Consider the following 56030-nt stretch of genomic DNA (forward strand, 5'->3'; position numbering starts at 1 on the left):
GGGACGGGTCCACCGCGCGCAGCACGTCGGCGGCGACGGTCGCGATCTCGGCGGGGGTCCGGTAGTTGACCCGCAGCCGCCGCTCGCGCCAGCGTCCCGCGAGGTGCGGGTCCAGCACCTGCGCCCAGGAGCGCGCCCCGGCGGCCGAGCCGGCCTGCGCCGGGTCGCCGACGATCGTGAGCGAGCGCGCGGGCACCCGCCGCATCCCGCAGCGTGAGCCGTCGCAGGCAACCTCCAGATCACCCTCCGGCACCCGCTGGCGCAGCCGCAGCGCCTCGGCCACCGCACGTGCCATCCCCGAATCGCCCTTCACCGCCGCCACCGGCGGCGAGAGTCGAGGGCGAGAAGGCCACCGCCGAGCATGTGATGGACCTCGGCCGGGGTCCGGCCGGCCACCACCTGCCCGCCCTGACCGTGCCCGGTGAGGCGCCGGCGCTGAAGCCGGCCCGATGACGGCTGCTAGCTTCACCGGATGTGTCTGACTATCTGAACGAACTCTTCTCCCTCGACGGCAGGCGCGCCCTGGTCACCGGGGGAAGTTCCGGCATCGGCCACGCCATGGCCGAGGCCCTCGGCCGGGCCGGTGCCGAGGTCGTCATCGTCGCCCGCCGCCGGCCCGAACTCGAAGCCGCCACCGCCCGCCTGGCCGCCCACGGCGTCACCGCGAGCTGGATCAGCGCCGACCTCGGCGAGCGCGCCGCCGTCGAGCACGTCATCGCCACGGCGGGCGAGGTGGACATCCTGGTCAACGACGCCGCCAACAACATCCGCAAGCCGATGGGCGAGCTCACCGAAGCCGACTACGAGCAGACCATCGCGGTCAACCTCACCGCCCCCTACCTTCTCGGGCAGCACCACGGCCCCCGCATGGCCGCCCGGGGGTGGGGGCGCATCATCAACGTGGGCTCGCAGCAGACCGTCAGCGCCTTCGGCGACAGCGGCGTGTACGGCGCCGCCAAGGCCGCCCTCGCCGGGCTCACCCGCTCGCAGGCCGAGGCGTGGTCGAAGCACGGCGTGTGCGTCAACACCGTCATCCCGGGCTTCGTCCTCACCCCGCTGACCGAGCCCGCGCAGGCGGTGCCGGGCCGGGTGGAGGCGCTGGCCGCCAGGCACATGGCCGGGCGCAACGGGCTGCCCGCCGACTTCGCGGGCGCCGCCGTCTTCCTCGCGGCGCCGGCCGGCGCGTTCGTCACCGGGCAGATGCTGTTCGTGGACGGCGGCTTCGCCGTCCACTGACGCCGCCGATACGGCAGCCAGCACTACCGACGACCGGCCAGGCCACAGGATGGGAACCCCGGGAGCCGATCCCTAGCGTGATGAGCACATCGTTCATCCGGACAAAGGATCACTCTTGAGCAAGAACTCCCTGCGTCGCGGCCTGCCCGTCGCGGTGGCCCAGATAGCGGCCCTGACAGCGGCCCTGACAGCGGGGCTGTCGGCGGCCCCGGCTCTCGCGGACCCGGCGACCCGGCCCGCCGACGGGGCCCGGAGCGTCGTCGCGACCCTGGAGAAGCACGCCCGTCCGCTGCGCTCCACCGTCCCCGGCGGATCCGCCCGTGATCTGCGGGCGCTGGCGGCGCTGACACGCGGCGCGAGCATCGTGGGGGTCGGCGAGGCCACACACGGCTCCAAGGAACTGTTCACCGTGCGCGAGCGGCTGTTCCGGTACCTGGTGGCCGAGGAGGGTTTCACCACCCTCGCGCTGGAGGCGACCTGGTCGGCCGGCGTCCGACTCGACGCCTACGTGCGCACCGGCGAGGGCGACCTTCGCACGATCATCGACGAGGAGTTCCAGGAGTCCTACTCGGCGTGGCGGACCCAGGAGTGGGTGGACCTGTACGAGTGGATGCGGGAGTACAACCGCACCGCCGAACGCGAACTGCGCGTGATGGGCTTCGACATCGGCGACGTCAACCCCGAACAGTACCGGCGGGTACTCGACTGGGCCGAGCGGAAGCGGCCCGACCTGCTGGCGGGGTTGCGTGAGAACTACGCCGGACTGCTGGCGCTGCCGGGCGGCACCGCCGAGCGCATGGCCGCGCTCGGCAGCCTGCCGCTGGAGCGGCGCAAGGAGCTGGCCTCGGCCGCCGAGACCGCCTATCGCCTGGTCGAGCAGGCGAAGCAGGCGGGCGCGCGGGTCAAGCAGGAGGCGCGGGTCATCGCCCAGATGGCGGGCATGTACGCCCGCGAGGGCGCGGAACTGCACCGCCACCGCGACCTCGCCATGGCGGAGAACACCATGTGGTGGAAGCGCAACACCGGTCTGAAGTCGGTGGCCGCCGCCCACAACGGGCATCTCGGCTACGTGTCGGCGTGGCCGCACCAGTACCCGGTCACGCAGGGCGCCCATCTGCGGGCGATGGCCGGGCGGGAGTACGTCGCCGTCGCCACCTCGATCCACAGCGGCGAGTTCCTGGCGAAGAACCCGGCGAAGAACGGGAAGGTGGAGGTGTTCGACACGGGCGCGCCGAAGCCGGACAGCAACGAGGCCACCCTGGACCGGGTGGGCCACCGCGACTTCTACGTGGACCTGCGGCGCGCGGGCAAGGACCCGGCGACCCGAAAGTGGCTGGCCGAGGCCCGGCCGACGTGGACGATCCCGGCGACGTACATGCCGCAGGAGTTCGACCGCCCGCTGTCACTGGGCCGGGCCTACGACATCATGCTCCACCTGAACCGGGTCACGGCCGCCACGCCGCTGTCCTGACCGATCGGCACGGCCGCCCCACGCCGCCCTCTCGCGGCCTCCGGCGAGCGGTACCCGCCTGACGCTCGCCGTGACGACGCGATCTGGGCGTCGTCACGGCGGGCCGGGGTGCGGGGAGGAGCGTCTTCCTGGAGGCCGCCCGCCCACGGCGGCGGGTGGGGGTGGGGCGGGCGGGCCGTGACGGAGGAGTGCTCTAACTCCGCCCGTACTTACGGTGGGCGGCTTGTTTGCTCACCCCGATGGCGTCGGCGATCTGCGCCCACGACAGGCCCGCGATCCTGGCGCGGCGCACCTGGACCGCCTCCATCCGCTCGATCTCGCCCCGCAGCTCGCTCGTCGCCCGCAGGGCCCGCAGCGGGTCCTCGTCCTGTGCCCGGAGCATCAGGCCCGACAGATCGTTCGTCATACCCCAACGGTAGACCAGCGGGGGCGACCGCACATGCTCAGCGGCTCTCGGTCGCGAGCTTCACGCCGAGGCCGATGAGCACCACGCCGGACACCTGCTCCAGCCGCCTGCGGACCCCCGGCCTGGCGAGGAACGCCTTGGCCCGGGAGACCGTCCAGATGACCAGCGAGAACCAGACCAGGTCGACCGCCACCCAGATCAACGCCAGCGCCACCAGCATGACCGGGACGTTCTGACCGGGCGGTACGAACTGCGGCAGGAACGACATCGCGAACACCGCCGCCTTCGGGTTGGCCATGCAGGTGCCGAGCCCGGCCAGGTAGGCGCGATGCCATCCGTCGACCGCGACGGGCTCCTCCGTCTCGGCCCGCTTCCCCCGCGCCTGCCACAGCGCCTGGGCGCCCATGACCACCAGCACCACCGCGCCGACCACCCGCATGACGTCGTAGGCGACCTGCGAGGCCAGCAGCAGCGCCGTGAGCCCGAACGCGGCCGCGAGCGCCCACAGCAGGATGCCGGTCTCGTTGCCGAGCGTGGCCGCGAAACCGGACCCGCGCCCGGCCCTGATCGTCTGCCTGAGGATGATGGCGGTGCTCACCCCGGGCACCATGGCCACGAGAACGCACCCGCCGATGAAGGCCATTAACAGGTACATGTCATCATCATCCTCCGGCTGACCGGACAATGGGAGCGGATATGCGGATAACCCGCCTCGCCACCTACCTCGTCGGCGCCGATCCGCTCCGCGTCGAGGACACCCGGCAACTGCTCACGCGAGGCGCGGCGTCTCCGAGGTACGGCGGATCGCCGCCCTGGCCGAGACGTACGCCGCCACCGTGGCCCCGCACTGCCCGCTCGGGCCGATCGGCAGTCTCGCGGAATGGTGATCGGGGAACCGGTTGTCGGAATCATCCCACTAGATCACGATATTGGCGGCGTCGGCGCACAGCCGCGCGGTCCGCCGGGCCGCCAACAGGCCGACGTGGGCAAGCATTCACCACTCTGTTAGAGGGGCGGAACGTGCATGAACTACCCACGACGCGGCGTCCACGGAGAGGTCGTGGAGGACCTCGGCCGGCGGATCGTCGGCGGCGACCCCGGCACCGGCGGACGCCTTGACCCCATCGGCCTGGCCAAACGCTACCGGGTCAGCCAGACCGTGGTCCGGGAGGTGCTGAAGACCCTGGCCGCCAAAGGGCTCGTGGACGCCCGGCCCAAACGCGGCACGTTCATCCGCCCGCGCGGCGAATGGTCCATGCTCGACCCCGACGTGCTGCGCTGGCGCTTCGCCCATCGGGGCGACGGCCACATGCTGCGCGAACTCGCCGAGGTGCGCTCGGCCGTCGAACCCGCCGGCGCCCGGCTGGCCGCGCAGCGCCGTACCCCCGAGGAGATCACCGCCATCGAGGCGGCGCTCGCCCGGATGGCGGACACGCCCGTCGGCACGGCCGCGCACCGGGAGGCCGACCTCGCCTTCCACCGGCTGCTGCTGGCGGCGGCGCACAACGAGTTGCTCGACTGCCTCATGACCGTGATCGCCTCCGCGCTGTACACACGGGGACGTTTCACACACGCCAACAGCAGGCCGCCCGGACCCTCCGGCACCCACGGGGCGGTCCTCGACGCGGTACGGCGCGGCGACCCGGACGGCGCCGAGTCCGCCATGCGCGACCTGCTCATCCAGGCGGGGCAAGACACCGGCCTGTGAGGGTCAGCCGTACATTTTGGCCAGGTTCGCGATGGTCTCCGCCATGAGGCCGCGCAGCTGGGGCGGGTCGAGGACCTCGACCCGCTCCCCCAGCCGCAGCAGCAGCCACCGAGCGTGCGTGATCGACTCGACGGCGACCGTCAGCGTGCGCCAGCCGTCCGCGTCCGGCTCGCCCGCCCCGGCGAGCGCGGCGTCCACCACGTCCCCGCCGAGGGTGTAGCGCAGCAGGTCGTCGATGCCGGGCGCCACCCGGACGACGACCTCGGCGGTGTACATGCGTTCGCGGAAGTCCTTGGCGTACCGGCACCAGAAGTCCTCCAGGTCGAAGCTCTGCGGCCGCTCGAAGACCTCGGGCAGCGTCAGCGCCGACCGGATCCGCGCCACCCGGTAGGTGCGCGGGTGCTGCCCGGCGGGCGCCGCCACCAGGTACCAGGACCCGGCCTTCAGCACCAGCCCGTACGGCTCCACCACCCGTTCGACCACCTGACGGCCCCATCGCTGGTAGGTCATCCGCAGCGGGTGCTGCCCCCACACCGCCTCCGACACCTGGCTCAGGAAGGGCACCTCGTCGGCGTCGCGGTACCAGCCGGGCACGTCCAGGTGGAAGCGCTCGCGCATGCGGGCGGCGTGGGAGCGCGGCTCGGGCGGCAGCGCGGCCAGCAGCTTCAACCCCGCGTTCGCGGCCGAGTCGCCGAGGCCGAGCGCGGCTGCCGGGCCCGGCAGCCCGGCCAGGAACAGCGACGACGCCTCCGCCGCCGTGAGGCCGTTGAGCCGGGTGCGGTAGCCGTCGAGCAGCCGGTAGCCGCCCGCCGGGCCCCGGTCGGCGTACACGGGGACGCCCGCGCCCGCCAGGGCCTCGACGTCGCGGTAGACCGTGCGCACGGAGACCTCGAGTTCGGCGGGCAGNCCAGTTCGGCCGCCGTCAGCCTGCCCCGCGTCTGGAGGAGCAGCAGGAGGGACAGGAGGCGGCCGGCGCGCATGGCAGCACTCTACGGTCCCGGCCGCTATGGCAGGTCACGAGCCTGAGCGGGTCCTGAGCAGCACCGCCGTGAGGACGGCGGCACAGGCGACGAGACCGGCCGCCACGGTGAGCGCGGTGGAGAAGCCCCCCGCCACCAGCCCGGTGGAGCCGCCGGCGTGGCCCGCGCCCGTGGCCACCTGGACCAGTACCGCCACCCCGATCGCACCGCCGATCTGCTGTACCGAGCCGAACAGGCCGGAACCGAGCCCGGCGTCGTCCGCCGTGGTGCCGGTGAGCGCCGCCGCCGTCAGGACCGGCATCGCCAGCCCGGCTCCCAGGCTGGTGACGAGCATGCCGGGCAGCACCCCGGTCACGTACGAGTCGCCCGCCGCCGCGCCGGACAGCAGCAGCAGTCCCGCGGAGGCGACCAGGAATCCCGCGACCAGGGGCGGGCGCAGCCCGACCCGGGTCATGGCGCGGGTGGAGATCCGCATGCCGGTGAGGAACCCGGCGGCGAAGGGCATGTATGCGAGCCCGGTCTGCAGCGGGCCGTACCCGAGTCCGGTCTGCAGGTGGAGCATCACCAGGAACGCCATCGCGAAGAAGGCGGCGGAGAACGGCAGGGCCACGCCGTTGGCGACGGCGCGCGTGCGGTCGGCCAGGAAGCGCAGCGGCACCAGCGGCTCGGCCACCCGCGATTCCACCACGAGGAACGCCACGGCCAGGACCCCGGAGGCGACGAGGGCCACGGCTTCTTCCTCCAGCACCCCGTACACGAGGCTGACCACGGACGCGGTGCCGAGGAGCGTCCCCGGGACATCGAGACGTGTCCGCCCGCTCGCGCGGCTCTCCGGGGTGAGCCGGGGCAGCAGGACGAGGGCGAGCGCCACGACGGGCAGGTTGACCAGGAAGATCCAGCGCCAGGACAGGAAGTCGGTCAGCACTCCGGCGATGACCAGGCCCGTGGTCCCGCCCAGGGCCGCGATGCCGCCCCAGATGCTGAGGGCCTTGGCGCGCTCCTCCACGCCGGGATACAGCAGGCTGAGCAGCGAGAGCGCGGCGGGGCTGGCCATGGCCGCGCCCGTGCCCTGGACGAACCGGCCCGCCACCAGATGCCAGGGCTCCTGGGCGAGCCCGCAGGCGAGGCTGGCCGCGCCGAACAGCGCCACCCCGATGAGGAAGACCCGGCGGCGGCCCAGCAGGTCGGCCAGCCGGCCGGACAGCAGCAGGAGCCCGCCGAAGGCCAGGAAGTAGGCGTTGACCACCCAGGCCAGTCCGGGCGGGGTGAAGCCCAGTTCCGCGCGAAGGCTCGGCAGGGCGACGCCCACCACGTTGTCGTCCAGGACCAGCATGAACTGCACGAAGCAGAGAACGACGAGCGCCGCGCCACGGCGGCGCTTCGATGAAAGAGAAGGGGAATTACGCACGTGACGACGCTATTTTCCGGTTTGTCTGGCCACAATCCGCGACGGGGCCAGACAGTATCGCGTTGAGGACATAGCCTGGAACGCATGACCCTCGACACCGCCGTGCCGCCCGGCATCGGAGTGATCATCGTCGGGCACTTCCCCTTGGCGTCCGGAGAGTGGATCCCCGCGCACGAGCACACCCACCACCAGCTCGCGTGGACGCGCAGCGGGGTCCTCAGCGTCGCCGTCGGCGACGCCTACTGGGTGCTGCCGCCCACGCGGGCGCTGTGGCTGCCCGCAGGCGTCGTCCACCGCACCGGCGCGACCCGCGACGCCGTGCTGTGCAGCCTCTACTTCGACCCCCGGCGGTGCGACCTCGACTGGACGCGGCCCACGGCCGTCGGGGTCGACGGGCTGCTCGCCCAGCTCATCGGCTACCTGTCCCGCGACGACCTGGCCGACGCCCCCCGGCTGCGGGCCGAGGCGGTGGTCCTCGACCTGCTGCGTCCGCTGCCCGCGCTGCCGATCGACGTCCCGGCCCCCTCCGACGCGCGGGTGCGGGCCGTGGCCGAGGCCCTGCTGGCCGACCCGGCCGACCCGCGCGGGCTCGACGCGCACGCACGCGCCGTCGGGGTCAGCCGCCGCACGCTGACCCGGCTGTTCGTCCAGGACACGGGGGTGAGCTTCGAGCGCTGGCGCACCCACGTACGGCTGCGCGCGGCCCTGCCGCTGCTGGCCGAAGGCAGGCCGGTGTCACAGGCGGCGCACGCCGTGGGCTACGCGAACGCCAGCGCGTTCCTCGCGGCCTTCCGCCGTACGGTGGGCACCACCCCCGGCCGCTACCTCAGCGGGTGAAAGGTCCCGCCCATGCGTTACGTTGGCGTTCATGAACGCTCCCGCCCGCAGCCTCGACCAGCGCCTCCGCGACACCGTGGAACGCCTTGAGCGCGACATCGACGCCTGGTTCGCCACCGCGGACCCGGCCGGTCTGCCGTACCTGGTGCCGCTGTCGTTCCTGTGGGACGGCCGGGCGCTGCTGGTCTCCACGTCCCGCGCCACGCCGACGGGCCGGTTCCTGGAGGCCACCGGCAGGGTGCGGGTGGCGCTCGGGCACACCCGCGACGTCGTCCTGATCGAGGCCCGGGTGAGCGACGTGACGCCCACCGCCGACATCCCGGCCGAGGTCGGCGACGCGTTCGCCGCCAAGGCGGGCTTCGACCCGCGCGGTTCGCGGGGCTACGCCTACTACCGCATCGTCCCGATCCAGGTGCAGGCCTGGCGGGAGGTGAACGAGCTCGCCGGGCGCGACCTGATGACCGACGGCGAGTGGCGCAGCGCTCCCGCGCGGTGATCCGTACGGGCTGGTCTCTCCCATGACCCCGACGGCTGTTCACCGCAGCCGGATGAGTCCGCCACGCCGATCACGAACTGCTCGTCGAGGCCGCGATCAGCGGACCCGTCAGATCGGGCCTGGTCACGGCGGGCGACGTCGAGGAACCATCTCGGCGACGGGCGCGTCCGGAGCAGTAGGGGGTGGTCAGGCGAACTGCTGCCAGGCGAGTCGGGTCACCATCGCGGCCACCACGCACAGCAGGACCACGCGGACGAACGCGGTGCCGCGCTTGAGTGCCATCCGGGCGCCGAGCTGGGCTCCGGCGATGTTGCACACGGCCATGCCGAGTCCGAGGCCCCACAGCAGGTGGCCGTCGGCGCCGAAGACCACCAGCGCGCCGACGTTGGTTCCCACATTGATGATCTTGGAGGTGGCGGAGGCGTTGACGAAGTCGAGGCCGAGGATGGTGGTGAAGGCGATGATCAGGAAGGTGCCCGTACCTGGGCCCATGATGCCGTCGTAGAAGGCGATGCCGACCCCGGTGACGGCGATCGCGGTCAGCAGCCGCGCGCGGGTGCGCAGCCGCGGGTCGGGCGTACGGCCGAGGGCCGGACGCAGTGCCACGAACGCCGCCACCCCCAGCAGCACCGCCATCACCACCGGCCGCAGCACCTCGGCGGAGATCGCCGCCGCCGCCGACGCGCCCAGCCCGGCGCTCAGCACGGCCAGCGCCCCGGCGGGCAGTGCGACCTCCCGGTCCAGTTTGGTGCTGCGGGCGTACGTCACGGCGGCCGAGGTGGTGCCGAACACCGAGGACAGCTTGTTGGTGCCCATCGCCTCGACCGGCGAGATCCCGGCCACCATGAGCGCGGGCAACTGGACCAGCCCGCCGCCTCCGACGACGGCGTCCACCCACCCTGCGACGACGGCCGCCACCAGCACCGTCACGACCAGTTCCAGCGACACGCCACTCCCCCGGAAGGCACCCGATCCCGCCATGAGCGTATAGATCGACTCAAATCCGGTTCTCGCCGGGGTAAACAGAGAACGGCACCGCGCTACGGCGGCGAGCCTCGTCACGGGCCGCTGAGGCGCCCCGCAGGAAGAGCCCCAGACCCCTCAGCGGGCGACGAGCGAGCGCTTGCGCGAGGCGTAGATGTCGTCGATCAGCCCGTACGTCCGCGCCTGCTCGGCCGTGAAGACGCGGTCGCGCTCGATGTCCCGCCGGATGTCGAGCTGTGCCCGCCCCGTGTGCCGTGCCAGGATCTCCTCCTGTTGGTCGCGCATTCGCAGGATCTCGCGCGCCTGGATCTCCAGGTCGCTCGACTGCCCGCGCGCGCCCTCGGTGGCGGGCTGGTGGAGCAGGACCCGCGCGTGCGGCAGCGCCGCCCGCTTGCCCGGCGTCCCGGCCGCCAGCAGGACCGCCGCCGCCGAGGCCGCCTCCCCGATGCACACCGTGTGGATCTGCGGCCGCACGAACTGCATGGTGTCGTAGATGGCGGCCATCGCGGTGAAGGAGCCGCCGGGCGAGTTGATGTAGAGGTTGATGTCGAGATCGGGGTCGATCGACTCCAGCGTGAGCAACTGGGCCATGATGTCGTTGGCGGCGGTGTCGTCGATGGGGGTGCCGAGGAAGATCACCCGGTCCTCGAACAACTTGTTGTACGGCGTGAGCTCCTTCACCCCGTACGACGTGCGCTCGGTGAAGGACGGAAGGATGTAGCGGCCGCTCATGGTCAGCGCACTCCGTTCGCGATGTGGTCGACGATGCCGTACTCAAGGGCCTCCTGCGCGGTGAACCAGCGGTCGCGGTCGGAGTCCTCCTGGATGCGGGACAACGGCTGACCGGTGTGCTCGGCGATGATCTCGGCCAGCCGCCGCTTGGTGTAGAGGAGGTTGTCGGCCTGGATCTGGATGTCGCTGGCCGAGCCGCCGATGCCACCGAGCGGCTGGTGCATGACCACGCGGGCGTTGGGCATGGCGAAGCGCTTGCCCGGTGTTCCGGCCGCGAGCAGCACCTGCCCCATCGAGGCGGCGAAGCCCATCGCCACCGTCGCCACATCGCAGGGGACGAACCGCATCATGTCGTAAAGGGCCAGGCCCGCGGACACGGAACCACCCGGCGAATTGATGTAAAGCGTCACGTCGGCCGCGGGGTCCTCTGCCGCCAGCAAAAGCAACTCACCGGACAGCCGATTACAGATCTCGTCGTCGACCTCCTGGCCGAGAACGAGAATGCGCTCCTTCAGCAGACGCTGTCCGAGCTGCTCCGACCACTGCTTGAGCTCCGCCATCGGGATTCCTTCCGTTGCGTGCAATTTCCTCGAAGATAAGCCCGGTGGCGCTGAATTCCGATTCTTTTCGCTCACGGAAGATTTCACTGAAGGCGCATTCCGCCGGGCGCGAATTCAACTCGACATATAATCGCCGGCGTGAGAAAGCGTCTGGCCCGCCGGTGGGTGGGCCTCATCCTGGGCGGTGCCCTACTGATGCCGTACATGATGGCGGGCGTGCTCGTCCTGGGCTGGCTGGCCGGGCAGTCCGTCAACCTGCTGCTGCCACTGCAGCTCGGGGTGTTCGCGGCCGTGCTGCCCGTGGTGGCGCTCACCGGCCTGTTCCTGCCGGTGCGGGCGCTGGAGGTGAGCGTCGCCCAGGGACTGCTCGGCGTGCCCGTCGAGACGCCGCCGCGCGAGTCGCGGCGCAGTTGGCAGGAGCGGCGGCGCACCGCCGCCTGGTTCACCCTGCATCTGGGGCTCGGCGGTCTGGTGAGCGGCTGCACGCTGGCGATCGTGCCGTTCACAGCGGCATCGCTGGTGCTGCCCTGGCGCGACCCCATGGGGCCGTTCGGGGGGTCGCCGTCCTCGCTCGGCCTGCCCTGGCCGACGTGGACGCTCAGCGGGCTCGCCCTGCTGGTCGTCCTGGTGTTCCTGGTGGGCGGCGCGGGCGCGCTGCTCGCCCCCGCCGCGCCCGCGCTGCTCGGCCCCACCCCGGCCGAACGGCTGGCAGAGGCGGAGGACCGGGCGCGGACGCTGGCCGAACGCAACCGGCTGGCCCGCGAGCTCCACGACTCGGTCGGGCACGCGCTGAGCGTCGTCACCGTGCAGGCCGCCGCCGCCGGCCGGGTGCTCGAAAGCGACCCCGCCACCGCCAGGAACGCCCTGGCCGCGATCGAGCAGTCGGCCCGCTCGGCGCTGGAGGACCTCGACCACGTGCTCGGCGTCCTGCGGGAGGAGGCGGCGGGCCGCGGGCCGCAGGCCACGCTGGCCGACCTCGGCCGCCTGGTCGAAGCCTCCGGCGCGCGGGTCGAGGCCGAGGTCGGCGACCTGTCCTCGGTCCCCGCCCTGGTCTCCCGCGAGGCTTACCGGATCGCCCAGGAGGCCCTCACCAACGCGATCAGGCACGGCGACGGCCCCGTACGGATCACCGCTGCCGTCACCGGCCCCGACCTGACCCTGGAGGTCACCAACCGCCCGGCCCCCTCTGCGGCCCCCGACATGGCCGCCCCCGGCGGCGGCAGGGGCCTGACCGGGATGCGCGAGCGGGTCCGGCTGCTGCGGGGCGACTTCGCGGCCGGTTCCGACGGCGGCGGCGGGTGGCGGGTGTCCGTCCGGTTGCCGCTACGGTCGAGCCCATGACCATCAGGATCGTGATCGCCGACGACGAGGCCCTCATCAGGACGGGCCTGCGCGTCATCGTCGGGTCCGAACCCGGTCTGGCCGTGGTGGGCGAGGCCGCCGACGGCGCCGAGGTCCTGCCCGTCGTCCGGCGCGTGCGGCCCGACGTCGTCCTCATGGACGTGCGCATGCCCGTCCTCGACGGCATCGAGGCGACCAGGCGTCTGGTCGCCCTGGACGACCCGCCGAAGGTGCTGGTGGTGACCACGTTCGAGAACGACGACCACATCTACGACGCGCTGCGCGCGGGCGCCGCCGGCTTCCTGCTCAAGCGGACCAGGCCGGACGACCTCGTCAAGGCGATCCGGCTGGTGGCCGAGGGCGAGTCGCTGCTGTTCCCCGCCGCGATCCGGGCGCTGGCCGGGGCCCGGCCCGGCGCCCGGGCCGAGGTGCCGGGCATCGGCCGCCTGACCGGCCGGGAGGGCGAGGTGCTGCGGCTGATGGCGAGGGGGCTGTCCAACGCCGAGATCGCGGCCGAACTGGTCGTCAGCGGCGAGACGGTCAAGACCCACGTCGGCAACGTGCTGACCAAGCTCGGCGCCCGCGACCGCACCCAGGCGGTGATCGCCGCCTACGAGTCGGGGTTCGTGCCGGTCAACGGCTCGCCTTGAGGATGTCGGCGGCGGGCAGACCCGAGCTCTCCGTGGCCGTCATGCCGGTGGCGGCCAGGTGGGCGTCGACGAGCCGCAGGCCGACGGCGTACCCGGCCATGTCCGGGATGCCCTTCGGCTGCGCCGAACCGTTCCGCGGCGGCGTCGCCCAGCACGTACGCGGGCGTGTTCCACATGCCCTGCAGGTCGATGTCGGCCATGATCGCGGTGTAGGCGTTCTCCAGCGCCTCGCCGGTGACCATCGCCGACCACGGCCCCATCGCCTCCGGGCCGGACAGTTCGCGCACGAACGCCTCCGCGAGCCCCTCGGAGACCACGTGGTCGCCGACGGTGACGGTGGGCGGGTCCCAGCCGACCACGTGGTGGCGCAGCCGGTGGTGCAGCTCGTGGACGGCGCAGTGGGCGATGCGGCCGAGGTTCTCCGGCGTCGGCCAGGCCATGACGTACAGCCAGCCGGGCGTTCCGCCCATGCCGAGGTAGCCGCCGGAGACGTTCATCAGGTAGGCGTCGTCCGGGTTGCCCAGGACGAACATCACCTGGGTGCCGCCGGGACCGCCGAGGTGGGCGAGCCGGTCGGCGGCCCGGGTCAGCTCGTGCTCGATCCGGCCGAGGACGTCGGCGGACTCCAGCTCCGCCAGTGCCTCCTCGTAGCGCGGGTCGTCGGCGTCGACGCGGAAGCCGCCGCCGTCGTGGTGGGTGGCGATCACGTCGCCCGCCATCTGGGCGGGGATGTCGGACCACAGCGGCGCGAGCATCTCCCGCAGTGCGTCGGGCCGCTTCTCCAGCGGCCCGCGCAGCAGCCGGCCCATGACCGACAGGGTGTCGTGAACGATGAATTCCATGAGGCCGGACGCTAGACCCTCGCGTAACCGGAGACTCAACCCTCAGATCGGGTTGTCGTCCCCGGCGTCGTCGCCGGACGTGGGTCCGGGGGTGCTGCTCTGGCCGCTCCTGCTGGGCGACGGCGAGGGCGAGGGCGTCGGCTGCCTCGGCTCGGGCGAGGCGGGCGTCGGCGGCGGGGTCGGCACCTGCACGGTCGGCGGCAGCGGCTGCCGCAGTTGCTGGCCGTCCTGTCTGCCCGCCAGCAGCACCAGGGCGATCAGCAGCCCGGCCAGCACCAGTCCCACGAGGACGGCCAGCGCGAGCAGCACCCGCCGCGTGGTCTCGGTCAGCGGCCGGGCGGGCGGCGGCGGGCCGGGCAGTGCCGGGGCCCGGTCGCCCAGCCAGTAGGGCGCGAAGTCGGGGCCCTGCGCCTGCCCGATCAGCATCCCGCCGACCAGCACCGGCGTGAGGAACCGCTCGGCCCCCGGCCGTCCCGGCTGGTACGGCACCGCCACCCACGGCGCCCGCCCGGTGTCCATGGCCAGCACCTGCGGCACGCCTGAGGCCCGCCCCAGCAACCCGCGCACGCCGGCGGGCGCGGCCTGGCGGATGCCGTTGACGAACCGGTCGCGGGCGGCCGCGTCGAAGGCCGCCCCGCGCGTCAGGACGGCCAGCGACACCTCCTGCCCGTCGTGCGCGCGGCCGAGGTAGACGAACCCGGCGGGTGCGACGAGCAGGCGGGCCTGCACGGTGAACGGCCCCAGGTGGGGCGGATCGCCATGCTGCAGCGGACTGGGCACAACGACATGAAAGCACGAGGGGCACCTGCGTGCAGGTTCGCGGCGCGTTTGGTGGAATATCCCTCATGACCGTCGCCGAAGAGCTGCCCAGCGAGATCGACCCGGCCGTCCTGCGCAAGAGCCTCGACGAGGTCAGGCGGGTGATCGTCGGCCAGGAGCACATGGTGGAGCGGCTGGTGGTGGCGCTGCTCGCGCGCGGCCACTGCCTGCTCGAAGGGGTGCCGGGCGTGGCCAAGACGCTGGCCGCGGGCACCCTGGCCGCCGTGACCGGCGGCACGTTCGCCCGCATCCAGTTCACGCCGGACCTGGTGCCCAGCGACATCGTCGGCACCCGCGTCTTCCATCCGTCGAGCGAACGTTTCGACGTGGAGCTCGGCCCGGTCTTCGTGAACTTCCTGCTGGCCGACGAGATCAACCGGGCGCCCGCCAAGGTGCAGTCGGCGCTGCTGGAGGTCATGGCCGAGCGTCAGGTGACGCTCGCGGGCGTCACCCACCCGCTGCCCCGGCCGTTCATCGTGCTGGCCACCCAGAACCCGATCGAGTCCGAGGGCGTCTATCCGCTGCCCGAGGTGCAGCGCGACCGGTTCCTGTTCCGGGTGCGGGTCCCGCATCCGAGCGCGCACGAGGAGCTTGAGATCCTGCACCGGATGAGCGTCACGCCGCCCGTCGCGGAGCGGGTGCTGGACCCCGGCACGCTGGCCGGGCTCCAGGACGCCGCCGAGCGGGTCTCCGTGCACCAACTCGTCGCCGACTACGTCGTCCGGCTGGTGATGGCCACCCGCTCCCCCGCCGAGTACGGCCTGCCGGACCTGGCCGACACGATCGAGATCGGCGTCAGCCCGCGCGCCACCCTCGGCCTGGTGGCCGCCGGGCGGGCGCTGGCGCTGCTGCGCGGGCGCGACTATCTGCTGCCCGACGACGTGCGCGACGTGGCCGTGGACGTGATGGGCCACCGGCTGATGCTCACCTTCGACGCGCTGGCCGACGGCGTCGACCCGGAGGAGATCGTGAGGCAGATCCTGCACGCCGTACCGCCGCCGCTGGTCGTCTGGAACCAGAACCGATGAGCCTGCGCAGCGGCGAGCACGCGCTGCGCCGCCTGGAGCTCACCGTCACCCGCCGGCTGGACGGCCTGCTGCACGGCGCCCACCGGGGGCTGCTGCCCGGTCCGGGCAGCGAGGCCGGAGACAGCCGCGTGTACGTGCCCGGCGAGGACGACGTGCGCCGCATGGACTGGGCCGTCACCGCCCGCACCTCCGTCCCGCACGTGCGGGACCTGGTCGCCGACCGCGAGCTGGAGACCTGGGCGCTGGCCGACCTGTCGCCCAGCATGGACTTCGGCACCGCGGACACCGACAAGCGCGACCTGGTCGTCGCCGCGATCGGCGCGATCGGCTTCCTCGCGGGCCGCCTGGGCGACCGGTTCGGCGCGCTGGTGCTGCACGACGAGTACATCCACCGGCTGCCCGCGCGCACCGGCAGACCCGCCCTGTACGGCCTGCTGAACGCCCTGCTGGAGGCCCCGCGCGGCCGGGTCGTGCCGGACGCCCCCGACCTGGCGGAGGCCGTCGACGTGCTGGCCGCCACCCGGCGGCGGCGCGGCCTGCGCCTGGTCGTCTCCGACTTCCTCGACACCCGCCCCACCCTGGACCCGCAGGCCGAACGCGAGTGGGAGCGACCGCTGCGCCGCCTGGCGGCCCGGCACGAGGTGCTGGCGGTCGAGGTGATCGACCCCCGCGAGCTCGACCTGCCCGACGTCGGACGGGTGGCGCTTGCCGACCCCGAGACCGGGAAGGTACGCGAGGTGCACCTTTCACCCCGGATCCGCCACGCGTACGCGCAGGCGGCGGCGCTGCAGCGGGAGGGCACCCGAGCCGCCCTGCGCCGCGCCGGTGCGGCGCACCTGGTGCTGCGCACCGATCGCGACTGGGTCTTCGACGTGGCCCAGTTCGTGCTGCGCCGCAGGCGGATGGCGCACCTGTCGCACCGGAGGGCGGGCTCTTGACCTTCCTGTCGCCGGGCTGGCTGTGGCTGTTCGCCCTGCTGGCCGCCCTGGCCGCCGCCTACGCCGCGGCGCAGTTCGCCCGCCGCCGCTACACCGTGCGCTTCACCAACCTGGCCCTCCTCGATCTGGTCGCGCCGAAGGGGCCGGGCTGGCGGCGGCATCTGGCGCCGCTGCTGTTCCTGCTCATGATGGGGTTGCTGGTGGTCGGCGCCGCACGGCCCGCCGACCAGGTGCGGGTGCCGCGCGAGCGGGCCACCGTCATCGTCGCGCTGGACGTGTCGCTGTCGATGGAGGCGGGCGACGTCGGTCCCAACCGGATCACCGCCGCCAAGAGCGCCGCCCAGGCGTTCGCCCGTGACCTGCCCGAGCGTTTCAACCTGGGGGTGGTCGCCTTCGCCCGCTCGGCGGGCGTGGTCATCTCGCCCACCACCGACCACCAGGCGGTCGTGACCGCGATCGGCAGCCTGACCACCAAGCCGGGCACGGCGATCGGCGAGGCGGTCTTCAACGCGCTGGACTCCATCCGCTCCTTCGACCAGCAGGCCGCCAACGACCCGCCGCCGGCCGCGATCGTCCTGCTGTCGGACGGCGACAACACCTCGGGCCGCTCGGTGCAGGAGGCGGTCGAGGCGGCCACCTCGGCCCGCGTCCCGGTCTCGACGATCGCGTACGGCACGCAGGAGGGCACCGTGACCATCGACGGCCGCGAGGTGAACGTGCCCGTGAACAAGCAGACGCTGCAGTCGCTGTCGGAGGGGACCGGCGGGCGGGCCTACGCGGCGGAGTCCGGCACCGAGTTGCGCGAGGTCTACGAGCAGATCGGCACCTCGCTGGGTTACAAGCTGTCCACCCAGGAGGTCACGCACTGGTTCGTGGTGGCGGCGGTGCTGGTCGGGGCGCTGGTCGCGGGGGCGTCGGTCTGGCTGGGTGCGCGGATCCCGTAACGTTTCACCACGTGGGGCACTACTTCTCCGAGCGGCCGGACGCAGGGCACCGGCCGGGTTCCGTCACGCTGGTCCTGCCCGACCTGCACCTGCGGCTCGAAACCGACAGCGGGGTGTTCTCCCCCGAGCGCGTCGACCTTGGCACGCGGGTCCTGCTGGAGACGGTGCCGCCGCCGCCGGCGCGGGGCGATCTGCTCGACCTGGGCTGCGGCTACGGTCCGATCGCGCTGACGATGGCGTCGCGGGCGCCGGAGGCGAGGGTGTGGGCGGTGGACGTGAACCGGCGCTCGGTGGAGCTGACCGGACGCAACGCCCAGACCGCCGGCCTGCCGGGGGTGCGGGCGGTCCACGTGGACGAGGTGCCGGACGAGGTGCGCTTCGCCGCGATCTGGTCCAACCCGGCCATCCGCATCGGCAAGCCCGCGCTGCACGCGATGCTCACCCGCTGGCTGTCGCGGCTGACCTCCGACGGCGCCGCCCACCTGGTCGTCCAGCGGCATCTCGGCTCAGACTCCCTCCAGCGCTGGCTCGGCGAGCAGGGCTGGCAGGCCACCCGGGTGGCCTCGCGGGCCGCCTACCGCATCCTGAAGGTGACACGATGAGAAGGCAACTACGGCCCACCGACGTCAAGCGGCTCAACCGCACCTGGCGGCGCGGCACCGAGCATCGGATCGCGCTGATCCTGGAGTCGGTGACCGGCCCCTTCAACGTCGGGTCGATCTTCCGCAGCGCCGCCGCGTTCGGCGTCGACACGATCTGGCTGGCGGGCAACGCCACCCCGCCCACCAACCCCAAGGCGGGCAAGACCGCGCTCGGCACCGAGCGGCTGGTCACCTGGCACGACGCGGTGCCCGCGCTCGACGCGGTCAAGGCGGCCCGCGACGAGGGCTACGCCGTACTCGCGATCGAGCTCACGCAGGACGCGCGGCCGATCTTCCGCGCCGACCTCGACCGCGACGTGTGCCTGGTCCTCGGCAGCGAGGACCACGGCTGCTCCCCCGCGCTGCTGGAGGCCGCCGACGGCGCCTGCTACATCCCGCAGGTCGGCCGGGTGGGCTCGTTCAACGTGGCCGTGGCCGCCGCCATGGCCCTGTCGGAGACGCGCCGCCAGGAATGGGCGGCGCTACCCGATTCGTGACCTTCAGGCGCATCCACCGTCCCGCTTCGGAAAGGCATACTCAGAGCCGTGCTCAGCCGTCGTTTCGCGTTCCTCGACCACCCGCTTCCGCTGGCCTTCGCCCATCGGGGCGGCGCGGCGGAGGGTGAGGAGAACACCGCCGCCGCCTTCGGCCGGGCCGTGGAACTCGGCTACGACTACCTGGAGACCGACGTCCACGCGACCTCCGACGGCGTGCTGCTGGCCTTCCACGACCACACTCTCGACCGGGTGACCGACCGTCGGGGGCGGGTGGCCGAGCAGCCCTACCGCGTCGTACGGCAGGCCCGCATCGGCGGCGTCCACGAGATCCCGCTGATGGAGGACCTTCTCGGCGACTTCCCCCGGGCCCGCTTCAACATCGACGTCAAAGAGGCGGGGGCGATCGGGCCGCTGGCCGAGGCGGTCCGCCGTACCGCCGCCCACGACCGCGTCTGCCTGACGTCCTTCTCCGACGAACGCCTCCAGCGGGCCAGGGCGGCGATGGGGCGTGAGGTCTGCTCCTCGCTCGGCCCGCGCGGCGTGGCGGCGCTGCGCGCGGCGGCCGCCACCTCCGGGTACGGGCGACTGCTGGCCGGTCTCGCCCGCTCGGGCGTGCCGTGCGCGCAGGTGCCCATCGGCTTTCGCGGGCTGCGGGTGACGACCCGGGCGCTGGTGCGCACCGCGCACGCGATCGGCATGCAGGTGCACGTGTGGACGGTCAACGACGCCGACCGCATGCAGCGCCTGCTCGACCTCGGCGTCGACGGCATCATGACCGACAACATCTCGGGCCTGCGCGAGGTCCTCGACCGGCGCGGCCTCTGGCATCCCGGCTCTATGGCCGCCTAGGAGCAGCATGACCGTCCCCACACCCCCCGCGGTCTTCGACGACTCCCCCGCCGCCCGCAAGCGCGAGCAGTGGGGCTGGTACTTCTACGACTGGGCGAACTCCGCCTTCCCCACGACCGTGCTGACGGTCTTCCTCGGGCCGTACCTCATCGACATCGCCGAACGCGCGGCGGGCACGGCGCCGTTCGTCGACGTGCTCGGCTTCGACGTGCGGCCGGGGGCGTACTTCTCCTTCGTCGTCGGCATCGCGGCGGTGCTGCAGATCGTCTTCATGCCGATCGCCGGGGCCCTCGCCGACCACACCGGGCGCAAGAAGGAGCTGCTGGGCTTCTTCGCGATGGCGGGCGCGCTCGCCACCGTGTGCTTCTGGTTCGTCGGCGACGGCCGCTACCTGCTGGGCGGCGGGCTCTTCCTGGTGGCGAACGTGAGCTTCGCATGCGCGTTCGTCATCTACAACTCGTTCCTGCCGGACATCGCCGAACCCGGCGAGCGCGACCGGGTCTCCGGCATGGGCTGGGGGTTCGGGTACCTCGGCGGCGGCCTGCTGCTGGCGGTGCACCTGGGGCTGTTCCTGGGCGCCGACTCGCTGGGCCTGGACCAGGGGACGGCGGTGCGGATCGCGCTGAGCTCGGCGGGACTGTGGTGGGGCGGGTTCACGATCATCCCCCTGCTGCGGCTGCGCAACCGGCGGACGCGGCCGCCTCGGGCCCAGTCGGCGGGTCAGGCGGTCGGCGGGTCGTTCCGGCAGCTCGGCAAGACGATCGCGGGGCTGTTCTCCTACCCGCTCACGCTGGCCTTCCTGGTCGGCTACCTGTTGTACAACGACGGCGTGCAGACGGTCATCTCGTTCTCCGCGACCTTCGCCGACAAGGAGCTCAAGCTCGGGCAGACCGTGCAGATCAGTGCGATCCTCATGGTGCAGTTCGTGGCGTTCGGCGGCGCGCTGCTGCTGAGTCACCTGGCCTCGCGGGTGGGGGCCAAGAAGGTGGTGCTCGGGGCGCTGGTCGCCTGGACGGTCGTGGTCGCGATCGCCTACTTCCTGCCCGCCGGTTCCGCCGTGGCGTTCTACGCGCTCGGTTTCGCCATCGCGATCGTCATGGGCGGCACGCAGGCGCTGTCGCGTTCGCTGTTCTCTCACGTGATCCCGAAGGGCAAGGAGGCGGAGTACTACAGCCTCTACGAGATCAGCGACAAGGGTTCGACGTTCCTGGGCTCGTTCACGCTGGGGATGGCGATCCAGATGTCGGGCAGCTACCGGCTCGGCATCATCTCGCTGATCGCCTTCTTCGTGCTCGGCGGCGCGGTCCTCGCGGCGGTCAACCTGCCCAAGGCGATCAGGGCGGCGGGCAACGAGGTGCCGGAGCGTCTCTAGCGCACTCCGGTGCGACCCCCGGGCGTCGCCCGGGGGTTTTCTCATGTCCGGCCACTTGCGGCCACGGGCTGTCAGCTTGCTGCCGCATGGACCCGTCGGGGCGGTTCCCGGCCGATACTGACCGCTTGTCAGGGTGAATCCGCATTGACATCGCCGCTCTCACGAGAGAGCATTGCTCTCGATTCAGAGCGACAGATCTATCGGAGAGCACATGTCCCCCCGTCTCACCTCCGCGACGTTCGCGGCCACCGGCGTCCTGTTCCTGCTTTACCCTCTGCTCCGGCCCTCCGGCGACGACGCGGCCGCCCTCGCCTCCACGGGCTGGGTGCTCGGCCACGTGGCCGCCATGTTGGGGTTCGTCCTGCTCGGCGTCGGGATGTTCGGCCTGCACGGGCTGCTGGGCGGGGGCGCCGCCGTACTCACCTGGGTGGGCGCGGGGCTGACGCTGCCGTACTACGGCGCCGAGACGTTCGCGCTCAACGTGGTGGCCCGTGAGGGCGCCGCCCTCACGGCGGTGGCCCAGGAGTTCAGGCTGGACCCGGTGGCGGCGACCATGTTCGCGCTCGGGCTGCTGCTGCTCGCGGCGGGCACGGTGACGGCGGCGCTGGCGATCAAGCGGTCCGGGCTGCTGTCGGCGTGGAGCGGGATGCCGCTGGCGGCGGGGTTCGCGCTCTTCCTGCCGCAGTTCTTCGCGCCGGTGTACGCGCTGCGTATCGCACACGGCGTGCTGATCGCCGCAGGGGCGCTGTGGCTGGCCGTCGAGGTGTGGCGTTCGCGTGCCGCGTGAATTTCCCGACCACTCCTGAAGGAGAGGGCGATTGGATCACCCTCCGGGTGGGAATCCCATCACGGTATCAAGCGTTAGACACCGTGGGAGACAGTCCCCCCACTTTCGGGGGCCCTGTAGGAGGCATTAAGACATGGGCGAGCGCGCGCTTCGTGGCACCCGGCTCGGGGCAACCAGCTACGAGAATGACCGTAACACGGATCTGGCCCCGCGCCAGGAGGTGTCCTACACCTGTCCCAAGGGACATCGGTTCGAGGTTCCGCTTGCCGCTGAGGCCGAGATTCCCGCGACCTGGGAGTGCCGCAACTGCGGGGCGACGGCGGTGAGGCTGGACGGCGAGCAGCCGGAGTCGAAGAAGTCCAAGCCGCCGCGGACACATTGGGACATGCTCCTGGAGCGGCGGTCCATCGAAGATCTGGAAGAGGTGCTCAACGAGAGGCTGGCGGTCCTTCGGGCACAACGCCGTAAGAGCGCCTGACAACGAGTCCACGGTGACGACCCCCGGGCCGATGGGTCCGGGGGTCTCTCGTTCTCTCTCGCGTTTCGTCCGCTTCCGAGAGAGACCCGGTCGCGGCGAAACCCCCGGTCGCAGGGGAAACCCCCCGCCTCCCCATTACGGCGAAGCCCTCCGGCCGCCACCCGCCGCCGCCCGCCGGCGGCCTCCAGGGTGACGCTCCTGCCCGTTACCCCACCCCGCCGCGACGCCGCCCGGTCGCCCGGTCCACGTCGGCCGCCGAGGCGCCTCAGCGGGTGTGGCGGCGGACTGAGCGCAGGACCTCGCGCAGGGCGTCGGCCGCCTGGCGGACGGCAGGTTCCGGGACACCGTCCAGCACCTCGCGATTGGATCGCACGGCGGCCTCCAGGGCCACCGTGGCGACCTTCAGGCCCTCCGGCGTGAGCCGTACCCACCTGCTGCGCCCGTCGCCGTCGTCCGCCGACCGCTCGACGTAGCCGGCCGCGCCGAGCCGTTGGAGCACGTTGCTGGTGCCGCCCGAGGTGAGCATCAGCGACCGGGCCAGTTCGCTGGGCTTCATCCGGTACTCCGGCCCGGTGCGGGAGAGCGCGGCCAGCACGTCGAACTCGGCGTACGTCAGCCCGAACTCGGCCAGTTCGGCCTTCAACGCCCGCTCGAACAGCATCCCGATGCGCGTCAGCCGCTTGCTGAGCTCCAGCCCGGCGATGAGGGAGGACGCCATGCCGGAGGACCTCCAGCGGGCCGCAAGCGCGTCTACCTCGTCGTGTTCCACCCGATCGAGGATACCTCCGACGAGTTTGCTTTCCCAAAAGCTTTCTGGATAGTCTTCGGCGCATGCGAATCCTGATCAAGAACGGCACCGTCATCGACACCTCCCCGTCGGTGACCGTCAGCGAGCGCACGGACGTGCTCATCGACGGGGAGCGCATCGAGGCCGTCGGCCCCAGGCTGTCGTCGGACGACTGCGCCGAGGTCGTCGACGCCACCGGGATGCTCGTCCTGCCCGGCTTCGTCGACAGCCACCGGCACACCTGGCAGGCCTCCTACCGCGCGATCGTCGCCGACGACGACCTTGAGACGTACTTCCGCGTCGTGCTCGGCGAACTCGCCCCGGCCGTCACGCCCGAGGCGGCGCGCGCGGCCAACCTGGCCGGAGCCCGTGAGTGCCTCGACTCCGGGGTGACGACGCTGCTCGACTGGACCCACCTGACGCGGACGCCCGAGCACACCGACGCCCTCGTGGAGGCCCTTCAGGCGTCCGGGATCCGGGCGGTGCTCGGCTACTGCCCGACCCCGGAGGACACCGACGCCCGCCGCGCCCGCGACGCCCACGTGGGCGGGCTGCTCACCATGGCGATCGCGGCCCTCGGGCCGGAGATCGTGGGAGAGGAGCAGGCGCTCGCGGAATGGCGGCTGGCCCGCGAACTCGACCTGCCCGTGAGCGTCCACCTGGGCATCACCAGCGCGGAGCGGACCCGGAGCACCATGGAGTTCCTGCAGGCCAACGGGCTGTTCGACCGCCCGATCACGCACATCCACGCCATCCACTACTCCGACGACGACTTCAAGCGGGTCGCCGACACCGGAGGCAGCGTGTCGGTCTCCCCGGCGGGCGAGCAGATCCTGGGCATGGGCCACCCGCCCACCGGGCGGGCGGCGGCCGCGGGAGCCCCGGTGTCGTTCAGCGCCGACACGGTGACCTGCGGCCCCGGGGACATGTTCAGCCTGATGCGCGCGGCGTACGCGCTGGAGCGGGGCCGGGGGAACGGCGCCTTCACCACCCGTGACGTGCTGCGCATGGCCACCATCGACGGCGCGCGGACGGTCGGGCTCGGCGACGTCACCGGCTCGCTGACGCCGGGCAAGCAGGCCGACCTGATCCTGCTGCGTACGGACACGCCGGGGATGTCCGGTCTGCAGGACCCGGTCGGCGGCGTCGTCCTCAACGCCGACACCAGCACGGTCGACACCGTCCTGGTGGCCGGACGCTTCCGCAAGCGCGAGGGGCGACTCCTGTGAGATCCGGCCGCTGCCGTGACGCGGGGGCACGGCAGCGGCCGAAACCGTGACGCCGAGGCGATTGGACCTCTCAGATCGCCCGGCATTGGACCTGGAAACCAGGCCATTGTGGCGGCAGAGTGCCGATCAGGGGTACGGCCCCGTCAGTGTCGTGTCGCATGGTTTTCGCCGGTCGCGGTGTGCACGCCGCTTCCCTGCGAGACCATGTGACCACACCGGCCGGGTCGTTCTCCGATGCCAGCCTCCCCCTGCAACGGAACGGAACATGCACTTCCAGCACTCGGACGAGATCTGGTCCGACTTCCCAGAACTGGTCGCCGGTGTGCTCGTCGCCACCGGGATCACCGCCGACGCGGCCGTCGAGCCCCGGCTCGAACCGTTCAACGAACGGGCCGCCGCGCGGCTCACGGCCGGGACGGAGGCCGACCTGCCCGAGATCCAGGCGTGGCGGCGGACCTTCGCCCGGATGGGGCTCAAGCCCACACGATACCGGTGCGCCTCGGAGTCGCTGCTGCGGCGTTTCCGCAAGGAGGGCGCGCTGCCCAGCATCCACCCGCTGGTCGATCTCTGCAACGCGGTGTCGCTGGCCTTCGCGATCCCGGTGGCCGCGCTGGACCTCGCCGGGGTCTCCGGCAGTCTCCAGGTCGGGTACGCCACCGGCGACGAGACGTACCTGACGCTGTCCGGCGAACCGGAGCACCCGGAGGCCGGAGAGGTGATCTTCGCCGACGCCGCCGGGCACGCGCACGCCCGGCGGTGGTCGAACCGGCAGAGCGGGCGCTCGGCCGTCCGGGAGACGACCCGTGACGTCCTGATCGTCGCCGAGGGCATGCACGCGTCGGCCGCCGAGGACGTCGCGGGCCTGACCGCCGCGCTCGCGGCCGCGATCGGGGAGGTCTGGGCCACCCCGGTGCGGACGGCGGCGCTCACCCGTACCGAGCCGCGTTTCGAGATCGCCCTCCGGACGGGAGCCGGGTGAGCTTCACGTCGCGCCCAGCGGCGGGGTCCAGGTGAAGGCCGCGCCCGCCGCGCCGATCAGCAGCGCGTCGGGCAGGACCGAGGCGACGGTGTCGCGGGCCAGCGCGGCCACCGGGTTGCGGGTCTGCATGATGTGCCCGAGCCGCCCCGAGGCGCGCGCCATGCGCTCGGTCCGAGGACGCCGGAGGGTGTCGTAGAGGCGTAGCCCCGCGTCGATCCCGGCGGGAGCGTTCTCAAGGGCGGCGGCGAGGGTCACCGCGTCCTCGATCGCCAGGCAGGCGCCCTGGCCGATGTCGGGTGTGACGGCGTGGGCCGCGTCGCCCAGCAGGACCACGCGGCCGTGGACGAAGCTCGGCAGCCGCTCGTGCAGGTAGTGGACGTCGTGGCGCAGCAGCGTCTCCTCCGGTGTGGCCGTCATGATCGCGGGGATGGGCGCGTGCCAGCGGGCGAACCGGTCGGCGAGCAGTCCGAGGTCGTGTGCGAGCGGGCTGCCTTCGGGGACGCTCTCGCAGGCGAACCAGTAGAGCCGGCCGCCGTCGATCATGCCCATGCCGAACCGGGCGCCCCTGCCCCACGTCTCCGACAGCACCGGCCGCAGGCCCAGCCGCGCGACCCGCTCGGCGGGCAGGGTGCCCCGCCAGACGGTGTACCCGGCGTACGTCGGGCCCGGGTAGGCGGGCAGCAGCGCCGTGCGGAGCGCGCTCCTGACCCCGTCCGCGGCCACCACCAGGTCGGCGGCCACGGCGACCTCGCCCTGCGGCCCCTGGAAGGTGACCGTGGCTGCGTCGGGACCGAGCGCGACCCCGGTGGCGCGGTGGCCGGTGTGCAGCGAGGCGGCGTCGAGTCCGTCCATGAGGATCCGGTGCAGTCCGGCGCGGTGGACGGCGTAGAAGGGGGTGCCGTAACGGCGCTCGAAGCGGGAGGCGGGGATGCCGGCCACCCGTCCGCCGCCGCGTAGCCGGATCTCCAGGGCCTGCTGGCGTTGCCCGTGTTCGCGCAGTGCCGTACCGAGCCCCAGATGATCCAGGGCCTTGACGGCGTTGGGCGCGACGCCCACGCCCGCGCCGACCGGCGCGACCGCGGCGGCCTGCTCATAGACCGCCACGTTCCAGCCGGTACGCCGCAGGGCCTGGGCCGCTGTCAGACCCCCGATCCCCGCGCCCACGATGACCGCTGTCCTCATTGCTGTGACCTCCGTTTTCAAGCGATCGTTTGAAACTATCGTTTGAAACGAGTGTTATAGCATGATTGTTCCGTCCAGGCAGCAGAAAGGTGACCGAGGTGGAACAGGAGAAGGCGTCCACGCGGGAGCGGCTCATCGCCTCGGCCGTCCGGCTGTTCGGCGAGAAGGGGATCGCCGCCACCTCGATGCGGGCGCTGACCGAGGCGGCGGAGGCCAACATCGCCTCGGTCAACTACCACTTCGGGTCCAAGGAGGGCCTGCTGCGCGCCGTCATCGACCAGACCATGCGCGCGGTCAACGACGAACGCCGCCGCCGCCTCGACGACCTGGAGTCGGCGGCCGGGCCGCCTTCGGTGGCCGAGCTGGTGCGCGCCTTCGTCGAACCGGCAGCGGACCTGACGGCGCACGACGGCCCGGACGGGTCCGACACCGCCAGGTTCATCGGACGGCTCATCGGCGAGCCCGATCCGAGGGTCAGGGAGATCTTCGCCGAGCAGGTCGGGCCGGTGGAGGGGCGCTATCTGGCCGCGCTGGGGCGCGCGCTGCCCGCTCTGGGAGACGAGCGCGTCCGCTTCGCCTTCACCTGCATGGTCGGGCTGCTCGGCCTGCACCAGACCGGGGCGTTCAGGACGGTCGACTGGCGGCCGCGAGACACGCCGCCCGCCCGCAGGCCGCATCCGGTCGAACGGGAGGAACTGGTCGCGTTCATCACCGGAGGGATGCTGGCGAACCTTCCGTGAGCACGCTCAGGCGCGCTCCTCACGGATGACCTCGCCGTGGACGACCTTGCCGTTGTGGGCACTGTTCTGGGCGCTGTTCTGGGCGCTGTTCTGGACACCGTCGTGCCGCTGCGGCTCGCCGGGGAAGGGCACGCCGAGGTTCGCGTACGGGGAGGCGGCGGCCATCGCCTTGACGCGGCGGGTGAAGAACCACGAGCCGAGCCTGCGCATGACCGGGCGGGTGAACGGCAGGATGCACAGGAACCCGAACACGTCGGTGATGAAGCCGGGGGTCAGCAGGAGGGCGCCGCCGACGAGGATGAGACCGCCGTCGGCGAGTTCGCGATCGGGCATGCGTCCGGACTGGAGCGCGTCCTGCAGGCTCCGCCAGGCGCGGCGGCCCTCGCGGCGCATCAGCCAGGCGCCCAGCAGGCTGCCGACGATCAGCAGCGCCACGGTGCTCCAGCCGCCGATGACCGAGCCGATCTGGATCAGCAGCCAGATCTCCAGCACGGGCACGATCAGAAAGCCCAGAAAGAGCGCAAGGCGCAGCATCTTTTCCTCATTCGCGCGGCAGACCCGGTACAGACGGTACAACGCGCGATCGCCCGCATCCGTTCCGCCCCGCCGCGCCGTACCCGCCGTGAACGTCCCTTCAGGACCGTCCGTCACGGCCCGCCACACCCACCGCCACCCGCCACCGCGCCCCGACACGCTCCTCCCCGCACCCCGCCCTCTTGACCGATAATCCGGTGGATACCGCCGACCCGTCCCGGATACCTTGACCCCAGCCCCACACGAACTCGACGAGCGGACACCGAAGGACAGCGCACGATGCGTCGTCCTCGGCGGGATCCCGGAGGCCGTGCGGCGAGTGGCGGGTGGGGCGGCGGCGTGACTTGGGAGGTCAGTGGCGGCGGAAGCGGCCGGGGAGGCCGGTCACGCCCCACAGGCTCACCCGCCACAGCGCCTCGGTGAACACCTTGCCGCTCATCTTGCTGGTGCCGTGCACCCGTTCGACGAACGTGATCGGCACCTCCACCACCCGCAGGCCGTTGCCGACCGTGCGGCGCGTGAGGTCCACCTGGAAGCAGTAGCCCTGCGAGTTCACCTCGGCCAGCCCGATCTTCTCCAGGGTCGCCGCGCGGTAGGCCCGAAAGCCCGCCGTCGCGTCGCGCACCCCGAGGCCCAGCATGACCCGCGTGTAGATGTTGGCCCCGCGCGACAGGAACTCCCGGCGCGCAGGCCAGTTGACGACCTTGCCGCCCGGCACCCAGCGGGAGCCGATCGCGAGGTCGGCCCCCTCGCCGACCGCCTCCAGCAGCTTGGGAAGCTCCTCCGGCCGGTGGGAGCCGTCGGCGTCGATCTCGACGAGCACGTCGAACCCCTCGGCCAGTCCCCACCGGAACCCCGCGATGTAGGCCGACCCGAGCCCCTCCTTCCCGGGCCGGTGCAGCACGTGCACGTGGTCGTCGGCGGCGGCCAGGTCGTCGGCGACCGCGCCGGTGCCGTCGGGGCTGTTGTCGTCGGCCACCAGCACATGGGCCTCGGGGACGGCGGCGCGCAGGCGCTCGACGATCAGCGGGAGGTTCTCACGCTCGTTGTAGGTGGGCACGATGACGAGTACCCGGCCAAGCGTCTCCATGGTCAGTCCGTTACCTCATCCGTCGTCCGGCGCCTGCCGCGCCACAGTGCGATGCCGACCGCCGCCGCGCCCGCCAGCATGAGCGCCCATTCCGGAGCCGCCCCCACCGTCGTGGCGAGCGTGGTCGCGGTGCGCACGGGCACGGTGGCCACCGTCATGTCGGCGACCTGCTCGCGAGTCTGCCAGGAGACCCTACCCTCCGGCGTGACGTATGCGGAGATTCCCGTGGTCGCGGCGGTCACCACGGCCCGGTTGTGCTCGACGGCGCGCAGCTTGGACATCGCCAGTTGCTGCGCGGGCAGGTCCGTCATCGCCCAGGTGGCGTTGTTGGTCTGCACGACGAGCGGGGTGCCCCCGGCACGGACGGTCTCGCGGACGGTCTCGTCGAAGGCGACCTCGTAGCAGTTGACGGCGCCGATGGTCACCGGCCCCATCCGCAGGTCGCCGGGTTTGTCGCCGGGGACGGACTGCCGCCCGACCAGCCGGGCCCGCTCGAACAGCGCGAGGAAGACGTCCTTGAACGGCGTGTACTCCCCGAACGGCACGAGTTGCTGCTTGTCGTAATAGGCGCCGGGGCCGGTGACCGGGTCCCACACGAGGCTGCGGGTGGCGCGGTGCTCGTCGCCGATGGAGACGACGGCGCCGACGAGCGTGGGGACGCCGACGTCCTTGACGGACTCGTCGATGACCGAGCGGGCGAACTCGTTGCGGTAGGGGTCGATGTCGGTGGAGTTCTCCGGCAGGACGACCAGGTCGGGCTTGGGCAGCCTGCCCTCGCGGACGGCGGCGGCCAGGAGCTTGGTCTGGTTGGCGTGGTTGCGCAGGACGATGGCGGGCTCGTCGCCGAAGGCGTAGATGCCCCGGCCGGGGACGTTGCCCTGGACGATGCCGACGTTGACCGTGCGGCCCTCGTCGCCCGGTTCGGGCACGGCGAAGCCGGCCAGCGGGACCAGCAGGGCGAGCACGAGCGGCGCCGCCTTGGCGGTCCGGCCGGGGGCCGCCAGGGGCGCGCGCAGGCGGTCGCGGGTGAGCCTGTCGCGCAGCGCGGGCAGCAGGCGCAGGGCGGCGCAGGCGAGCAGGGTGCCGCACAGGACGGTCGCGAAGCTCACCAGGGGCGCGCCGCCGAGCGCGGCGAGCGGGGTGAACGGCGACTCGCCCTGGCTGAAGGCGACGCGCGCCCAGGGGAAGCCGAGGGAGGGCAGGTTGCCGCGCCCCCACTCCATGGCCACCCACAGGGCGGCGGTCCACAGCGGCCACCAGGGCAGGCGCAGGGCGAGAGAGGCGAAGGCGGCCCAGGCGGCGTAGAAGAGCGCCTCGACGCCGACGAGGGCGAGCCAGCCGTCGTAGCCGATGGGCTGCACCCAGGCGAGGGTCGGCAGGAGGAAGCCGAGGGCTGCGACGTAGCCGATCCAGAAGGCGCGGCGGGGACGGGCGCCGTACACCGAAAGCAGGATCAGGGCGCCGCCGGCGGGGGCGAACCACCACCAGTCGAGCGGCGGGAAGGCCAGGAACAGCGCGACGCCGCCGAGGACGGCGGCGGGCAGCCGGACGAGGAGCGGGGACCGGCTCGCCGCGGCCCGGGGCGGCCGGGCGGGCGCGGCCGGCACGGGGCCCGTAATCTCCTGCACCACGCCGCGGTCTCCTCGTTGTCGTACACCGTTTCCCGTACGGTACCGCCCCATCGGCCGTCCTCACCCCGTCCGGGCCGATCGCCGCGCCGGTCCGGCCCCATGCGCGCGTCAAGATCTGTCGATCGCCCTCACGGCCCGGCCCCCTTGCCCCACCCGCCGCCGTGCCGTGACGGCCTCCAGGGGCACGCTCCGCCCCGTTCTCCGCCCCGCCGTGACGACTCCGCCCTTGACCGGGGCGGGCTCGGCCGCGCGATCGGGTGACCGGGCGGCGTCGCGGCGGGACGGCGGGGCGGGGCCTGGCGCCGGGGAGGCCGGGAGGGGGCGCGGCGGGCGGCGTGGGCGGCGGCCCTGCCGTGACAGATGTGTGTGAGAGAGGGGACGCACCTGCGGTGATCCCGGCGCGGGCGGGAGTGCCGATCGCGCCGGGATCGCCGCGCAGGCCATCCTGGTGCACGGGAGCGGGAAGAGGGCCCGGAAACCCTTCGGACCGGACCCGTCTCGTCGGCGGCGAGCGCGGAATTCCGTTGTCTACTGGGCTACCGGGCCCGTCCCGGGTCCAACCCCCCGCCCGGTTGGGGTGCCCCGACTCGACGGACCGACGGCCCTGCACCTGGCTGTGTGGACGGAGTCGTGCGTGTTCAGTCACGCTCCGTCACGGACGCAGGATCCGTCGATGTCAGAGACGGCCAACCGGCCAAGTCCCGTGCTGGACTGCGCAGCAAACTACCGACTCCAACTCAGATGTCAACCGTGTCCCGATCAGCGGAAACATCAAGTTTTCGCAGGTAGGACATGCTCCGCCTGCCGCATTAAAGCCCATTTGTCAGCTCATGCCCGCGCGGGTGCAAGCGCCGGAGCGCCTTGTCCAGCGGGGCTTCGTGAACAACACCGAGTCGTTGCGTGGCCCGGGTCAGCGCCACGTACAGGTCGCTGGATCCGCGCGGCGACTGGCTCGCGATGAGCTCCGGCTCGGCGACGATCACCGAGTCGAACTCCAGCCCCTTGGCGTCGGTGACCCCCATCACGGTCACGGGCGCGTCCAGGGCGGCCGCTCCGCCGCCGACGACGGTGCCGGGCACCTCGGCGGCCACCTCCGCCCCGATCCGCTCCAGGGACGCCTCCGGGGCCACCACGACGACCTTGCCGCCCTCGCCGGCCTCGGCCTTGACCAGCTCCGGCAGTCGCGACAGCGGAGCCGACCAGGGCACCGCGCCGCTCTCGCGCACCGACGTCGGTGCCTTCAGCGCAGGGTCGATGTCGGCCAGCACGTCGGCGGCGACCGCCATCAGCTCGACCGGGGTGCGGTAGTTGACGGTGAGGTGCTCCTGGCGCCAGCGGCCGGCGACGAAGGGGTCGAGGACCTCGGCCCACGAGCGCGCCCCCGCCGAGGACCCGGTCTGGGCGATGTCGCCGACGATCGTCATCGACCGGGTCGGGATCCGCCGCATCACGGTCCGCCAGGCCATGGGCGACAGTTCCTGGGCCTCGTCCACGATGACGTGGCCGTAGGCCCAGCCCCGGTCGGCGGCGGCGCGCTCGGCCGTGGTGAGGTACGGCCCGCCGCCGCGCTGGCGCTCGGCCAGCCGCTCGGCCTCCATCACGTCGGACAGGCCGGTGAGTTCGAGGACCTCGCGGGCGTAGGCGAGTTCGGCCTCGCGCTCGTGCTCCTCGGCCGCGCGGGCGGCGGCGAGTTCCTCCTCCGCCTGGGCGGCGCTGGCGCGCAGCACCTTCTCGTCGATCTCGCCGAGGAGTTCGGCGGCCTCGTCGAGCAGGGGGACGTCGGACTCGGTCCACTCGCCGCCCTCGCGGCGCAGCAGATCGCGCTCGCGGGGGGTGAGCATCGCGGCGGCGTACCCGAGTCGCTCGGCCGAGCCGTACAGGCCGAGCAGGAGGCGCTGCGGGGTGAGGTAGGGCCAGAAGCGGTTGAGCGCGTTGCGCACGACCGGCTCGGTGCGCAGGTCCTCGCGCAGGTCGGCGAGTTCGTCGTCGTCGATCAGCCCTCTGCCGATCTTCTTGGCGGACTGGCGGGCCAGCGCGTTGAGCAGCGAGCGCACGAAGACCGCGCGGGCGGCGTTGTGCGGGCGGCGCGAGCGGATCGCCTTGTTGCGGGCGGCGTCGAGCATGCCGGGCTCGATGGTGAGCGTGTACCTGCCGAGCGGCAGCTGGACGGCCTTGCGCGGGACGCGCTGCCGGTCGCGGACCGCGCGGGCGATCACCTCGGCCATGCGGGCGTCGCCCTTGACGGCGGCGACCTCAGGCCGGTCGCGGCGGGTCGCGGTGAGGCCCGGGTAGAGCTCGCCGACGGTGGACAGCAGCACGTCGGTCTCACCGAGCGAGGGCAGCACCTGCTCGATGTACCTCAGGAAGGTGAGGTTGGGGCCGAGGATCAGCACGCCGCGCCGTTCGAGGCGCTCGCGGTGCGTGTAGAGGAGGTAGGCGGCGCGGTGGAGGGCGACGACCGTCTTGCCGGTGCCGGGGCCGCCCTGGACCACGAGGACGCCGTTCAGGTCGCCCCTGATGACGCGGTCCTGCTCGGCCTGGATGGTGGCCACGATGTCGCGCATGCGGCCGGTGCGCTTCTCGCCGAGCGCGGCCAGCAGGGCGGCCTCGCCGTTCAGGGTGGCGAGGTCGGCGTCGCTCATCGCGTCGAGGTCGAGCAGGTCGTCGTCCACCCCGACGACGCTGCGTCCGCGTGTCTGCAGGTGGCGGCGCCGGGTGACGCCCATGGGGGCGGTCGCGGTGGCCCGGTAGAAGGGCTGGGCGACGGGTGCGCGCCAGTCGATGAGCAGGCGTTCCTGCTCGTCGTCCGTGAGCCCGAGCTTGCCGATGTAGAGGCGGCCCTCCTCCAGGTGGTCGAGGCGGCCGAAGACCAGCCCTCGCTCGACGGCCCACAACCGGGCCAGGCGATTGGCGTACATGTCGGCGAAGGTGTCACGTTCGGAGCGGTTCTGCATGGTGCCGACCGCGCCGGTGGCGAGCACCTCCTTCAGCTGACTCTGGGTGCGCTCCCGCAGGACGTCGAGGCGGTCGTAGAGCCGGGTGACGTACTGCTGCTCCTTGGCCAGTTCGGTTTGACGCGCGGCCGTCGGACCACTAGTGTTTGTGGTGTTAATGGGACACTCCGGGCCATTCTGCTAGTTGTTACGACAAATCACGACCCTAGCATGCCCGTCGAGACACCCAGGGTTCTTCAGCGCTCCAGCCTTTCATCAAGACGGTCACGTCTTGATTTCACCCCTTGACCGATACTGCCAGTTCTCCATACGTTCTCATCGAGTTAGGAAAGTTTCCTAACTCCGATGAATGGAGCTGTCGTGAGCAGTCCGACACCGGGCACTCCCAGCCTGCTGCGCGCGATCAACGATCGCGCCGCCCTGCAGGCCCTCCTGGAGCGCGGGCCGCTGACCCGCCCCGAGATCGGCACGCTCACCGGCCTGTCCAAGCCCACCGCCTCCCAGTTGCTCTCCCGGCTCCAGAACGCCGGACTCGTCGTCCCCGACGGCATCAGGGAGGGACTGCCCGGCCGTACGGCGGAGGTCTACCGGATCAACCCGGCCGCCGCCTACGTCGGCGCGCTCGACGTCACCCCCGATCGCATCGAGGCCCGCGTCGCCGACATCACCGGCACCGTCGTCGGCGAGCACACCCTGCACACCCCGCGCCGCCCCGGCGACGACCTCGTCGACCGCCTGCGCGCCGCCCTGGAGGGCGCCAAGTCGCCGGGCTCGCTGCGCCACGTCGTCATCGGCGTCCAGGCGGCCGTCGACCCGACGACGGGCACGATCGGCTACGCCACCGCCAAGGACACCCCCGGCTGGCAGACCCCCGGTGTGGTCTCCGCCCTGCGGGACGGTCTCGGCATCCCCGTGGCCGTCGAGAACAACGTCAACCTGGTGGCCCAGGCCGAGCAGGCCCACGGCGTGGCCAAGGGGCACGGCGACTTCGTGCTGCTGTGGGCCGACGAGGGCATCGGCTCGGCCATCGTCCTCGGCGGCCGCATGCACCGCGGCGCCACCGGCGGGGCCGGAGAGGTCGGCTACATGCCGACGCCCGGCGCGCCCACCGCCCGCGAGGCCGGCCGCTACGCCAACCACGGCTACCAGGCCCTCACGGGCGGCCCCGCCGTCCACAGACTGCTGCGCTCGTACGGCGTGCGCGGCTCAGACTTCCGCCAGTCCATCGCCAACGCGGTGCGGTCGGCGGAGGGCACCGGGCAACGGGCCGACGACGCCAGGGCGGGGCTGCGCGACATCGCGGCCCGGCTGGCCGTCGGCCTGGCCGCCATCACCTCGGTGATCGACCCGGGGCTCATCGTGCTGACCGGCGGCCTCGTGCTGACCGGCGGCGAACTCCTGCGCGAACTCGTCGAACACGAACTCCACGCGCTGACCATCCCGCGGCCTGCGCTGCGTCTGTCGACCGTCGAGGGCAACCCAGTCCTGGCCGGCGCGCTCGACCTCGCCCTCGACACTGCCCGTGACGAGGTCTTCAGCAGTACGGTACCAACGCCATGAGGAGGCACCCCCCGTGCGCTTCATACCACTCGCGGTGGCCGGGCTTAGCGCCCTGGTCCTGACAGCTTGTACCACGGGCAAGGAAGCCGGGCCCAGTCTCGGCGCTCCCAAGCCCTCCGGCGCCTCCTCGCAGGCGCTGCCCCCCGCCACACTCGAACTGTGGCACGGTTTCTCCACGGACGCCGAGGTCAAGGCATTCGAGGACGCCATCGCCGGATTCAACAAGAAGTTCCCCCAGATCAAGGTCAATGCCAAGAAGGGCATCCAGGACGACCAGATCACCGCCGCGATCCGAGGCGGCAAGGCGCCCGACGTGGCGGCCTCGTTCACCACCGACAACGTGGCCCAGTGGTGCAGTTCCGGCGCCTTCCAGGACCTCACACCGGTGATCAAGAGCGACGGCATCGACCTGACGGTGCTGCCGGCGGCCTCGCGCTCCTACACCGAGTTCCAGGGCAAGCGGTGCATGATGCCGCTGCTGGCCGACGCCTACGGCATGTTCTACAACAAGGCCCTCATGAAGGGCGAGCAGCCGCCGAAGACGCTGTCGGAGCTGACCGAGCTCACCAAGAAGCTGACCGTCCGCGACGCCGACGGCAACATCAAGGTGGCCGGTTTCATGCCGAGCACCCAGTACTACGAGAACTCGCCGTCGCACCTCGGCCCTATGACGGGCGCCAAGTGGTACAACGAGGACGGCACCTCGGCGATCGGCTCCGACCCCGCGTGGAAGGAGCTGCTCACCTGGCAGAAGGACCTCGTCGACTGGTTCGGCTACGAGAAGCTGGAGAAGTTCCGCAAGAGCCTGGGTGACGAGTGGGGCGCCGAGCACCCGTTCTTCGAGGGCAAGGTGGCCATGGTGCTCGACGGCGAGTGGCGCACCGCCATGATCGCCAACGACCCGGAGGCCAAGTCCCTCGACTACGGCACCGCTCCCCTGCCGGTCTCCGACACCAAGCCGGACCTGTTCGGCAGCGGCTTCACCGCCGGCAGCGTGATCGGTGTGCCGAGAGGCGCCAAGAACCCGCAGCACGCCTGGGAGCTGGTCAAGCACCTGACGACCGACACCGAATCGCTGGTGACGCTGTCGAACGCGCTGCGCAACGTGCCGACGACCAAGGCCGCGGCCGAGTCGCCGAACCTCTCCGACGACGAGAAGTTCAAGACCTTCCTCGACATCTTCTCCCACCCGAAGACCTCGACGCTGCCCGCCAACATCAACAGCGTCTTCAACCAGGACGTCTTCTCCACGTTCCTCATCCAGTGGGAGAAGGGCGCGGTCAAGGACCTCGACGCCGGGCTGAAAGACGTCGACAAGCGCATCAACGACAAGATGAAGCTCTCCGGAGGCTGATCCTTCATGGCCTCCCCCGTCCACGCTGCGCCGAAGCCCTCGCGGTGGCGGCGCAGCGAGGGCCTGCGGGCCCTGGTGTGGATGTCGCCGTTCCTCGTCGGGTTGATGGTCTTCCTCATCTACCCGCTCATCGCGACGGTGTACTACTCCTTCCACCGCTACGACCTGTTCACCCTCGAGTTCATCGGCCTCGACAACTACGCCTACGTCCTCAAGGACGAGCGGGTGTGGCAGTCGGCGACGAACACGCTCTGGCTCGTGGTGTTCATGGTCCCGGCCCAGTTGCTGTTCGCGCTGGGCCTCGCCCTGCTGCTCACCAAGATCAAGACCGGGGCGGCGATCTTCCGGACGATCTTCTTCCTGCCGTCCCTGATCCCGCTCGTCGCCGGCACGGTCGCCTTCGTCTTCCTGCTCAACCCCGGCACCGGCGCGGTCAACCAGGTGCTCGCGGCCGTGGGCATCACGGGTCCCGACTGGTTCGGCGACCCGGCCTGGTCCAAGCCTAGCCTCACCATGCTGGCGATGTGGGGCGTCGGCAACACCATGATGATCTTCCTGGCGGCGCTGCTGGACGTGCCCAAGCACCTGTACGAGGCCGCCTCCATCGACGGCGCCGGGGCCTTCCGCCAGTTCCGGAGCATCACCCTGCCGATGATCTCGCCGGTGCTGATGTTCTCGACGATCACCGGCGTCATCTACGCCCTGCAGTACTTCACGCAGGCGATGATCGCCTCCCGGGTGGCCTCCGGCTCGACCGACTCGGCCGGCAGCGTCTTCACTCCCGGGTACCCGGACGGATCCCTGCTCACGCTGCCGCAGCACCTGTTCCAGTCGGGCTTTCGCGACTGGTCGATGGGCATGGCCTCCGTCCACGCGCTGATGCTGTTCGTGGCGGCGATGGTGTTCACGCTGATCCTGCTGCGCCAGTTCCGTTTCGCCGAGGAGGCCCGATGAGCACGACGATCACGGCGCCACCCGCGACCGCCCCCGCCAGGCGCGGGGGGACCTCCCCGCGGGACTCACGCAGGCGCAAGACGCTGATGTGGATCGCCACGCACTCCATCGCCATCGCGCTGGCCATCATGTTCATCGCCCCGATCTTCTTCGTGGCGCTGACCTCTCTGATGACCGACGACCAGGCGCTGACCAGCGAGTTGTGGCCGCAGTCCTGGCACTTCGAGAACTTCGCCGACGTGTTCGCCAAGTCCAAGCTGCTGCAGTGGACGCTCAACACGTTCATCTACGCGGGCCTGGCGACGCTGTTCATGCTGTTGTCGTCGGTCCCGGTGGCCTACGCGCTAGCGCGTTTCCGCTTCCGGGGCCGCAAGGCGACACTGCTGCTCGTCATCACCTGGATGATGCTGCCGCCGCAGGTCGTGGCGGTGCCGGTGTTCATCATCTGGGCGCGGTTCGACCTGACGGGCTCGCTGTGGCCGCTGATCCTGCCGCTGCTGCTCGGCGACGTCTACTCGATCTTCCTGCTCCGGCAGTTCCTGGTCACGATCCCGCGCGACTACACCGACGCGGCGAAGGTGGACGGCTGCTCCGACTTCAAGACGCTGATCAGGGTGATCCTGCCGATGGCCCGCCCGGCCATCGCGGCGGTGGCGCTGTTCTCGTTCTTCTACTGCTGGAACGACTACTACGGCCCGCTCATGTACACCGACCCCGGTGACCAGGGCACCTGGACGCTGTCGCTGGGCCTTGCCACCTTCAAGGCCTTCCACAGCGTGGCGTGGAACCTCACCATGGCCGCCACCCTCCTGGTGACGGCGCCGGTGATCGTGGTGTTCTTCTTCGCGCAACGGGTCTTCATCGAGGGCGTGACCCTGACAGGGGTGAAGGGTTGAGCGAGCCGCTGGTGCTCGCCGTCGACGGCGGCAACAGCAAGACCGACCTCGCTCTGGTCGACGCCGGCGGCCGGGTGCTCGCCACCCGGCGCGCCGGGCCGTTCGAACCCCAGTCCGACGGCGTGGGCGCCGCCGTCGAGATGGTCCGCCGGGCCGCCGAGCAGTCCGGCATGCTCGGCGCCGAGCACGTGGTCGCCTACGTCGCGGGCGCCGACCTGCCGGTCGAGGAGGAGGCGCTGGCCACCGAGTTCGCGGCCAGGGGGCTCGGCGCCGACGTGGTCGTGCGCAACGACACCTTCGCCCTGCTGCGCGCCGGCGCGTCGCGGCCCTGGGGCGTGGCCGTGGTGTGCGGCACGGGCATCAACGCGGTGGGGGTCTCCCCCACCGGCGCGCTCGCGCGCTTCCCCGCCCTGGGCCGCCTGTCCGGCGACTGGGGCGGCGGCCAGGACCTCGCCGACGAGATGCTGTGGTCGGCGGTGCGGGCGGAGGACGGCCGAGGCCCCGCGACCGCCCTCTCCCGGGCGGTCACCGAGCACTTCGGCACCGCCACCGTCGAGGAGGTCGTCCTCGGCCTGCAGTACGGCGGCCTCGACCCCGCGTCGCTGCACCGGCTGTCCACCCGGCTGTTCGCGGTCGCGGGCGCGGGCGACGCCGTGGCGCTCGCGCTGGTGTGCCGCCTGGCCGCCGAGATCGCGGTGATGGCCGAGGTCTGCCTGCGGCGGCTGGAACTGCTGGAGACGCCCGCCGAGGTGGTGCTGGGCGGCGGGGTGGTGGCCGCCCGCGACCCGCTGCTGACCCGGCTGCTGGATGCCGAACTCGCCGTCCGGGCGCCGAAGGCGCGGCCGGTGATCTCCGACGTACGGCCCATCGTGGGCGCCGCGCTCGGCGGCCTTGACCGGATGGGCGCCCCCGAGGCCGCCAAGGAGCGCCTGCGGGCCTACTACGCGGCGCTCAGGGACTGACGTCCGGTTCGGGCGGCCGATGCTCGTACGGCGTGCTCAGCACGACCGTGGTGCGGGTGGAGACGTTGGCCGCCGCGCGGATCTTCTGCAGCAGATCCTCCAGCGCGTACGGCGAGGCGACCCGCACCTTCAGGATGTAGCTCTCGTCACCGGCGACGCTGTGGCACGCCTCGATCTCCACGAGGTGCGCCAGGCGTTCGGGGGCGTCGTCCGGCGCGGCCGGGTCGATGGGCTTGATGGACACGAACGCGGTGAGCGGCAGCCCGATGGCGTCGTGGTCGATGACCGCGGCGTAGCCGCGCACGATGCCGCGCTTCTCCAGGCGGCGGACCCGCTGGTGCACGGCGGAGACCGACAACCCGGTCTCCTTGGCCAGGTCGGTGAAGCTCATGCGGCCGTCCCTGGCCAGCAGCGTGACGATCCGGCGGTCGATCTCCTCCATCGGTCAAAGGTAGCCGGTCTCGGTCACGGCGCGGTCCCGACCGGGGTGGCCCCCATGCGCATCGCGTGCTCGACGAGGGTGATGAGCACTTCCTTGCCGGAGTCGCGGCGGCGCGCGTCGCACAGCACGATGGGGATCTCCGGCTCGAGTTCGAGCGCCTGGCGCACCTGGCCGACGGTGAAGGGCCGGGCGCCGTCGAAGCAGTTGAGCGCGACCACGAACGGCGTCCTGTTGCGCTCGAAGTAGTCGATGGCCGGGAAGCAGTCGGCCAGGCGCCTGGTGTCGGCGAGGACGACGGCGCCGAGCGCGCCGAGGGCCAGTTCGTCCCAGAAGAAGTAGAAGCGCTCCTGCCCCGGCGTGCCGAACAGGTAGAGCATGTAGTCGTTGCGGATCGTGATCCGGCCGAAGTCCATCGCCACCGTGGTGGTGGGCTTGGCCTCGACGCCGTAGAGGTCGTCGACGCCCGTGCCGACGTGGGTGAGCGTCTCCTCGGTGCGCAACGGCCGGGTCTCGGAGACCGCGCCCACCATGGTCGTCTTGCCCGCGCCGAAACCGCCCGCGATCAGGATCTTGATCGCGGTCGGCAGCCGCCATCTATCAGAGCGACCGAAGTCCATCGAGCACCGCCCTGTGCGCTCGCCCCGAACAGGTCAGGTCAGTGTGACGTGTCAAGGCGAAGAGAAAAGGTCCAGCCTTATGTCTGGCAACGACACACCTTAGCAACGCCTCAAATCCCACTCAAGACACATTGCCTAACACAGCCCCATTTGTCCCGCTTTGTCACCTAGGGCGCGTAAATACCAGTGCATCTCGCCCAGCGTAAAGCGAGCTGTCAGTGGCCTGTCAGGACATTCGGCCCGAAACGCCCTTTACGCCCTGCGTGTATCCATGGGGACAATTCCCCGGCATTTCGCCTGCGGGGCGCCCCGGAGAACCGACCGGGGCACCCCAGCGGGTCAGACGACCACCAGGTCACGGGTGGTGTTGTTGAGGCGCTCGCCGCCGCCGTCCGTGCACACCAGGATGTCCTCGATGCGGGCGCCGTGGCGGCCGGCCAGGTAGATGCCCGGCTCGACGGAGAAGGCGAAGCCCGGCTCCATCGGCTCGTCGTTGCCCGCCACGATGTACGGCTCCTCGTGGGTCTCGATGCCGATGCCGTGACCGGTGCGGTGGATGAAGTGCTCGCCGTACCCGGCCTCGGCGATGACCTCGCGGGCCGCCGCGTCGATCGACTCGCACGACACGCCCGGCCGTACGGCGGCGCAGGCGGCGTCCTGGGCGCGGCGCAGCACCTCGAAGTAGCGCGTGTACTCCGCGGGCGGCTCGCCGATGCAGTAGTTGCGCGTGGAGTCCGAGCAGTAGCCGTTGTGCAGCTGGCCGCCGATGTCGACCACGATCGGCTCGCCCGCCTGGATCACCCGGTCGGACACCTCGTGGTGCGGACTCGCGGCATTGGGACCCGAGCCCACGATGACGAAGTCGACGCTGTGGTGGCCCGCCGAAAGGATCGCCTCGGCGATGTCGCGGCCGACCTCGCGCTCGGTACGGCCAGGGCGAAGGAACCCGGGCACCTGCCGGTGCACGGCGTCGATCGCCGCGCCGGCCTCGCGCAGCGCGGCGACCTCGGCGGGCGACTTGCGCATGCGCAGCTCGCGCAGCACGGTACCGGCGAGCACCTGCTCGGTGCCCGGCATGGCGTCGCGGAAGCGCAGCGAGGCCATCGCCCACATGCGGTCGGCCAGGCCGACCTTCGCGGCCCCGCCGAGCCGGGCGGCCACCGCGGCGTAAGGGTCGTCGGTCTCGCCCCACGGCACGAACTCCACGCCGAGCCGGGAGGCGGGAGAGGCCTGCGCGGCCGCCAGTTCCAGCCTGGGCACCATCATGTACGCCTCGCCGGAGGCAGGGACCACCAGGCACGTCAGCCGCTCCAGCGGAAGCGCCTCGTAGCCGCTCACATAGCGGAGGTCGGGGCCGGGGGTCAGCAGCAGGGCGTCGAGGCCGGCCTTGGCGGTGGCCTCCTGAGCAGCGGCGAGACGGGACACGGGATACAGGTCTTCGGACGTCACAGTCCTCAATGTACTCCGCCACCCGGTCCCTAAAATCCACGAAAAGCTCTCACAACCCGGCAAGCCGCCGCTACACTCCGTTCTAGGACGATCACATATCGTGGGTTTGTTGTCCCGTTCCATTGGCGTTTGCGAGTGAACCATGGTCGACGTCCCGGGCGGCAGGCAGCCACCCCTTCCTCCGCCGGATCACGACCCTGCCCGCCCCGAGTCCGGCGAGCAGGACGCCGCCGTCCTGGCCGTGCGCCTGGCGCACGCCGAGCGGCTCGGCAACATGGGCTGGGCCGAGTGGAACCTGCACACCGGCGACGCCGTGTGGTCCGACCAGGTCTACGTGATCTTCGGCCGCGATCCCGCCGACGGCCCGCTCGGCCTGCCCGACCTCGCCGGATACGTCGAACCCGCCGACCTCGGCGCGCTCGACCAGCTCCTGTGGACGGTCGTCCAGGGCATCGAGCCGGTGCAGGCCGAGTTCCGCATCCGGCGCGCGGGCGAGATGCGCAACATCAGGGTGGTGCTCGAACCGCTGATGGCCCCCGGCGGCCCCATCGGCGTGCACGGCGTCGTCCAGGACATCACCGGCCGCCGCCGCGCCGAGCGCATCATGTCCGAGTCCCGCCGCCAGCTCCTGGAGGCCCGCGAACGCGCCGCCGAGGAGCGGGCCGTCATGCTCGCCATGCGCGAGGCGATCCTGCCCGAGCCCAGCAGCTGCCTCGCCCTGCCGAGCACCCGCATCGCGGTCAGGTACGTCCCGGCGGAGAAGACCGCCAACCTCGGCGGCGACTGGTTCGACGCCGCGGCCCTGCCCGACGGGCGGGTGCTGCTGGCCATGGGCGACGTCTCCGGGCACGGCCTGCCCGCCATCGCCCACATGGCCCAGCTCAGGCACGCCCTCATCGGCCTGGCGATGACCCGCGAGCCCGCCGACCGGCTGCTCGGCTGGCTCAACGAGCTCGTCATGCACCGCCTCGACGAGACCACCGCCACCGCCGTCATCGGCCATCTCGACCCGGTGACCAACGTGTTCACCTGGAGCCAGGCCGGGCACCTGCCGCCGATCCTGGTGCGCGACGGCGCGGCGGAGCTGCTGGCCCAGCCGCGCGGGGTGCTGCTGGGGGCCACCGGCGAGCAGCCGTACCACCTGGCGAGCGTGCGGCTGAAGGAGGGCGACGTGCTGCTGTTGTTCACCGACGGGCTCGTGGAGCGGCGCACCCGCGACATCGACGAGGGCCTGGCACTCGTGGTGGCGGCCGCCGCCGGGCTGCCGGCCCGCGACCTCGACGCCGGCCTCGACCACCTGCTGACCGCCATCGGCGGCCCCAACCCCGAGGACGACGCGTGCCTGATGGCCGTGGGTGTCGGTCCCTGACGCTACGGTGGTGTCCCCGACCGAGACCACTGGGAGGCATGCCGTGCGGATGATCCTCGACACCCCGTCGCTGTACTTCCGGGCCTTCTTCGGCATCCCCGAGTCGATGACGGCACCGGACGGGATGCCGGTCAACGCCGTGCGCGGGCTGATCGACATGATCGCCACCCTGGTCAGGAACCACCGCCCCGCCGAGCTGATCGCGACGATGGACGCCGACTGGCGGCCCGCCTTCCGCGTGGCGGCGATCCCCACCTACAAGGCGCACCGCCTGGCCGAGGGCGACACCACCGGCGTGGCGGAGCAGGTGCCCGACACCCTGCTGCCGCAGATCCCCGTCATCGAGCGGGTGCTCGACGCGGTCGGCATCGCCCGCATGGAGTCCCCCGGCTACGAGGCCGACGACGTCATCGGCACCCTCACCCGCCCCGGCACGGGCGCGGTCGACGTGGTGACCGGCGACCGCGACCTGTTCCAGCTCGTCGACGACAGCCGCCCGGTCCGGGTGCTCTACACCGCGCGGGGCATCCGTAACCTTCAGGTGGTCGACGAGGCGTTCGTGACGGACAAGTACGGCATCCCCGGCCGGGCGTACGCGGACTTCGCCACCCTGCGCGGTGACCCCTCCGACGGGCTGCCCGGCGTTCCGGGTGTCGGCGAGAAGACGGCGGCGGCGCTCATCACCCGTTTCGGCTCGCTCGACGCGCTGCTGGCGGCGCTGGACGGCGGGGTCACCGACGGTTTCCCCGCCGGTGCCCGCGCCAAGCTGGCGGCGGCCCGCGACTATCTTCGGGTGGCGCCCGCCGTGGTCGAGGTGGCCGCCGACGCCCCGCTGCCCGACGCCGACCTGCGCCTGCCCGCCAAGGCGCGCGACCCGGAGGCGCTGGTCGTGCTGTCCGACCGCTACGGGCTCGACGCCCCGCTCAACCGGCTCCTCGACACGCTCGCCTGAGGCCGTGCCGTGGCCGCCCAGTCGGCGACGAGGGTCAGGAGCCCGGTCAGCCGCTCCACGGTCTCCTCCACGGAGGCGTCGCGCCGGTAGGCGGAGGCGCCGGGGGCCTCCCGAACGACGCGGCCGAGGAAGGCGGGTCCCAGCCAGCTGTACTTCGCGGCCCCGCACGCCGCGACGGCGGCCCTGACCCGGTCGCCGGAGCCGGACCAGCCGCCGTCGCGCAACCCCCGCAGGTAACCTTCGGTGACCGTCTCGGCCAGTTCGGGCAGCAGGGCCACGTCCATGAGCCCGTCGGCGAAGCTGTCCACGATCAGGTTGGCGACGTCCTCCCCCAGCGCGCCCTCGCCCGTGAACGACCAGTCCAGCAGCACCGAGCGACCCTGGCGGTCGACGAGGTTGGCGGGCCAGACGTCGAGATGGCACAGGGTGCGCTCGGCCGCCCGCGCGACCGCCGTGAGGCGCTCCCGCTCGTGCCACAGCCGCCGCAGCCCGTGCCGCACCCGCTCCGGCCACACGGCGACCCGGGGATGGTCCCAGAAGGAGTCGGCCACCTCGACCGACCGCGCCGGGCCCTGCGCGAGGTACTGCTCCAGCCACCCGCGCGACAACCACGGGGTGCCGGGGACCCGGCCCGCCCACCGGGCCTGCCCGGCGCCGAGTTCGTAGGCGAACCGGGCCAGGCGCGGCACCGGCCAGGAGAAGCCGTCGGCGCCCTCGACGTCTTCGAGCCACAGCTCCAGCAGCCCGTCGTCGCGGGCGCCCGCCTCGACGACGGCGGGGGCGGCGATCCCGGCCTCGCCGTAGGCCGACGCGGCCAGCCCGCTCGTGTAGGCCAGCCACTCGCGCCGCCAGTGGTTCCAGTGGGCGGGGTCGTCGCTGGTGGGCCAGAAGCCGGCCGAGACGCCGCCGGGCGGGGTGAAGACCTTGAGGACGGCTCCGCCGAGATCGCCTCGGACCCTCCAGATGCCGCCGGTGGCGTCGTTGTTCTGGTTGTGGCGCAACGCCTCGACGGCCACGACCGCGCCGCCGAGCGCGCGCGGGAGGCCGGAGGCACCTGGTGGCAGGGTCGTCGTCGGGGTCACCGGATCATTATCGGCCCACCACGAGAGCGACGAATCGGACGATAGGTTGTTCGCGTGACGAAGAGCATCCGCGTACACGGCGACGTACCCGCCCGGTTGGACGACGGCTTCGAACGCATCCGGCGCGAGCTGAGGCTCCCCGGTGACTTCCCGCCCGCCGTCCTCGACGAGGCGGAGTCGGCGCGGGCGGCCGAGCGCGACCGGCGGGACCTCACCGACGTCCCCTTCGTCACGATCGACCCGCCCGGGTCGATGGACCTCGACCAGGCGATGCACCTGGAGCGGATCCGAGGCGGCTACCGCGTCTGGTACGCCATCGCCGACGTCGGCTCCTTCGTCCGGCCCGGCGGCGCCGTGGACGCCGAGGCACGGGCCAGGGGAGAGACCGTCTACCTGCCGGACGGTACGGTCCCGCTGCACCCCCGGGCCCTGTCGGAGGGCGCCGCGAGCCTGCTGCCCGGCGTCGACCGGCCCGCCGCCGTCTGGCGCGTCGACCTGGACGCCGAGGGCGCCACCCTCGGCGCCGACGTGCACCGGGCGCTGGTACGCAGCAGGGAACGGCTCGACTACGACTACGTCCAGGCCGCCGCCGACACCGGCACCGCGGACGGCACGCTCGGGCTGCTCGCCGAGATCGGGCAGCTGCGACTGGCGCGGGAGCGGGCGCGCGGCGGCGTGACGCTCCCCACCCCCGAGCAGGAGATCGTCCGCGACGACGGCGGCTACCGGCTGGAGTACCGCCTTCCCGTGCCCGCCGAGGCGTGGAACGCGCAGATCTCGCTGCTGACCGGCATGGCCGCCGCCGCGATGATGCTCGACGCGGAGGTCGGCGTCCTGCGCGTGCTGCCGCCGCCCCGGCCCGAGGCCCTTGCCACGGTACGGCGGGTCGCCCACGCGCTGGACGTGCCGTGGCCGGACGGCGCCTCCTACGGGCAGGTCGTGCACGCGCTGGACCCGAAGGCACCGCACCAGGCGGCCTTTTTGCAGGAGTCGAAGGTGCTGCTGCGCGGCGCGGGCTACGTGGCCTTCGACGGCGACCCGCCCGCGCAGGCCGAGCACGCGGCGGTGGCGGCGCCGTACACGCACGTGACCGCGCCACTACGGCGTCTCGTGGACCGCTTCGCCACGGAGGTGTGCCTGGCGGTGGCCGCCGGTGAGCCGGTGCCCGGCTGGGTGCGGGCGGCGCTGCCGTCGCTGCCCGGGGTGATGTCCTCGACCGGGCGGCGCGCGGGGGCAGTGGAGCGGGCGTGCGTGGACCTGGTGGAGGCGTTCCTGCTGCGGGAGCAGGTGGGGCAGACGTTCGAGGCCGTGGTGATCGACGTTGACGAGCGGCGCGCGGGCGGGCAGGTCCAGCTCGTGGAACCGGCGGTGATCGCCCGCTGCGACGGGGCGCTGCCGCTCGGGGAGCGGGTGACCGTACGGCTGAGCAGGGCCGACCCCGCGACCCGCGAGGTCCGCTTCACGCTGGCCACCTGACAGCGCCGGCCATGTGACAGCGCCGGCCGTCCGACAGCGCCGGCCGCCCGGCAGGGGCCGGACATGGCGGACCCGCGCCCACCGGGGGATGGCGCGGGTCCTGGCTCGGAGGCGGCCGCTACTTCTTCAGCGGGGTCCAGCCGGCGCCGACGCCCAGCAGGTGCAGCGCGACACAGAGGAGACCCGCCGTGCCGAGCGTGGTGACGGTGACGACGCCACCGACGGCCACACCGGCGATCTCGAAGATGAGGGCGAGGACGAACAGCAGAGCGGCGACGAGGGCGAACATCTCAACCTCCTGACGGATGGCCGGACGTCGTCTCCCGCGTCGGGGGCGGGCCGCAGCGGGAGCGTCCGAAGGTCTTCGACATGGGGATTTCCAGCCTCCTCCGCGAGAAAACTGCCCCGAGGGTGACGTTGGGTGAACTGTCCACGACACCTTCTTGACCGGGCGGTCAGTTTACGGCCGACGGCTGGCCAGGCCGTGGAGCGGCATTCACGATGGTTGTCAGGAAACCTTCCTGACAATCTTGAGAGGGAGTTCCATGGGTCGCTCAGCCGCGTTAACGGATCACCTCGCGCGGCCCGGAAGGCAACCCCAACCTCGACTACCTGGAGGCCACCCCGCCCGCCTCGGCCGCGACGGAGTACCAGGCGGAAGCCGCCGCCCTGTCGCAGGCCACCGTGGCCACCAACCACGCGGGCTACACCGGCACCGGCTTCGTCGACTTCGTCAACACCGCGGGCGGCCACATCGAGTGGTCGGTCAACGTGGCCGAGGCGGGCACGCACACGCTGACCTTCCGGTACGCCAACGGCACCGCCTCCACCCGGCCGATGGACATCGCCGTCAACGGCGTCACCGTCGCGGCCGAGGTGGCCTTCCCCGGCACCGGCGCATGGTCCACCTGCGTGGACGGCAGGGTCACCACGACCCTCGCGGCGGGCGTCAACACCGTCCGCGCCACCGGCACCCGGGCCAGCGGGGGCCCGAACCTCGACCGCCTGTCGGTCAGCGGCCCCGCAGGCCCGGACGGCCAGGCGCCGAGCATCCCCGCGAACCCGCGCGTGAGCGGCACCTCCGCGACCAGCATCTCGCTGACCTGGCAGGAATCCACCGACAACGTCGGCGTGAGCGGCTACCGGATCTACGAGGGCGGCACCGTCGTGGCGACCTCGCCGACCGCTGCCGCGACGATCGGCGGGCTGGCCACCGGCTCCTCCCACACCTACACCGTCAGCGCCTACGACGCGGCGGGCAACGAGTCGGCCAGGAGCGCGCCGGTCACCGGGCGGGCCGACACCGGCCAGGGCGGCCCGACGGCCGCGCAACTGCTGGCCAAGGTGAACACCTGCGACCAGATCTCCTCCGGCAGCTACAAGACCGACACCGACGTCTCGCAGGCCACCGTCCAGGTGTGCGGCAAGCCGACGGCGGTGCACTGGACCGCCGACATGGACATCGACTGCGACGGCGTGCGCACCCCGCAGTGCAACGAGGACACCGACTGCTGCTTCCAGCCGCAGACGTTCTGCACGGCGAGCACCGGCGGCTATCTGAACTCGGCCGCGCTGCCGTACATGGTGGTGCCCAGCCCCAGCTCCACCTGGGACTACCGGACCAGGGGCATCGGCTGCGGCAGCGTCGTCGCGATCGTCTACAACGGGCAGGTGGAGTACACGGTGATGGGCGACACCGGCCCGGCCACGATCATCGGGGAGGCGTCGTACGCGGCCGCCGCCAACCTCGGCATCAACCCGGACCCGCGCGTGGGCGGCACGGACGGCCCGGTCACCTACATCGCCTTCACCGGCGCGGGGACCAAGGTGCAGCGCATCGAGGACCACGACCAGGCGATCACGCTGGGCCGCCAACTGGCCCAGCGTCTCGTCGACACCGGCTGAGCGCTACGTCAGGGAGGAGTAGGCGACGACGCCCCGGCGCATCGCGTCCATCGCGCGGCCCGCAGTCTGCTTGACCTTGCTGCCCTTGGGCGCGGCGTTGCCGAGCTGGCTCAGCAGGTCCATGAGCTGCTTGATCCAGCGGACGAAGTCACCGGCCGCCAGTTCGCTGCCGTTGACACCGTCCAGCAGGACGGCGTCGAGACTGTGACCCTTGGTCCAGCGGAAGGCGGCCCAGGCGAAGCCCAGGTCGGGTTCGCGGATGGTGGACAGGCCGTGGTCGTTCTCGATGCCCTCCAGTTCGCCCCACAACCGCACCATCTGGGTGAGCGCGTCCTGGGCCCGCCCGGCGGGGATCTTTGGACGGCGCGCGTCGTCGGACTGGCGCGACTCGAAGACCAGCGCCGACACGCACGCGGCCAGTTCAGCGGGCTCCAGCTCCTCCCACAACCCCTGCCGCAGGCACTCTGCGGTCAGCAGGTCGAGCTCGGTGTAGAGGCGGCCGAGACGGCGGCCCTCGTCGGTGACGGTCTCGCCGTCGAGGTAGCCGAGCTGCTCCAGCACCGCGCAGATGCGGTCGAAGGTGCGGGAGATGACGTGGGAGCGGCCCTCGACGCGGCGGCGCAGCCCCTCGGTCTCGCGCAACAGCTTGTAGTAGCGCTCGGCCCAGCGGGCATGGTCCTCGCGCTCGTCACAGCCGTGGCAGGGGTGCTGGCGGATGAGCCGCCGCAGCTCGTTGATCTCCTCGTCCTCGACCGCGTGGTCGCGGGCGCGGGCGGGCTTGCCCAGGTCGCGGTCGCCGATCTTGGCCAGCAGCGAGGAGACCAGGTTGGCGCGCTCCTTGGGGGCGCGCGGGTTGAAGTTCTTGGGGATGCGCACCTTCTCGATCGGCTCGACCGGGACGGGGAAGTCGGCCGGGTCGAGCTTCTTGACCTGCTTGCCGATGGTGAGCACGAGCGGGGTGGGACCGTGGCCGCGCGGGTTGCGGCCGGGGTCGAGCACGATCGCCAGGCCCGCCCGGCGGCCGCCCGGGACGCGGATGACGTCGCCGGGCTGCAGCGACTCCAGCGACTTGGCCGCCGCCGCACGCCGGGCCGCGCCGCGCTGCTTGGACAGCTCGCTCTCGCGGTCGGACAGGCGGCGGCGCAGGTTCGCGTACTCGGGGAAGTCGCCGAGGTGGCAGCTCATCGCCCGCTGGTAGCCGTCGAGCGCCTCCTCCTGCTTGCGCAGTTGCTTGGCCAGCCCGACGACCGCCCGATCGGCCTGGAACTGCGCGAAGGACGCCTCCAGCAGCGTCTTGGTGCGTTCCTTGCCGAACTGCCCGACCAGGTTGACGGCCATGTTGTAGGACGGCTGGAAGCTGGAGCGCAACGGGTAGGTGCGGGTGCCCGCGAGCCCTGCCACGGCCAGCGGGTCCATGCCGGGCTGCCACAGGACGACGGCGTGGCCCTCGACGTCGATGCCGCGCCGTCCGGCCCGGCCGGTGAGCTGGGTGTACTCGCCGGGGGTGAGGTCGGCGTGGGTCTCGCCGTTCCACTTGTCGAGCTTCTCGATGACGACGCTGCGGGCGGGCATGTTGATGCCGAGCGCGAGGGTCTCGGTGGCGAAGACCGCCTTGACCAGGCCGCGGGTGAACAGCTCCTCGACGACCTCCTTGAAGGCCGGCAGCATGCCCGCGTGGTGGGCGGCCAGGCCGCGCTCCAGGCAGTCGCGCCACTCCAGGTAGCCGAGGACGGCGAGGTCCTCGTCGGGCAGGTGGGCGGTGCGTTCGTCGACGAGCTGGCGGATCTCGTGCTGCTCGCGCTCGGTGGTGAGCCGGATGCCCGAGTAGAGGCACTGCATGACGGCGGCGTCGCAGCCGGCCCGGGAGAAGATGAAGGTGATCGACGGCAGCAGGCCCTCGGAGTCGAGCTTCTCGATGACGCGGGCGCGGTCCGGCGGCCGCGAGCGCGTCGGCCGGGAGTACCCCCTTCTGCCCTTGCCCTGCGTGAGGCGCTCGGCGTCGAGGGTGACGCGCATGAGCGTGGGGTTGATGCGGGGGGTCAGGTCGTCGGTGATGAACAGGTCGTAGACGCGGTGGCCGACCATCATGTGCTGCCACAGCGGGACCGGACGGTGCTCGTCGACGATGACGGTCGTGTCGCCGCGCACCTCGCCGAGCCATTCGCCGAACTCCTCGGCGTTGCTGACCGTCGCCGACAGCGCCACGAGTCTGACGGACTCGGGCAGGTGGATGATGACCTCTTCCCAGACCGCGCCTCTGAAGCGGTCGGCGAGGTAGTGGACCTCGTCCATGACGACGAAGCCGAGACCGGCCAGCGTGGCCGAACCGGCGTAGAGCATGTTGCGCAGCACCTCGGTGGTCATGACCACGATGGGTGCCTCGCCGTTGACGCTGTTGTCGCCGGTGAGCAGGCCGACCTTGGCGGTGCCGTACCGTTTGACCAGGTCGTTGTACTTCTGGTTGGACAGCGCCTTGATCGGCGTGGTGTAGAAGCACTTCTGGCCCTGCTCCAGGGCCAGGTGGACGGCGAACTCGCCGACGACGGTCTTGCCGGAGCCGGTGGGCGCGGCGACGAGGACGCCGTCGCCCGCCTCCAGTGCCCGGCACGCGTCGAGTTGGAACTCATCGAGCGAGAAGTCGTACAGACCCCGGAACGAGCCCAGGGCGGGGCCGTCGTCCCCGTGTCTCTCGCGGAAGTCGGCGTAGCGCTCCGCTGGCGTCGTCATACCGATCAGCCTACCGAAACCGTCTTTCCGGTCAGGCCAGGTAATCGGCGCACCTGTGCTCCATGAGTGCTCCATGAGGCCGAACCGGGCCTCCGGCCCCTGCCGCGCCGAGGTCAGCGGTCCGTCGGCGGCTCAGGAGCCGCTTCCTGCCCGGTTTCGGATGCCATTCCGGTCCACGGCCCATCGTGCGGCCCGCACAGCGGAAGCGGCCGTGCACGTGGCGAGCACCTTTACAAAGTAGATCACATGAGGACGCTCAGCGCGCCGGGTTCGATCCGGCAGGTCAGCGGAAGCGGGCCGACGCGTTCGCCGTCGGCGTAGGCGATCACCCCTGGCGCCTCCACCCCCACGCTCGCCGCCCGCCTGATCGAGACCGCCGGGTGCCGGACGTGCGTGCCCCGGTAGACGCTCGGGAAGACACGAACGAACTCGGCCTTCGGCACCGCGCGCAGGATCAGCACGTCGAGCAGGCCGTCGTCGGGCCTCGCGTCGGGGCAGACCCGCATGCCGGCGCCGTACGAGCCGGTGTTGGCCACCGCCACGAGCATCGCCTCCCGCTCCACCACCTCGCCGTCGAGCGTGACCCGGAACGGGATCGGGCGGAAGGCGCGCAGTTCCTCCGCCAGCGCCACGAGGTACCTGGCCCTGCCGGGCGGCCAGGTCAGCCGGTTGGCGCGCTCATTGACGCGGGAGTCGAAGCCGCAGCAGAGCACCCCGGCGAACCACTCGTCGCCCGCGCGGGCCGCGTCGATCCGGCGCGGCTCCATGCGAAGTACGGTCTCCGCCGCCGCCAGCGGATCCTTGACCGGCAGGCCGAGCGCGGCGGCGATGTCGTTGCCGGTGCCGGCCGGGATGACGCCGAGGGGCACGCCGGTGCCCGCCACCGCCTGGACGGCCAGGTGCACCAGACCGTCGCCGCCGAAGGCCACCAGCGCGTCAGGACCCTCGGCCACGGCCGTGACGGCCCGCTGGAGGGCGTCGGCCGGATCGTCGCCGACGATCACGCTGACGTCGGCACCGCCCGCTCGCAGGCGGCGCACGACCGGCGCCAGCAGCCGCACGGTCCGGCCGCCTCGGGCGGCCGGGTTGACCAGAAGGGCGAGTTGCGAAGACACGCCCGGAACCTACCGGCGTTCGTTCTTGGAATCCAGATCGGCGGGGCTGTCGAGGTCGGAGGCGGTCTCGGGCTCCGAGGACAGGTCGAGCGGTGAAGCCTCGTCGTCGTCGAGCCCCTCGTAGGAGTCGACGGCCGGGTTGCGCCGCTCACGGACGAACATGATCAGCTCGGCGACCGCGAACAACAGCACCATCGGCCCGGCCAGCATGGCCATGGTGATGATGTCGCCGCCCGGCGTGATGATCGCGCTGAACACGAACAGCAGGAAGATGATCATGCGTCGGTGCTTGACGAGCGTCGCGCGCGGCAGGACACCGATCACGTTCAGGAAGATCAGCAGCAGCGGCAGCTCGAAGGAGACGCCGAACACCGCCAGCATGATCACCCAGTAGGTGAGGTAGTCGCTCATCTCCAGGAAGGGCAGCGCGCTGTCGGGCATGAACGACAACATGAAGCCCAGGCTGGTGTCCATCACCAGGTAGGCGAAGAACGCGCCGAGGAAGAAGAGCGGCACCGCGATCACCAAGAAGACGACGGTGTACTTCTTCTCGTTGCGATAGAGCGCTGGGGTGACGAACGACCAGAGCTGGTGCAGCCAGATCGGGGAGGCCGCGACGACCCCGACCAGGGCCGCGACCTTGATGTTGACGAAGAAGGACTCGAAGACCCCGCGCACCGCGAACGTGCACGTGCCCTCACGGACCTTCTGCGCAATGGGCAGACTGCAGTACGGCTCGGACATGAACGCCCAGATCGGGTCGAAGAAGATCAACCCGACGATGGTCGTCACCGCGACCGCGATCACGCTGACGACGACCCGGTTGCGCAGCTCGCGCAAGTGGTCCATCAGCGGCATGCGCCCCTCGGGGTCGGGCGGCTCCGAACCCCCGGAGCGCGGCTTCTTCAGCAGCGCCATCTACCAGTCCTGGGTGTGAGGGAACGTGCTAGGGATCACGCCTGCTTGTCGGCGGTCTTGGCGCCGGCACGCAGCCGGGCCGCCTCCTCCTCAAGGCGCCGGGCCTGCTCCTCCGGTGTGAGGACGGGCGCGGCCGGGGGAATCTGCTGCGCCGAGGGAGCGGGCTGCGGCTGCACCGTCTGGCCCTGCACGACGGTCGGCGACGGCTTGTCCTCGTCGTCGTCCTTGTGCATCGAGCTGGTCTCCGCCTTGAAGATGCGCAGGGACCGGCCCACACCGCGCGCGAGATCCGGCAGCTTCTTGCCCCCGAACAGCAGCAGGAGCACGAGGATGACGACGATCCACTCAGGTCCGAAGGACATGGGCAACTTCCTTATATCAGCGAGCGAGAGGGAGTCTCAGCCACGATCGTACGCTGCCGTGCGCCCAGACTCACCCCTTGGCGGTCTTGTTCATCCGGATTTGCCCCCGCAGACGCTGTTCCACGGGAGAAATCCGCTCCTGCGCCCGCGCGACCTCCGAACGCAGCCGCCGCGCCGCCGCGACGACCCTCAGCCCGATCACCGCCAGCACCGCCAGGCCCGCGAGCGCCAGGCCCGAGGCCGCGAGGATCCACGTCATGAACCGTGAGAGTACAGCGCCAGCGCCCGCTCGGCCTCCTCGCGCACCCGCTCGGCCATCGACACGGGTGCCACCACCCGGCCGGTGTCGCCGAGCCGCAGCGCCAGCCTGAGCACCCAGTCCTCGTCGCGGGCGCGCAACGCGATGCGCTGGCGTCCCTCGCCGAGCTCGGTGACGGCCTCGCACGGGTAGTACTCGGCGACCCACCGCCCGTCCGCGCTCACCTCCAGCTCGACCAGTTCGTCGGTCGGCGAGGGCCGGAAGACGCCCTGGGTGACGTCGATCGGCTCGGCGCCCGCGGGCGGGTCGGCCGCCAGGGCGAGGACCTCGACGCTCTGGATCCGGTCGAGGCGGAACAGGCGCATCGCCTCGGCCCGGTAGCACCAGCCCTCCAGGTAGGTGCGGCCGTCGACGACCAGCACCCGGGTGGGATCGACCTCGCGCGGCGTCACCTCGTCGCGGCCCGGCACGTAGTAGCGCAGCGACAGCCTGCGGCCCGAGGTGAGGGCGGCGCGCACCAGGGGCAGCGCGTCCGGCTGGGCCTCGACGTCCACTGCGACCTGGGTACTGACCGCCGCGGCGCCCTCGCCCGCGGCGCGCTCCAGCTTGGCCACCACCCTCGGCAACGCGTCGCCCGGCACCTCGGCCAGTTCGGGCATGGCCGCCAGCGTGCGCAGCGCGACGAGCAGCGCGCTGGCCTCGTCGATGCCGAGCCGCAGCGGCCTGGCGATGGTGTCGGCGTTGTCGATGAGGATCTCGCCGCCGTCCCAGGAGACGTCGATGAGATCGCCCGGCGTGTGGCCGGGCAGCCCGCACATCCACACCAGTTGCAGGTCGTCGATGACCTGCTTCTCGCTCAGCCCGAACACCTCCGCCACCTCGCCGACCGTCGCCCCCGGGTGGGACATCAGGTACGGCACCAGCGACAGCAGCCTCGGCAACCGGTCGGCGCTTGCGCTCATCGCGCCCTCTCCCCTTCTCGTGGTGCGCGCGCGGGTCATGCCTGACCCGCCAGGGCGCCCTTCAGCCTGCGGATGACGGACTCGCGGGCGTCCGGCGGGTCGAGGACCACGACCCCCGCGCCCATCGTGGCGACCCACCCGGCCAGCCGTTCGGGGTCCGAGAACCGCAGCGTCATCGTGTCCCAGCCGTCCTCGCCCGTGCCCGCCTCGACGAGGACGGCCTTCTGGCGCAGGCCCTCGCAGCAGCCCCGGCGCACGCGTACGGTCGCCGTGCGCTCCTCCGGGCCCTCGTCGGGGAAGCCCACCAGAGCCCGCAGGTCGACGCCCTGCGGCACCTCCACGTCACCGGCCCGGCCTACGGGCGCGACCTGGCCGGCGATCCGGCTCAGCCGGAAGGCACGCGAGGCCGCCCGGTCGCGGTCGTGCCCGATGAGGTACCAGCGGCCGCGCCTGCTGACCACGCCCCACGGCTCGACCGTACGGGTGCGCACGCTCTCGCTGCCCGCGCCCCGGTAGTCGAAGCGCACGGCCCTGCGGTCGCGTACGGCGTCCCACAGGGCGGGGAAGGCCGGGTCGCGGGTGTCGACCCGCAGCTCCAGCGCCCCTCCCCCGGCCTCCTCGGCCGCGACGCCGCCCGCGCGCAGCTTGAGCAGCGCTCCGGAGGCCGCCTCAGCCAGGCTGGCGCGCTGCCAGACCTGGGCGGCCAGGCCGAGCACGGCGGCCTCGTCCGGCTCCAGGTGGATCTCCGGCAGTTCGTACGACTCGCGCTCGATCCGGTAGCCGGGCTCGTCCTCCCACGGGTCGCGGACCACGTCGATGGGGATGCCGATCTCGCGCAACTCGTTCTTGTCGCGCTCGAACATCCGCTGGAACGCCTCGTCGCCGTCGCGGTCGTAGCCGGGCACGGCCTGGCGGATCTGCTCGGCCGACAGCGGGCGCCGGGTGGCGAGCAGGCAGATCACCAGATTCAGCAACCGCTCGGTCTTACGGCGCGACATCCGCCTCACTCCTCCTGTGTTCGACGCTACCCTGCCCTCGTGATCAGATGGCGCAAGGGCGAAGTGACGGCGATCCGCCGCGAATGGCCGGGAGCGGTGGAACTCGACGTCGTCGTGACCTCGGACGAACCCGCGGTCCGATGCCGGGCGCTGGCCTACCCCCCCTTGGTCGGCCGCCCGGAACCCGGCGACGAGGTCCTTCTCAACACGACGGCACTCGCGATGGGTCTCGGTACGGGAGGGTACGCCATGGTGGTGGCGGTCCCGAACCGATTGCCGGAAGATCCTGACGGTCCCGGCCACCTGGTAAAAGCACGATACACGCCGTTGCAGGCCACCGTCCTCGGAGCCGACGAGCAGGACTCCGACTTCCACGAGGCGCTGCGCGAGGCCGACTCGCTCGACGGCATGCCCGTCGTCGTCGCCGACCTGCACTCCGCGCTGGCCCCCATCCTCTGCGGCCTGTACGCCGACCGGCCCGGCGTCCGGGTCGCCTACGTGATGCTCGACGGCGGCGCGCTGCCCGCCTGGTTCTCGATGT

The 56030-nt window shown here is 72.0% G+C and carries 56 protein-coding genes and 1 pseudogene (1 of these 57 cut by a window edge); 29 read left to right on the forward strand and 28 right to left on the reverse strand.

The genetic code is table 11. From position 1 onward, the window contains the following. Positions 1–474: 474 nt before the first annotated feature. Both ABD120_RS08110 and ABD120_RS08115 read left to right on the forward strand, forming a co-directional pair. A complete protein-coding gene (locus ABD120_RS08110) occupies positions 475–1236 on the forward strand; it encodes an SDR family NAD(P)-dependent oxidoreductase (RefSeq protein WP_343949103.1) in 762 nt (253 codons plus the stop codon). A 115-nt stretch (positions 1237–1351) separates the two neighbouring features. Then, complete coding sequence (locus ABD120_RS08115) at positions 1352–2707, forward strand: erythromycin esterase family protein (protein ID WP_343949104.1); 1356 nt, start codon at positions 1352–1354, stop codon at positions 2705–2707. Between the two features lie 193 nt (positions 2708–2900). Here ABD120_RS08115 and ABD120_RS08120 read toward each other — a convergent pair whose 3' ends face one another. Next, positions 2901–3113 (reverse strand): hypothetical protein, encoded by a 213-nt coding sequence (locus tag ABD120_RS08120; RefSeq protein ID WP_343949105.1) that lies wholly within the window; start codon positions 3111–3113, stop codon positions 2901–2903. A gap of 37 nt (positions 3114–3150) precedes the next feature. After that, positions 3151–3768, reverse strand: a complete 618-nt coding sequence (locus tag ABD120_RS08125) for a LysE family translocator (protein ID WP_343949106.1) — start codon at positions 3766–3768, stop codon at positions 3151–3153. A gap of 369 nt (positions 3769–4137) precedes the next feature. Here ABD120_RS08125 and ABD120_RS08130 point away from each other — a divergent pair, with 369 nt between their 5' ends. Further along, entirely contained in the window at positions 4138–4821 is a 684-nt protein-coding gene (locus ABD120_RS08130) for a FadR/GntR family transcriptional regulator (protein ID WP_343949107.1), read from the forward strand. 3 nt (positions 4822–4824) lie between these two features. Here the strand turns inward: ABD120_RS08130 and ABD120_RS08135 are convergent, their stop codons facing one another. Continuing rightward, positions 4825–5703: a helix-turn-helix transcriptional regulator gene (locus ABD120_RS08135; RefSeq protein WP_343949108.1), complete on the reverse strand. Its 879-nt coding sequence runs from the start codon at positions 5701–5703 to the stop codon at positions 4825–4827. 132 nt (positions 5704–5835) lie between these two features. After that, positions 5836–7143 (reverse strand): MFS transporter, encoded by a 1308-nt coding sequence (locus ABD120_RS08140; RefSeq protein WP_343949109.1) that lies wholly within the window; start codon positions 7141–7143, stop codon positions 5836–5838. 150 nt (positions 7144–7293) lie between these two features. Between ABD120_RS08140 and ABD120_RS08145 the strand changes: the two genes are divergently transcribed. Together ABD120_RS08145 and ABD120_RS08150 are read left to right on the forward strand one after the other, a co-directional pair. Beyond that, positions 7294–8046 carry a helix-turn-helix domain-containing protein gene (locus ABD120_RS08145; protein ID WP_343949110.1) on the forward strand — a complete coding sequence of 251 codons (753 nt, stop codon included), beginning with the start codon at positions 7294–7296 and terminating at the stop codon, positions 8044–8046. 31 nt (positions 8047–8077) lie between these two features. After that, positions 8078–8542, forward strand: coding sequence for a pyridoxamine 5'-phosphate oxidase family protein (locus ABD120_RS08150; RefSeq protein WP_343949111.1), 465 nt, complete (start codon positions 8078–8080; stop codon positions 8540–8542). A 186-nt stretch (positions 8543–8728) separates the two neighbouring features. Here the strand turns inward: ABD120_RS08150 and ABD120_RS08155 are convergent, their stop codons facing one another. The 3 genes from ABD120_RS08155 to ABD120_RS08165 form a co-directional block, all read right to left on the reverse strand. Continuing rightward, positions 8729–9490, reverse strand: coding sequence for a sulfite exporter TauE/SafE family protein (locus tag ABD120_RS08155; RefSeq protein WP_343949112.1), 762 nt, complete (start codon positions 9488–9490; stop codon positions 8729–8731). A gap of 153 nt (positions 9491–9643) precedes the next feature. Continuing rightward, a complete protein-coding gene (locus tag ABD120_RS08160) occupies positions 9644–10258 on the reverse strand; it encodes an ATP-dependent Clp protease proteolytic subunit (protein WP_343949113.1) in 615 nt (204 codons plus the stop codon). A gap of 2 nt (positions 10259–10260) precedes the next feature. Next, on the reverse strand, positions 10261–10818 hold the full coding sequence (locus tag ABD120_RS08165) for a ClpP family protease (RefSeq protein WP_343949114.1): 558 nt from the start codon (positions 10816–10818) through the stop codon (positions 10261–10263). A 138-nt stretch (positions 10819–10956) separates the two neighbouring features. On the opposite strand from ABD120_RS08165, the gene ABD120_RS08170 reads away from it, so the two are divergent. Both ABD120_RS08170 and ABD120_RS08175 read left to right on the forward strand, forming a co-directional pair. Then, positions 10957–12159 (forward strand): sensor histidine kinase, encoded by a 1203-nt coding sequence (locus tag ABD120_RS08170; RefSeq protein WP_343949115.1) that lies wholly within the window; start codon positions 10957–10959, stop codon positions 12157–12159. After that, a complete protein-coding gene (locus ABD120_RS08175) occupies positions 12156–12809 on the forward strand; it encodes a response regulator (protein WP_343949116.1) in 654 nt (217 codons plus the stop codon). Before ABD120_RS08170 ends, ABD120_RS08175 begins: the two co-directional genes overlap by 4 nt. Here the strand turns inward: ABD120_RS08175 and ABD120_RS39745 are convergent. The 3 genes and pseudogenes from ABD120_RS39745 to ABD120_RS08185 all read right to left on the reverse strand — a co-directional run bounded on the left by ABD120_RS39745 (position 12793) and on the right by ABD120_RS08185 (position 14431). After that, a complete protein-coding gene (locus tag ABD120_RS39745) occupies positions 12793–12909 on the reverse strand; it encodes a hypothetical protein (RefSeq protein WP_425563948.1) in 117 nt (38 codons plus the stop codon). The two genes, ABD120_RS08175 and ABD120_RS39745, sit on opposite strands and share 17 nt — an antisense overlap. 91 nt (positions 12910–13000) lie before the next feature. Next, positions 13001–13651 (reverse strand): annotated as a pseudogene (locus tag ABD120_RS08180) (DUF2268 domain-containing putative Zn-dependent protease); the annotation flags it as partial. A gap of 42 nt (positions 13652–13693) precedes the next feature. Beyond that, complete coding sequence (locus tag ABD120_RS08185) at positions 13694–14431, reverse strand: hypothetical protein (protein WP_343949118.1); 738 nt, start codon at positions 14429–14431, stop codon at positions 13694–13696. Positions 14432–14496: 65 nt separating this feature from the next. Between ABD120_RS08185 and ABD120_RS08190 the strand changes: the two genes are divergently transcribed. The 9 genes from ABD120_RS08190 to ABD120_RS08230 all read left to right on the forward strand — a co-directional run bounded on the left by ABD120_RS08190 (position 14497) and on the right by ABD120_RS08230 (position 22004). Beyond that, positions 14497–15498 (forward strand): AAA family ATPase, encoded by a 1002-nt coding sequence (locus ABD120_RS08190; protein WP_343949119.1) that lies wholly within the window; start codon positions 14497–14499, stop codon positions 15496–15498. Further along, the gene (locus ABD120_RS08195) at positions 15495–16436 is read left to right on the forward strand and encodes a DUF58 domain-containing protein (RefSeq protein WP_343949120.1); all 942 of its coding nucleotides are present in this window, start codon (positions 15495–15497) and stop codon (positions 16434–16436) included. Before ABD120_RS08190 ends, ABD120_RS08195 begins: the two co-directional genes overlap by 4 nt. Next, positions 16433–17380, forward strand: a complete 948-nt coding sequence (locus ABD120_RS08200) for a VWA domain-containing protein (RefSeq protein ID WP_343949121.1) — start codon at positions 16433–16435, stop codon at positions 17378–17380. The genes ABD120_RS08195 and ABD120_RS08200 overlap by 4 nt, the downstream gene beginning before the upstream one ends. An 11-nt stretch (positions 17381–17391) precedes the next feature. Continuing rightward, positions 17392–17982 carry a class I SAM-dependent methyltransferase gene (locus ABD120_RS08205; protein ID WP_343949122.1) on the forward strand — a complete coding sequence of 197 codons (591 nt, stop codon included), beginning with the start codon at positions 17392–17394 and terminating at the stop codon, positions 17980–17982. Then, positions 17979–18518 carry a TrmH family RNA methyltransferase gene (locus ABD120_RS08210; RefSeq protein WP_343949123.1) on the forward strand — a complete coding sequence of 180 codons (540 nt, stop codon included), beginning with the start codon at positions 17979–17981 and terminating at the stop codon, positions 18516–18518. Before ABD120_RS08205 ends, ABD120_RS08210 begins: the two co-directional genes overlap by 4 nt. 48 nt (positions 18519–18566) lie before the next feature. After that, a complete protein-coding gene (locus ABD120_RS08215) occupies positions 18567–19367 on the forward strand; it encodes a glycerophosphodiester phosphodiesterase family protein (RefSeq protein WP_343949124.1) in 801 nt (266 codons plus the stop codon). Positions 19368–19374: 7 nt separating this feature from the next. Continuing rightward, the gene (locus ABD120_RS08220) at positions 19375–20739 is read left to right on the forward strand and encodes an MFS transporter (RefSeq protein WP_343949125.1); all 1365 of its coding nucleotides are present in this window, start codon (positions 19375–19377) and stop codon (positions 20737–20739) included. Positions 20740–20950: 211 nt separating this feature from the next. Further along, the gene (locus ABD120_RS08225) at positions 20951–21526 is read left to right on the forward strand and encodes a hypothetical protein (RefSeq protein WP_343949126.1); all 576 of its coding nucleotides are present in this window, start codon (positions 20951–20953) and stop codon (positions 21524–21526) included. Between the two features lie 133 nt (positions 21527–21659). Beyond that, positions 21660–22004: an RNA polymerase-binding protein RbpA gene (locus ABD120_RS08230; RefSeq protein WP_343949127.1), complete on the forward strand. Its 345-nt coding sequence runs from the start codon at positions 21660–21662 to the stop codon at positions 22002–22004. A 265-nt stretch (positions 22005–22269) separates the two neighbouring features. On the opposite strand, the gene ABD120_RS08235 is transcribed toward ABD120_RS08230, so the two are convergent. Beyond that, positions 22270–22773 (reverse strand): MarR family winged helix-turn-helix transcriptional regulator, encoded by a 504-nt coding sequence (locus ABD120_RS08235; RefSeq protein WP_343949128.1) that lies wholly within the window; start codon positions 22771–22773, stop codon positions 22270–22272. Between the two features lie 62 nt (positions 22774–22835). On the opposite strand from ABD120_RS08235, the gene ABD120_RS08240 reads away from it, so the two are divergent. After that, positions 22836–24020 (forward strand): amidohydrolase family protein, encoded by a 1185-nt coding sequence (locus tag ABD120_RS08240; protein WP_343949129.1) that lies wholly within the window; start codon positions 22836–22838, stop codon positions 24018–24020. A 265-nt stretch (positions 24021–24285) separates the two neighbouring features. Further along, positions 24286–24999: a B3/B4 domain-containing protein gene (locus ABD120_RS08245; protein ID WP_343949130.1), complete on the forward strand. Its 714-nt coding sequence runs from the start codon at positions 24286–24288 to the stop codon at positions 24997–24999. A 3-nt stretch (positions 25000–25002) separates the two neighbouring features. On the opposite strand, the gene ABD120_RS08250 is transcribed toward ABD120_RS08245, so the two are convergent. Beyond that, a complete protein-coding gene (locus ABD120_RS08250; protein ID WP_343949131.1) occupies positions 25003–26181 on the reverse strand; it encodes an FAD-dependent monooxygenase in 1179 nt (392 codons plus the stop codon). A gap of 98 nt (positions 26182–26279) precedes the next feature. Between ABD120_RS08250 and ABD120_RS08255 the strand changes: the two genes are divergently transcribed. After that, the gene (locus ABD120_RS08255) at positions 26280–26921 is read left to right on the forward strand and encodes a TetR/AcrR family transcriptional regulator (protein ID WP_343949132.1); all 642 of its coding nucleotides are present in this window, start codon (positions 26280–26282) and stop codon (positions 26919–26921) included. Positions 26922–26927: 6 nt separating this feature from the next. Here ABD120_RS08255 and ABD120_RS08260 read toward each other — a convergent pair whose 3' ends face one another. The 4 genes from ABD120_RS08260 to ABD120_RS08275 form a co-directional block, all read right to left on the reverse strand. Next, positions 26928–27455 carry an FxsA family protein gene (locus ABD120_RS08260; protein ID WP_343949133.1) on the reverse strand — a complete coding sequence of 176 codons (528 nt, stop codon included), beginning with the start codon at positions 27453–27455 and terminating at the stop codon, positions 26928–26930. Positions 27456–27807: 352 nt separating this feature from the next. Then, a complete protein-coding gene (locus ABD120_RS08265) occupies positions 27808–28545 on the reverse strand; it encodes a polyprenol monophosphomannose synthase (protein WP_343949134.1) in 738 nt (245 codons plus the stop codon). Between the two features lie 2 nt (positions 28546–28547). Then, a complete protein-coding gene (gene lnt / locus ABD120_RS08270; protein ID WP_343949135.1) occupies positions 28548–30176 on the reverse strand; it encodes an apolipoprotein N-acyltransferase in 1629 nt (542 codons plus the stop codon). Between the two features lie 809 nt (positions 30177–30985). Further along, positions 30986–33157, reverse strand: a complete 2172-nt coding sequence (locus ABD120_RS08275) for a HelD family protein (RefSeq protein ID WP_343949136.1) — start codon at positions 33155–33157, stop codon at positions 30986–30988. A 333-nt stretch (positions 33158–33490) separates the two neighbouring features. Between ABD120_RS08275 and ABD120_RS08280 the strand changes: the two genes are divergently transcribed. Genes ABD120_RS08280 through ABD120_RS08300 form a run of 5 tightly spaced genes read left to right on the forward strand, consistent with a single transcriptional unit; the run spans position 33491 to position 38856 of the window. After that, on the forward strand, positions 33491–34690 hold the full coding sequence (locus ABD120_RS08280; RefSeq protein ID WP_343949137.1) for an ROK family transcriptional regulator: 1200 nt from the start codon (positions 33491–33493) through the stop codon (positions 34688–34690). A 13-nt stretch (positions 34691–34703) separates the two neighbouring features. Beyond that, positions 34704–36044: an ABC transporter substrate-binding protein gene (locus ABD120_RS08285; RefSeq protein WP_343949138.1), complete on the forward strand. Its 1341-nt coding sequence runs from the start codon at positions 34704–34706 to the stop codon at positions 36042–36044. A 6-nt stretch (positions 36045–36050) separates the two neighbouring features. Further along, a complete protein-coding gene (locus ABD120_RS08290; RefSeq protein ID WP_343949139.1) occupies positions 36051–36998 on the forward strand; it encodes a carbohydrate ABC transporter permease in 948 nt (315 codons plus the stop codon). Beyond that, a complete protein-coding gene (locus ABD120_RS08295; RefSeq protein ID WP_343949140.1) occupies positions 36995–37894 on the forward strand; it encodes a carbohydrate ABC transporter permease in 900 nt (299 codons plus the stop codon). The genes ABD120_RS08290 and ABD120_RS08295 overlap by 4 nt, the downstream gene beginning before the upstream one ends. Beyond that, positions 37891–38856, forward strand: a complete 966-nt coding sequence (locus ABD120_RS08300; RefSeq protein WP_343949141.1) for an N-acetylglucosamine kinase — start codon at positions 37891–37893, stop codon at positions 38854–38856. Before ABD120_RS08295 ends, ABD120_RS08300 begins: the two co-directional genes overlap by 4 nt. Here ABD120_RS08300 and ABD120_RS08305 read toward each other — a convergent pair. The 3 genes from ABD120_RS08305 to ABD120_RS08315 form a co-directional block, all read right to left on the reverse strand. Next, positions 38846–39298: an Lrp/AsnC family transcriptional regulator gene (locus ABD120_RS08305; protein ID WP_343949142.1), complete on the reverse strand. Its 453-nt coding sequence runs from the start codon at positions 39296–39298 to the stop codon at positions 38846–38848. The genes ABD120_RS08300 and ABD120_RS08305 overlap by 11 nt on opposite strands. A 23-nt stretch (positions 39299–39321) precedes the next feature. Continuing rightward, positions 39322–39915 carry a GTP-binding protein gene (locus tag ABD120_RS08310; RefSeq protein ID WP_343949143.1) on the reverse strand — a complete coding sequence of 198 codons (594 nt, stop codon included), beginning with the start codon at positions 39913–39915 and terminating at the stop codon, positions 39322–39324. Positions 39916–40254: 339 nt separating this feature from the next. After that, complete coding sequence (locus tag ABD120_RS08315) at positions 40255–41364, reverse strand: M24 family metallopeptidase (protein ID WP_343949144.1); 1110 nt, start codon at positions 41362–41364, stop codon at positions 40255–40257. A gap of 142 nt (positions 41365–41506) precedes the next feature. On the opposite strand from ABD120_RS08315, the gene ABD120_RS08320 reads away from it, so the two are divergent. Together ABD120_RS08320 and ABD120_RS08325 are read left to right on the forward strand one after the other, a co-directional pair. Continuing rightward, the gene (locus tag ABD120_RS08320) at positions 41507–42733 is read left to right on the forward strand and encodes a PP2C family protein-serine/threonine phosphatase (RefSeq protein WP_343949145.1); all 1227 of its coding nucleotides are present in this window, start codon (positions 41507–41509) and stop codon (positions 42731–42733) included. Between the two features lie 49 nt (positions 42734–42782). Next, positions 42783–43685: a 5'-3' exonuclease gene (locus tag ABD120_RS08325; RefSeq protein WP_343949316.1), complete on the forward strand. Its 903-nt coding sequence runs from the start codon at positions 42783–42785 to the stop codon at positions 43683–43685. On the opposite strand, the gene ABD120_RS08330 is transcribed toward ABD120_RS08325, so the two are convergent. After that, entirely contained in the window at positions 43637–44767 is a 1131-nt protein-coding gene (locus ABD120_RS08330; RefSeq protein ID WP_343949146.1) for a hypothetical protein, read from the reverse strand. The two genes, ABD120_RS08325 and ABD120_RS08330, sit on opposite strands and share 49 nt — an antisense overlap. A gap of 54 nt (positions 44768–44821) precedes the next feature. Between ABD120_RS08330 and ABD120_RS08335 the strand changes: the two genes are divergently transcribed. Then, entirely contained in the window at positions 44822–46243 is a 1422-nt protein-coding gene (locus tag ABD120_RS08335) for an RNB domain-containing ribonuclease (RefSeq protein WP_343949147.1), read from the forward strand. 118 nt (positions 46244–46361) lie between these two features. Here ABD120_RS08335 and ABD120_RS08340 read toward each other — a convergent pair whose 3' ends face one another. Beyond that, entirely contained in the window at positions 46362–46532 is a 171-nt protein-coding gene (locus ABD120_RS08340; RefSeq protein WP_343949148.1) for a hypothetical protein, read from the reverse strand. A 323-nt stretch (positions 46533–46855) separates the two neighbouring features. On the opposite strand from ABD120_RS08340, the gene ABD120_RS08345 reads away from it, so the two are divergent. Next, positions 46856–48148 (forward strand): glycoside hydrolase family 75 protein, encoded by a 1293-nt coding sequence (locus ABD120_RS08345; protein WP_343949317.1) that lies wholly within the window; start codon positions 46856–46858, stop codon positions 48146–48148. Positions 48149–48151: 3 nt separating this feature from the next. On the opposite strand, the gene ABD120_RS08350 is transcribed toward ABD120_RS08345, so the two are convergent. The 7 genes from ABD120_RS08350 to ABD120_RS08380 form a co-directional block, all read right to left on the reverse strand. Further along, complete coding sequence (locus ABD120_RS08350) at positions 48152–50875, reverse strand: DEAD/DEAH box helicase (protein ID WP_343949149.1); 2724 nt, start codon at positions 50873–50875, stop codon at positions 48152–48154. Positions 50876–51117: 242 nt separating this feature from the next. Next, positions 51118–51990, reverse strand: coding sequence for a diacylglycerol/lipid kinase family protein (locus ABD120_RS08355; RefSeq protein ID WP_343949150.1), 873 nt, complete (start codon positions 51988–51990; stop codon positions 51118–51120). Between the two features lie 9 nt (positions 51991–51999). After that, the gene (gene tatC / locus ABD120_RS08360) at positions 52000–52908 is read right to left on the reverse strand and encodes a twin-arginine translocase subunit TatC (RefSeq protein ID WP_343949151.1); all 909 of its coding nucleotides are present in this window, start codon (positions 52906–52908) and stop codon (positions 52000–52002) included. 35 nt (positions 52909–52943) lie between these two features. Continuing rightward, positions 52944–53270: a Sec-independent protein translocase subunit TatA gene (gene tatA, locus ABD120_RS08365; RefSeq protein ID WP_343949152.1), complete on the reverse strand. Its 327-nt coding sequence runs from the start codon at positions 53268–53270 to the stop codon at positions 52944–52946. Between the two features lie 70 nt (positions 53271–53340). Beyond that, the gene (locus ABD120_RS08370) at positions 53341–53529 is read right to left on the reverse strand and encodes a hypothetical protein (protein WP_343949153.1); all 189 of its coding nucleotides are present in this window, start codon (positions 53527–53529) and stop codon (positions 53341–53343) included. Then, a complete protein-coding gene (locus tag ABD120_RS08375) occupies positions 53526–54491 on the reverse strand; it encodes a helix-turn-helix transcriptional regulator (RefSeq protein ID WP_343949154.1) in 966 nt (321 codons plus the stop codon). The genes ABD120_RS08370 and ABD120_RS08375 overlap by 4 nt, the downstream gene beginning before the upstream one ends. Before the next feature lie 35 nt (positions 54492–54526). Further along, positions 54527–55489 carry a helix-turn-helix transcriptional regulator gene (locus ABD120_RS08380; protein WP_343949155.1) on the reverse strand — a complete coding sequence of 321 codons (963 nt, stop codon included), beginning with the start codon at positions 55487–55489 and terminating at the stop codon, positions 54527–54529. A 39-nt stretch (positions 55490–55528) separates the two neighbouring features. Between ABD120_RS08380 and ABD120_RS08385 the strand changes: the two genes are divergently transcribed. Next, positions 55529–56030, forward strand: the beginning of a protein-coding gene (locus ABD120_RS08385; RefSeq protein WP_343949156.1) for a DUF3866 family protein. The gene runs 578 nt beyond the window's last position; the window shows 502 of its 1080 coding nt (coding positions 1–502); its start codon is at positions 55529–55531; its stop codon lies off the right edge, out of view.

This window comes from Nonomuraea longicatena (assembly GCF_039525605.1).
Taxonomy (GTDB): Bacteria; Actinomycetota; Actinomycetes; order Streptosporangiales; family Streptosporangiaceae; genus Nonomuraea; species Nonomuraea longicatena.

Bases quoted from the DNA above. Each gene is read 5' to 3' on its own strand.
- ABD120_RS08265 (WP_343949134.1), bottom strand. From the start codon at position 28,545: ATGGAGACGCTTGGCCGGGTACTCGTCATCGTGCCCACCTACAACGAG.
- ABD120_RS08130 (WP_343949107.1), top strand. From the start codon at position 4,138: ATGAACTACCCACGACGCGGCGTCCACGGAGAGGTCGTGGAGGACCTC.
- ABD120_RS08145 (WP_343949110.1), top strand. From the start codon at position 7,294: ATGACCCTCGACACCGCCGTGCCGCCCGGCATCGGAGTGATCATCGTC.
- ABD120_RS08305 (WP_343949142.1), bottom strand. From the start codon at position 39,298: ATGGAGGAGATCGACCGCCGGATCGTCACGCTGCTGGCCAGGGACGGC.
- ABD120_RS08325 (WP_343949316.1), top strand. From the start codon at position 42,783: ATGATCCTCGACACCCCGTCGCTGTACTTCCGGGCCTTCTTCGGCATC.
- ABD120_RS08195 (WP_343949120.1), top strand. From the start codon at position 15,495: ATGAGCCTGCGCAGCGGCGAGCACGCGCTGCGCCGCCTGGAGCTCACC.
- ABD120_RS08210 (WP_343949123.1), top strand. From the start codon at position 17,979: ATGAGAAGGCAACTACGGCCCACCGACGTCAAGCGGCTCAACCGCACC.
- ABD120_RS08175 (WP_343949116.1), top strand. From the start codon at position 12,156: ATGACCATCAGGATCGTGATCGCCGACGACGAGGCCCTCATCAGGACG.
- ABD120_RS08190 (WP_343949119.1), top strand. From the start codon at position 14,497: ATGACCGTCGCCGAAGAGCTGCCCAGCGAGATCGACCCGGCCGTCCTG.
- ABD120_RS08165 (WP_343949114.1), bottom strand. From the start codon at position 10,818: ATGGCGGAGCTCAAGCAGTGGTCGGAGCAGCTCGGACAGCGTCTGCTG.
- ABD120_RS08340 (WP_343949148.1), bottom strand. From the start codon at position 46,532: ATGTTCGCCCTCGTCGCCGCTCTGCTGTTCGTCCTCGCCCTCATCTTC.
- ABD120_RS08320 (WP_343949145.1), top strand. From the start codon at position 41,507: ATGGTCGACGTCCCGGGCGGCAGGCAGCCACCCCTTCCTCCGCCGGAT.
- ABD120_RS08350 (WP_343949149.1), bottom strand. From the start codon at position 50,875: ATGACGACGCCAGCGGAGCGCTACGCCGACTTCCGCGAGAGACACGGG.
- ABD120_RS08310 (WP_343949143.1), bottom strand. From the start codon at position 39,915: ATGGACTTCGGTCGCTCTGATAGATGGCGGCTGCCGACCGCGATCAAG.
- ABD120_RS08240 (WP_343949129.1), top strand. From the start codon at position 22,836: ATGCGAATCCTGATCAAGAACGGCACCGTCATCGACACCTCCCCGTCG.
- ABD120_RS08150 (WP_343949111.1), top strand. From the start codon at position 8,078: ATGAACGCTCCCGCCCGCAGCCTCGACCAGCGCCTCCGCGACACCGTG.
- ABD120_RS08225 (WP_343949126.1), top strand. From the start codon at position 20,951: ATGTCCCCCCGTCTCACCTCCGCGACGTTCGCGGCCACCGGCGTCCTG.
- tatC (WP_343949151.1), bottom strand. From the start codon at position 52,908: ATGGCGCTGCTGAAGAAGCCGCGCTCCGGGGGTTCGGAGCCGCCCGAC.
- ABD120_RS08250 (WP_343949131.1), bottom strand. From the start codon at position 26,181: ATGAGGACAGCGGTCATCGTGGGCGCGGGGATCGGGGGTCTGACAGCG.
- ABD120_RS08120 (WP_343949105.1), bottom strand. From the start codon at position 3,113: ATGACGAACGATCTGTCGGGCCTGATGCTCCGGGCACAGGACGAGGAC.
- ABD120_RS08245 (WP_343949130.1), top strand. From the start codon at position 24,286: ATGCACTTCCAGCACTCGGACGAGATCTGGTCCGACTTCCCAGAACTG.
- ABD120_RS08370 (WP_343949153.1), bottom strand. From the start codon at position 53,529: ATGACGTGGATCCTCGCGGCCTCGGGCCTGGCGCTCGCGGGCCTGGCG.
- ABD120_RS08290 (WP_343949139.1), top strand. From the start codon at position 36,051: ATGGCCTCCCCCGTCCACGCTGCGCCGAAGCCCTCGCGGTGGCGGCGC.
- ABD120_RS08375 (WP_343949154.1), bottom strand. From the start codon at position 54,491: ATGAGCGCAAGCGCCGACCGGTTGCCGAGGCTGCTGTCGCTGGTGCCG.
- ABD120_RS08260 (WP_343949133.1), bottom strand. From the start codon at position 27,455: ATGCTGCGCCTTGCGCTCTTTCTGGGCTTTCTGATCGTGCCCGTGCTG.
- ABD120_RS08160 (WP_343949113.1), bottom strand. From the start codon at position 10,258: ATGAGCGGCCGCTACATCCTTCCGTCCTTCACCGAGCGCACGTCGTAC.
- tatA (WP_343949152.1), bottom strand. From the start codon at position 53,270: ATGTCCTTCGGACCTGAGTGGATCGTCGTCATCCTCGTGCTCCTGCTG.
- ABD120_RS08295 (WP_343949140.1), top strand. From the start codon at position 36,995: ATGAGCACGACGATCACGGCGCCACCCGCGACCGCCCCCGCCAGGCGC.
- ABD120_RS08230 (WP_343949127.1), top strand. From the start codon at position 21,660: ATGGGCGAGCGCGCGCTTCGTGGCACCCGGCTCGGGGCAACCAGCTAC.
- ABD120_RS08125 (WP_343949106.1), bottom strand. From the start codon at position 3,768: ATGTACCTGTTAATGGCCTTCATCGGCGGGTGCGTTCTCGTGGCCATG.
- ABD120_RS08380 (WP_343949155.1), bottom strand. From the start codon at position 55,489: ATGTCGCGCCGTAAGACCGAGCGGTTGCTGAATCTGGTGATCTGCCTG.
- ABD120_RS39745 (WP_425563948.1), bottom strand. From the start codon at position 12,909: ATGGCCGGGTACGCCGTCGGCCTGCGGCTCGTCGACGCCCACCTGGCC.
- ABD120_RS08220 (WP_343949125.1), top strand. From the start codon at position 19,375: ATGACCGTCCCCACACCCCCCGCGGTCTTCGACGACTCCCCCGCCGCC.